General features: G+C 69.2%; 58 protein-coding genes and 3 pseudogenes. 39 read left to right on the plus strand and 22 right to left on the minus strand.

Features of this window, described 5'->3' with window-relative positions; genetic code table 11:
* Positions 1–477 precede the first annotated feature (477 nt).
* From ACFYWI_RS22570 to ACFYWI_RS22615, 10 genes are all read left to right on the plus strand, one after another.
* The gene (locus ACFYWI_RS22570; protein ID WP_389235394.1) at positions 478–1113 is read left to right on the plus strand and encodes a bifunctional DNA primase/polymerase; all 636 of its coding nucleotides are present in this window, start codon (positions 478–480) and stop codon (positions 1111–1113) included.
* 60 nt (positions 1114–1173) lie between these two features.
* Positions 1174–1629 carry a hypothetical protein gene (locus ACFYWI_RS22575; RefSeq protein ID WP_389235397.1) on the plus strand — a complete coding sequence of 152 codons (456 nt, stop codon included), beginning with the start codon at positions 1174–1176 and terminating at the stop codon, positions 1627–1629.
* A complete protein-coding gene (locus tag ACFYWI_RS22580) occupies positions 1622–3352 on the plus strand; it encodes a terminase (RefSeq protein WP_389235400.1) in 1731 nt (576 codons plus the stop codon). Before ACFYWI_RS22575 ends, ACFYWI_RS22580 begins: the two co-directional genes overlap by 8 nt.
* Positions 3349–4785 (plus strand): phage portal protein, encoded by a 1437-nt coding sequence (locus ACFYWI_RS22585; protein WP_389235403.1) that lies wholly within the window; start codon positions 3349–3351, stop codon positions 4783–4785. Before ACFYWI_RS22580 ends, ACFYWI_RS22585 begins: the two co-directional genes overlap by 4 nt.
* A 58-nt stretch (positions 4786–4843) precedes the next feature.
* Entirely contained in the window at positions 4844–5563 is a 720-nt protein-coding gene (locus ACFYWI_RS22590) for a hypothetical protein (RefSeq protein ID WP_389235406.1), read from the plus strand.
* Between the two features lie 58 nt (positions 5564–5621).
* Positions 5622–6206 (plus strand): hypothetical protein, encoded by a 585-nt coding sequence (locus ACFYWI_RS22595; RefSeq protein ID WP_389235409.1) that lies wholly within the window; start codon positions 5622–5624, stop codon positions 6204–6206.
* Between the two features lie 16 nt (positions 6207–6222).
* Entirely contained in the window at positions 6223–7179 is a 957-nt protein-coding gene (locus tag ACFYWI_RS22600; protein ID WP_389235412.1) for a phage major capsid protein, read from the plus strand.
* 89 nt (positions 7180–7268) lie between these two features.
* A complete protein-coding gene (locus ACFYWI_RS22605) occupies positions 7269–8198 on the plus strand; it encodes a glycosyltransferase family 4 protein (protein ID WP_389235415.1) in 930 nt (309 codons plus the stop codon).
* A 9-nt stretch (positions 8199–8207) separates the two neighbouring features.
* Entirely contained in the window at positions 8208–8624 is a 417-nt protein-coding gene (locus ACFYWI_RS22610; protein WP_389235418.1) for a hypothetical protein, read from the plus strand.
* Positions 8625–8987 (plus strand): hypothetical protein, encoded by a 363-nt coding sequence (locus ACFYWI_RS22615; protein WP_389235421.1) that lies wholly within the window; start codon positions 8625–8627, stop codon positions 8985–8987.
* Here ACFYWI_RS22615 and ACFYWI_RS22620 read toward each other — a convergent pair.
* The gene (locus ACFYWI_RS22620; protein ID WP_389235424.1) at positions 8984–9304 is read right to left on the minus strand and encodes a DUF4429 domain-containing protein; all 321 of its coding nucleotides are present in this window, start codon (positions 9302–9304) and stop codon (positions 8984–8986) included. The genes ACFYWI_RS22615 and ACFYWI_RS22620 overlap by 4 nt on opposite strands.
* Before the next feature lie 32 nt (positions 9305–9336).
* On the opposite strand from ACFYWI_RS22620, the gene ACFYWI_RS22625 reads away from it, so the two are divergent.
* The 18 genes from ACFYWI_RS22625 to ACFYWI_RS22710 all read left to right on the plus strand — a co-directional run bounded on the left by ACFYWI_RS22625 (position 9337) and on the right by ACFYWI_RS22710 (position 25027).
* On the plus strand, positions 9337–9669 hold the full coding sequence (locus tag ACFYWI_RS22625) for an HK97 gp10 family phage protein (RefSeq protein WP_389235427.1): 333 nt from the start codon (positions 9337–9339) through the stop codon (positions 9667–9669).
* The gene (locus tag ACFYWI_RS22630; RefSeq protein WP_389235430.1) at positions 9669–10067 is read left to right on the plus strand and encodes a hypothetical protein; all 399 of its coding nucleotides are present in this window, start codon (positions 9669–9671) and stop codon (positions 10065–10067) included. Before ACFYWI_RS22625 ends, ACFYWI_RS22630 begins: the two co-directional genes overlap by 1 nt.
* A gap of 71 nt (positions 10068–10138) precedes the next feature.
* The gene (locus ACFYWI_RS22635; RefSeq protein WP_389235433.1) at positions 10139–10723 is read left to right on the plus strand and encodes a phage tail protein; all 585 of its coding nucleotides are present in this window, start codon (positions 10139–10141) and stop codon (positions 10721–10723) included.
* A gap of 91 nt (positions 10724–10814) precedes the next feature.
* Positions 10815–11144, plus strand: a complete 330-nt coding sequence (locus ACFYWI_RS22640; RefSeq protein WP_389235436.1) for a hypothetical protein — start codon at positions 10815–10817, stop codon at positions 11142–11144.
* A gap of 56 nt (positions 11145–11200) precedes the next feature.
* Positions 11201–11551, plus strand: coding sequence for a hypothetical protein (locus ACFYWI_RS22645; RefSeq protein ID WP_389235439.1), 351 nt, complete (start codon positions 11201–11203; stop codon positions 11549–11551).
* A gap of 19 nt (positions 11552–11570) precedes the next feature.
* A complete protein-coding gene (locus ACFYWI_RS22650; protein ID WP_389235442.1) occupies positions 11571–16157 on the plus strand; it encodes a hypothetical protein in 4587 nt (1528 codons plus the stop codon).
* Between the two features lie 2 nt (positions 16158–16159).
* Complete coding sequence (locus tag ACFYWI_RS22655) at positions 16160–18397, plus strand: hypothetical protein (protein WP_389235445.1); 2238 nt, start codon at positions 16160–16162, stop codon at positions 18395–18397.
* On the plus strand, positions 18398–19495 hold the full coding sequence (locus tag ACFYWI_RS22660) for a DUF5047 domain-containing protein (protein ID WP_389235448.1): 1098 nt from the start codon (positions 18398–18400) through the stop codon (positions 19493–19495). It begins immediately after the preceding gene.
* Positions 19492–20175, plus strand: coding sequence for a hypothetical protein (locus ACFYWI_RS22665; protein ID WP_389235451.1), 684 nt, complete (start codon positions 19492–19494; stop codon positions 20173–20175). The genes ACFYWI_RS22660 and ACFYWI_RS22665 overlap by 4 nt, the downstream gene beginning before the upstream one ends.
* A 10-nt stretch (positions 20176–20185) precedes the next feature.
* On the plus strand, positions 20186–20458 hold the full coding sequence (locus ACFYWI_RS22670) for a hypothetical protein (protein ID WP_389235454.1): 273 nt from the start codon (positions 20186–20188) through the stop codon (positions 20456–20458).
* 80 nt (positions 20459–20538) lie between these two features.
* The gene (locus tag ACFYWI_RS22675) at positions 20539–21072 is read left to right on the plus strand and encodes a hypothetical protein (protein ID WP_389235457.1); all 534 of its coding nucleotides are present in this window, start codon (positions 20539–20541) and stop codon (positions 21070–21072) included.
* Between the two features lie 56 nt (positions 21073–21128).
* Complete coding sequence (locus tag ACFYWI_RS22680; protein ID WP_389235460.1) at positions 21129–22121, plus strand: hypothetical protein; 993 nt, start codon at positions 21129–21131, stop codon at positions 22119–22121.
* Positions 22122–22160: 39 nt separating this feature from the next.
* The gene (locus tag ACFYWI_RS22685; RefSeq protein WP_389235463.1) at positions 22161–22511 is read left to right on the plus strand and encodes a hypothetical protein; all 351 of its coding nucleotides are present in this window, start codon (positions 22161–22163) and stop codon (positions 22509–22511) included.
* 27 nt (positions 22512–22538) lie between these two features.
* Positions 22539–22946, plus strand: a complete 408-nt coding sequence (locus tag ACFYWI_RS22690) for a hypothetical protein (RefSeq protein WP_389235466.1) — start codon at positions 22539–22541, stop codon at positions 22944–22946.
* A complete protein-coding gene (locus ACFYWI_RS22695) occupies positions 22936–23289 on the plus strand; it encodes a hypothetical protein (RefSeq protein ID WP_389235469.1) in 354 nt (117 codons plus the stop codon). The genes ACFYWI_RS22690 and ACFYWI_RS22695 overlap by 11 nt, the downstream gene beginning before the upstream one ends.
* A gap of 14 nt (positions 23290–23303) precedes the next feature.
* On the plus strand, positions 23304–23627 hold the full coding sequence (locus tag ACFYWI_RS22700) for a hypothetical protein (RefSeq protein ID WP_389235472.1): 324 nt from the start codon (positions 23304–23306) through the stop codon (positions 23625–23627).
* A 138-nt stretch (positions 23628–23765) separates the two neighbouring features.
* Positions 23766–24179, plus strand: a complete 414-nt coding sequence (locus ACFYWI_RS22705; protein ID WP_389235475.1) for a hypothetical protein — start codon at positions 23766–23768, stop codon at positions 24177–24179.
* A gap of 212 nt (positions 24180–24391) precedes the next feature.
* The gene (locus tag ACFYWI_RS22710) at positions 24392–25027 is read left to right on the plus strand and encodes a recombinase family protein (protein WP_389235478.1); all 636 of its coding nucleotides are present in this window, start codon (positions 24392–24394) and stop codon (positions 25025–25027) included.
* Positions 25028–25083: 56 nt separating this feature from the next.
* Here the strand turns inward: ACFYWI_RS22710 and ACFYWI_RS22715 are convergent, their stop codons facing one another.
* From ACFYWI_RS22715 to ACFYWI_RS22730, 4 genes are all read right to left on the minus strand, one after another.
* Positions 25084–25644, minus strand: a complete 561-nt coding sequence (locus tag ACFYWI_RS22715; protein WP_389235481.1) for a DNA primase — start codon at positions 25642–25644, stop codon at positions 25084–25086.
* Between the two features lie 210 nt (positions 25645–25854).
* The gene (locus ACFYWI_RS22720) at positions 25855–26211 is read right to left on the minus strand and encodes a hypothetical protein (RefSeq protein WP_389235484.1); all 357 of its coding nucleotides are present in this window, start codon (positions 26209–26211) and stop codon (positions 25855–25857) included.
* Between the two features lie 5 nt (positions 26212–26216).
* Entirely contained in the window at positions 26217–26552 is a 336-nt protein-coding gene (locus ACFYWI_RS22725) for a GNAT family N-acetyltransferase (protein WP_389235487.1), read from the minus strand.
* Between the two features lie 80 nt (positions 26553–26632).
* Positions 26633–26983 (minus strand): DUF6233 domain-containing protein, encoded by a 351-nt coding sequence (locus ACFYWI_RS22730; RefSeq protein ID WP_389235490.1) that lies wholly within the window; start codon positions 26981–26983, stop codon positions 26633–26635.
* A 45-nt stretch (positions 26984–27028) separates the two neighbouring features.
* Between ACFYWI_RS22730 and ACFYWI_RS22735 the strand changes: the two genes are divergently transcribed.
* Positions 27029–27226, plus strand: a complete 198-nt coding sequence (locus tag ACFYWI_RS22735; RefSeq protein ID WP_389235493.1) for a hypothetical protein — start codon at positions 27029–27031, stop codon at positions 27224–27226.
* A gap of 113 nt (positions 27227–27339) precedes the next feature.
* Here ACFYWI_RS22735 and ACFYWI_RS22740 read toward each other — a convergent pair whose 3' ends face one another.
* From ACFYWI_RS22740 to ACFYWI_RS22750, 3 genes are all read right to left on the minus strand, one after another.
* Positions 27340–27567, minus strand: coding sequence for a hypothetical protein (locus ACFYWI_RS22740; RefSeq protein WP_389235496.1), 228 nt, complete (start codon positions 27565–27567; stop codon positions 27340–27342).
* 14 nt (positions 27568–27581) lie between these two features.
* Positions 27582–27827, minus strand: coding sequence for a GntR family transcriptional regulator (locus ACFYWI_RS22745; protein ID WP_389235499.1), 246 nt, complete (start codon positions 27825–27827; stop codon positions 27582–27584).
* A 495-nt stretch (positions 27828–28322) separates the two neighbouring features.
* Positions 28323–28565: a helix-turn-helix domain-containing protein gene (locus ACFYWI_RS22750; RefSeq protein ID WP_389235502.1), complete on the minus strand. Its 243-nt coding sequence runs from the start codon at positions 28563–28565 to the stop codon at positions 28323–28325.
* Positions 28566–29075: 510 nt separating this feature from the next.
* Between ACFYWI_RS22750 and ACFYWI_RS22755 the strand changes: the two are divergent.
* Positions 29076–29180: pseudogene (locus ACFYWI_RS22755) on the plus strand (acyl-CoA dehydrogenase family protein); the annotation flags it as partial.
* Positions 29181–29264: 84 nt separating this feature from the next.
* Here the strand turns inward: ACFYWI_RS22755 and ACFYWI_RS22760 are convergent.
* Positions 29265–29753, minus strand: coding sequence for a glutathione peroxidase (locus ACFYWI_RS22760; RefSeq protein WP_389235505.1), 489 nt, complete (start codon positions 29751–29753; stop codon positions 29265–29267).
* Between the two features lie 92 nt (positions 29754–29845).
* Between ACFYWI_RS22760 and ACFYWI_RS22765 the strand changes: the two genes are divergently transcribed.
* The gene (locus tag ACFYWI_RS22765) at positions 29846–30250 is read left to right on the plus strand and encodes a hypothetical protein (RefSeq protein WP_389235507.1); all 405 of its coding nucleotides are present in this window, start codon (positions 29846–29848) and stop codon (positions 30248–30250) included.
* Between the two features lie 17 nt (positions 30251–30267).
* On the opposite strand, the gene ACFYWI_RS22770 is transcribed toward ACFYWI_RS22765, so the two are convergent.
* Both ACFYWI_RS22770 and ACFYWI_RS22775 read right to left on the minus strand, forming a co-directional pair.
* Entirely contained in the window at positions 30268–31140 is an 873-nt protein-coding gene (locus ACFYWI_RS22770) for an acyl-CoA thioesterase (protein WP_389235510.1), read from the minus strand.
* A 13-nt stretch (positions 31141–31153) separates the two neighbouring features.
* Positions 31154–33667, minus strand: coding sequence for a DEAD/DEAH box helicase (locus ACFYWI_RS22775; protein ID WP_389235513.1), 2514 nt, complete (start codon positions 33665–33667; stop codon positions 31154–31156).
* A gap of 123 nt (positions 33668–33790) precedes the next feature.
* On the opposite strand from ACFYWI_RS22775, the gene ACFYWI_RS22780 reads away from it, so the two are divergent.
* Positions 33791–34582 (plus strand): metal-dependent hydrolase, encoded by a 792-nt coding sequence (locus tag ACFYWI_RS22780; protein WP_389235516.1) that lies wholly within the window; start codon positions 33791–33793, stop codon positions 34580–34582.
* A 58-nt stretch (positions 34583–34640) separates the two neighbouring features.
* Here the strand turns inward: ACFYWI_RS22780 and ACFYWI_RS22785 are convergent, their stop codons facing one another.
* The 4 genes from ACFYWI_RS22785 to ACFYWI_RS22800 all read right to left on the minus strand — a co-directional run bounded on the left by ACFYWI_RS22785 (position 34641) and on the right by ACFYWI_RS22800 (position 40187).
* Positions 34641–35807, minus strand: a complete 1167-nt coding sequence (locus tag ACFYWI_RS22785) for a hypothetical protein (protein WP_389235519.1) — start codon at positions 35805–35807, stop codon at positions 34641–34643.
* Positions 35800–37581 (minus strand): ABC transporter ATP-binding protein, encoded by a 1782-nt coding sequence (locus tag ACFYWI_RS22790; RefSeq protein WP_389235522.1) that lies wholly within the window; start codon positions 37579–37581, stop codon positions 35800–35802. The genes ACFYWI_RS22785 and ACFYWI_RS22790 overlap by 8 nt, the downstream gene beginning before the upstream one ends.
* Positions 37578–39386 (minus strand): ABC transporter transmembrane domain-containing protein, encoded by a 1809-nt coding sequence (locus ACFYWI_RS22795; RefSeq protein WP_389235525.1) that lies wholly within the window; start codon positions 39384–39386, stop codon positions 37578–37580. The genes ACFYWI_RS22790 and ACFYWI_RS22795 overlap by 4 nt, the downstream gene beginning before the upstream one ends.
* A 354-nt stretch (positions 39387–39740) precedes the next feature.
* The gene (locus tag ACFYWI_RS22800) at positions 39741–40187 is read right to left on the minus strand and encodes a MarR family winged helix-turn-helix transcriptional regulator (RefSeq protein WP_389235528.1); all 447 of its coding nucleotides are present in this window, start codon (positions 40185–40187) and stop codon (positions 39741–39743) included.
* A 164-nt stretch (positions 40188–40351) separates the two neighbouring features.
* On the opposite strand from ACFYWI_RS22800, the gene ACFYWI_RS22805 reads away from it, so the two are divergent.
* The 3 genes from ACFYWI_RS22805 to mltG all read left to right on the plus strand — a co-directional run bounded on the left by ACFYWI_RS22805 (position 40352) and on the right by mltG (position 43734).
* A complete protein-coding gene (locus ACFYWI_RS22805; RefSeq protein WP_389235531.1) occupies positions 40352–42160 on the plus strand; it encodes an ABC transporter ATP-binding protein in 1809 nt (602 codons plus the stop codon).
* Between the two features lie 35 nt (positions 42161–42195).
* Positions 42196–42789: a hypothetical protein gene (locus ACFYWI_RS22810; RefSeq protein WP_389235534.1), complete on the plus strand. Its 594-nt coding sequence runs from the start codon at positions 42196–42198 to the stop codon at positions 42787–42789.
* Between the two features lie 90 nt (positions 42790–42879).
* A complete protein-coding gene (gene mltG / locus ACFYWI_RS22815; protein WP_389235537.1) occupies positions 42880–43734 on the plus strand; it encodes an endolytic transglycosylase MltG in 855 nt (284 codons plus the stop codon).
* A 12-nt stretch (positions 43735–43746) separates the two neighbouring features.
* Here the strand turns inward: mltG and ACFYWI_RS22820 are convergent, their stop codons facing one another.
* Positions 43747–44817: an NAD(P)-binding domain-containing protein gene (locus ACFYWI_RS22820; protein ID WP_389235577.1), complete on the minus strand. Its 1071-nt coding sequence runs from the start codon at positions 44815–44817 to the stop codon at positions 43747–43749.
* A gap of 101 nt (positions 44818–44918) precedes the next feature.
* Between ACFYWI_RS22820 and ACFYWI_RS22825 the strand changes: the two genes are divergently transcribed.
* Positions 44919–45341 (plus strand): YjbQ family protein, encoded by a 423-nt coding sequence (locus ACFYWI_RS22825; RefSeq protein WP_389235540.1) that lies wholly within the window; start codon positions 44919–44921, stop codon positions 45339–45341.
* Between the two features lie 360 nt (positions 45342–45701).
* Here ACFYWI_RS22825 and ACFYWI_RS22830 read toward each other — a convergent pair whose 3' ends face one another.
* On the minus strand, positions 45702–47264 hold the full coding sequence (locus tag ACFYWI_RS22830; protein ID WP_389235544.1) for a mucoidy inhibitor MuiA family protein: 1563 nt from the start codon (positions 47262–47264) through the stop codon (positions 45702–45704).
* Between the two features lie 8 nt (positions 47265–47272).
* Positions 47273–49372 carry a DUF4139 domain-containing protein gene (locus ACFYWI_RS22835; RefSeq protein WP_389235546.1) on the minus strand — a complete coding sequence of 700 codons (2100 nt, stop codon included), beginning with the start codon at positions 49370–49372 and terminating at the stop codon, positions 47273–47275.
* Positions 49373–49480: 108 nt separating this feature from the next.
* Here ACFYWI_RS22835 and ACFYWI_RS22840 point away from each other — a divergent pair, with 108 nt between their 5' ends.
* Complete coding sequence (locus tag ACFYWI_RS22840) at positions 49481–50041, plus strand: FABP family protein (protein ID WP_389235549.1); 561 nt, start codon at positions 49481–49483, stop codon at positions 50039–50041.
* Positions 50042–50065: 24 nt separating this feature from the next.
* Here ACFYWI_RS22840 and ACFYWI_RS22845 read toward each other — a convergent pair.
* From ACFYWI_RS22845 to ACFYWI_RS22860, 4 genes and pseudogenes are all read right to left on the minus strand, one after another.
* Positions 50066–50882, minus strand: a pseudogene (locus ACFYWI_RS22845) (SDR family NAD(P)-dependent oxidoreductase).
* A 60-nt stretch (positions 50883–50942) separates the two neighbouring features.
* The gene (locus tag ACFYWI_RS22850) at positions 50943–51104 is read right to left on the minus strand and encodes a hypothetical protein (protein WP_389235552.1); all 162 of its coding nucleotides are present in this window, start codon (positions 51102–51104) and stop codon (positions 50943–50945) included.
* A 152-nt stretch (positions 51105–51256) separates the two neighbouring features.
* Positions 51257–53158: a Stk1 family PASTA domain-containing Ser/Thr kinase gene (pknB, locus tag ACFYWI_RS22855; RefSeq protein WP_389235555.1), complete on the minus strand. Its 1902-nt coding sequence runs from the start codon at positions 53156–53158 to the stop codon at positions 51257–51259.
* Between the two features lie 401 nt (positions 53159–53559).
* Complete coding sequence (locus tag ACFYWI_RS22860; protein ID WP_389235558.1) at positions 53560–53748, minus strand: hypothetical protein; 189 nt, start codon at positions 53746–53748, stop codon at positions 53560–53562.
* Positions 53749–54176: 428 nt separating this feature from the next.
* On the opposite strand from ACFYWI_RS22860, the gene ACFYWI_RS22865 reads away from it, so the two are divergent.
* Together ACFYWI_RS22865 and ACFYWI_RS22870 are read left to right on the plus strand one after the other, a co-directional pair.
* Positions 54177–54380, plus strand: coding sequence for a cold-shock protein (locus ACFYWI_RS22865; RefSeq protein WP_165245126.1), 204 nt, complete (start codon positions 54177–54179; stop codon positions 54378–54380).
* A 108-nt stretch (positions 54381–54488) separates the two neighbouring features.
* Positions 54489–54813: pseudogene (locus ACFYWI_RS22870) on the plus strand (hypothetical protein); the annotation flags it as partial.

The following is a 54813-nucleotide window of genomic DNA, read 5'->3' on the forward strand; positions in this document are numbered from 1 at the left end:
ATGCATAGGGCGCGAACGGGGGCATGGCCAGGGAGCAGGGGCAGCGTCGGCCGGCGTGGGCGGTAGGGCAAGGGGGATCGGTGGCAGCCACCTGCATGCTGCACGTCCAGTGTCCCGAGTGCGACGTCGTCGTACCGATCGCGGTTCAAGCGGAGCTTGCTTGCGTCGCTCATCGCCAGCAGGCGATCAGCCTGGAGCCAGGCCTCACTGAACTGTGGCTCATGCGTGGATCCATGATCCAAACGATCTCAACCCTTGATCATCTCGACCATGATCACCTGGGGGGATACCCATGATCATGATCTTTTAGCGATCGGGGCCGTATAGCACCTGGCCCTCTGTACGGGTTCCCTAGGCCGCTGACCTGCGGCGACGTGTGAGCGTTCGCTTAGGTCGCACCGCCAGCCCGACCGCGTCCGCTCCATCAGTGCTGGTCAGACGCTTGTAGCCGTAACGCGGCAGGCGTAGACTGGACCCATGACGACGACCCGCCGCGCCGAGTGCGACCGCTGCGCCGGCCCGATGCCACTGCTGGCTCGGACCGACGCCCGGTTCTGCTCGTCGGCATGCCGGCAGGCCGAGTACCGGGCCCGCCGGGCTGCCGAGCGTCAACGGGTGGCGGCCGATCAGGCGTCGCGTGTGCCCTGCGAGTTGTCCGGTCGGGCCCGCTGGGTCCGCTACAGCTCGCGCAAGGTTCCGCTTCGGGTGGACGGCCGCTTCGCCGCGGTCAACGACCCGTCCACATGGTCGGACTTCGCCACAGCGGCATCGGCGAAGGCCGGCGAGGGCGTGGGCTTCGTACTGACTGCCTCGGACCGGATCGTCGTGGTCGACCTGGACCACGCGGTCGAGGCCGGCCGGATCCTGCCGTGGGCGCAGCGGATCGTGGATGCGCTGCCTCCTACGTACATGGAGCGCGGCCGGTCTGGGACTGGTCTGCATCTGTGGTTCCGCGGCGAGGTGCCTGCTGGGCGCCGGGTCCGCAAGGGGGAGTTGGCGGTCGAGGTGTACTCGGATCGCCGGTACATCATCGTCGGCGACCGGGTGTCCGGGACGCCGCTTGAGCTTGCCGAGCTGCGCGATGCGGCCGGTGTGATTGCCTCGCTGGTCTGACGCCCTGGTGGCGCCTCGGGCGGGGTTCCTTTCCCGCCCCTCGCGCCCTGGTGGTGCGTCTTGACCCTGGAGGTCGCTATGGGCACTCGAGGTCCAATCGGTAAGCGCTCGGAGGAGCGCCGCCGCCGCAACAAGGACGATGGCCCGGAACTGGTGAAAGCGCCGTCTGGCCCGCCGTCCGCTCTGCCGGAGCTTCCGGAGCCGGATCCCAACTGGCATGACATCGCCACCGGGTGGTACCTGTCGCTGCGTGATTCGGGTCAGGCCGCGTTCTATCAGCCGTCGGACTGGGCGGTCGCCCGGTATGCGGCTGAGCTGATGTCGCGGGCTCTGCAGACGGATCGGCCACCGAATGGGCAGCTGGTAGCGGCCCTGAACTCGGTGATGGGCAGCCTGCTGACCACCGAGGGCGACCGGCGCCGTGCCCGGATCGAACTGGAGCGGAAGCCGGCCGCGGCTGCGGTACCGGCGTCCGTGACGGCTATCGCCGACTACCGTGCCTCGATCGGTGGCTGAGGAGGAAGTCCCTGACGTCGTCACTCCGTTCACGCTGGGTCCGACGTGGAAGCGCGGTCCTGATGGGCGGTTCGTGCTGCCGGAGTACACGCTGGGCTGGCATGCGCTGGCCTGGTCGGCGATGTACCTGCAGCACTATGCGGGGACGCCGTGGCGGTACACGGCGGAGCAGGCTCGGCTGACGCTGTGGTGGTACGCGATGGATTCGGCGACGAACCGGTTCCTGTGGCGGGACGGCGTGATCCAGCGGCTGAAGGGCTGGGGCAAGGACCCTCTGATCGCCACCTGGAGCGCGTTCGAGTTCGTCGGCCCGTGCCGGTTCGGGCAGGTCGCGGAGGAGGGCAATGAGTGGGGTGTTCCTGCCGGGCAGCCGCTCGGGGTGCAGCATCCGGCGGCGTGGGTGCAGATCGCGGCGGTCAGCCAGGACCAGACGCGGAACACCATGACCTTGTTCCCGTCGATCCTGACGAAGCGGGCGATCGAGGAGTTCCGGATCGACCTCGGCAAGGAGATCATCTACGCCGACAAGGGCCGGGCTCGGATTGAGGCGGTCACCAGCTCGCCGCGGGCGCTTGAGGGCGGCCGGCCGACGGCCGTGAACCTCGGAGAGACGCACCACTGGCTGGACTCGAACCAGGGCCACGAGATGGCCGCGGTCATCGAGCGCAACGCGACCAAGTCTGCGGATGGCGCCTCGAGGACGTTGGCGAACACCAACGCCTTCGAGCCCGGCGAGGACTCGGTAGCGGAACGGACCCGGGAGGCGTTCGAGGCGGCGGAAGCCGGCCGGGCGTCCGATGTCGGCCTGTTCTACGACTCGTTGGAGGCTCCGGCTGAGGCGAAGCTGACGGAGGCGTGGATCGAGCCGACGTTGAAGGCGGTTCGTGGGGATTCGGTGTGGCTGGACATTGAGCGGTTGAAGGCGTCGATCCTCGACGTCCGTAACCCGCCGAGTCGGTCGCGCCGGTTCTGGTTCAACCAGATCACGGCGTCCGAGGACGCGTTCCTGGCCCGCTACGAGTGGGATGCCTGTCCGCATGAGGGCATCGAGCTGCAGCCCGGTGATGAGCTGGTGCTGTTCTTCGATGGCTCCAAGTCGGACGACGCGACGGGCCTGGTGGGCTGCCGCCTGTCGGACGGCCATCTGCAGACGCTGGGGGTGTGGCAGCGGCCAGCGAACTGGCCGGAGGACGTGCCGTGGCGGGTGCCGCGCGAGGAGGTCGACGGCGTGGTGGACCAGGTGTTCGCCACGTACAAGCCGATCGCGTTCTTCGCCGACCCGGGCTCCGGCTTCGACGAGGCGGACGGTGAGCGGTACTGGGACGGCTACGTGGATGCGTGGGCGCAGCGGTACGGCAAGCGACTCAAGCTGAAGGCTGTCGTCTCGGGGCACGGCCAGCACGCCGTCATGTGGGACATGCGCGACCGGCGACGGCAGCAGACCTTCACAGAGGCTGTGGATCGGTTCTACCGAGATGTGCTGGAGCGGCAGTTGACGCATGACGGCCACAAGGTGCTGCGGCAGCACATCGCGAACGCTCGCCGGCGGACGAACGCCTGGGGCTACACGATCGGTAAGGAGCATCGGGAGTCGGCCCGGAAGGTCGACTTGGCGGTGTGCGCGATCGGGGCTCGGATGCTCCGCCGCATGGTCATGAACAGCTCGGCTTGGGCGAAGCGCCCGACGGTGCGCGGCAAGGGACGGGTGGTGGTGCTGCGGTGACGACTCCCACTCTTCCCCTGCTGGGGCTGTCGGATGACGAGCTGCAGATCCTGACGATGCTGCGGTCGGATCTGATGAATCAGCGGTTCAAGCTGGAGTTGCTGGACGCGTACTTCAACGGCGAGCAGCTGGTCCGGGACCTGGGCATCAGCATCCCGCCCCAGCTACAGGGCCTGCATACGGTCATCGGCTGGCCGCGGATCGGCGTCGAGGCGCTGGAGCAGCGCCTGGACCTGGAGGCGTTCCGTTGGGCCGATGGCTCGGATGGCCGGGAGCTGGATGAGATCGCCGAGGCGAATGACTGGTTCGATGAGGCGTCGTTGGGGCATCTGGACGCCCTGACCTACGGCCGCGAGTACGTGACGGTCGGGTCGGCGGATGATCCGGATGCGCCTCCGCTGGTGACGTTCGAGTCTCCGCTGGACATGACCCTCGACTGGGATGCCCGCCTGCGGATTCCCCGGTTCGCCCTTCGGGAGTCGTTGGACCGGTTCGACTTCGGGCTCGCGCCCGACGAGCGTCTGGTCAGCCTCTACATGCCGGACGAAACCATCTTCGCGGTCGAGGCGAATGGTGGCTGGGAGGTCATCGACCGGGACCAGCATCGTCTCGGAATGCCGCCGGTGCTGCGGATGGCGAACAGGCAACGCACTGCGGACCGGATTGGGCGCAGCGAGATCACGCCCGAGGTCATGAGCATCACCGATGCGGCCTGCCGCCGGCTGATGGGCATGGAGGTCGGTGCCGAGTTCTTCCAGGCGCCCCAGAGGTACATTCTCGGCGCGTCAGAGTCGGCGTTCCAGGATGCCGAGGGTAATCCGAAGGCGGCATGGGAGACGTACCTGGGGCGCTATGTGGCGCTGGAGCGGGACGAGGACGGTGGCATCCCGACCGTTGGCCAGTTCCCCGCCCATGACCCGTCCGGGCAGACGAAGATCATCGACCTGTACGCCCGGATCATGGCGACGCAGCTTGGGCTGCCGCCGCACATGCTGGGCTACACCAGCGACAATCCGGCCTCCGCTGACGCCATCCGGTCGTCCGAGGCGATGCTGGTGAAGAAGGCCGAGCGCCGGATCCGCCGGTTTGGTGCCACGCATCGTGATGCGATGCGTCTGGCGCTGTGGGTGCGGGACGGCGAGCCGCCGGACAAGGCTCGTCGTATCGAAGCGGTGTGGCGGAACCCGGCAACGCCGACACTGGCCGCACAGACCGATGCCGCGGTGAAGCTGGCTCAGGCCGGCATCGTTCCCGCGGACTCCGAAGTGCTGCTGGAGATGGCTGGCTTCACGGAAGACCAGCGGCGACGTGTGGCCGCTGAGCGCCGTCGGGCTCAGGGCAATGCGCTCCTGGCTCGCCTGACGCGGGTTGCTGACGAGCCGGACACCGGTTCGGAGGAGCCGGAGGCCGACGATGGCGACGAGAGTCTCTGACAGTTCGCCCGCGGCAGCCCGTCTCCGAGCGGCTCAGTCCAAGTTGACGCGCTTCCTGGTGCGGGACCTGCGCGGCTTGCGGCGCCTGATCGATCCGGAGCGGCTGCAGGATTCGCTGCCGTTGTGGATGGACGCGGTGCGGGCCCTGGTCGGTCAGTACGGCGCGGCGTCGGCGACGCTGGCGGCCCGGTCGTATGACGGGCAGCGGGATGCGGCGAACGTTCCCGGAAGGTTCGACGCGCAGCCTGCTTCGGCACCGCCTGATGAGCAGGTGGAGGCCAGTCTCAGGTGGGCCACGAAAGACTTGTGGGCCACGGATGAGGAGCAGGCACCTTTCGATGTACGGCTCGCCCAGGCAGAGCAGCGTGCCCAGGCGGTCGCGCAGAAGCTGGTGGCCGACCAGGGCAGGGCGACGATCCGGGAGGCCGTCGACCGGGACCGTGGCGCCGCGGCCTACGCCCGTGCAGCAGCCCTCGGCGGCTGCTCCTTCTGCAAGCTCATGGCCTCGAGGGGTGCGGTCTACAAGAACGCGCAGACCGCGGGCCGCGAGGCCAACGAACGCTTCACCGGTGACGCGTCGGTCGTGAAGTTCCACGACAACTGCCATTGCACGATCATCCCGGTTTTCCGGGGGCAAGCCTTTGAGCTGTCCCCGCACGCAGCTGAGTGGGACCGCCTGTACCGCGAGTACGCGCAGGGCCACTCAGGCGACCAGCTCCGCCTCTTCCGGCGGGCGCTCGCCGAGCACGACAGCAATCCGCTGCCGACCGCTCACTGACCCACACCATGGCTGCCCTGGAGGTGGCCTTTCTCAGCCCCTGGAGGGCGAAACAGTCATGCCCGAAGAGACCCAGACAGAGCAGCAGGTCGAGGAGCCTCAGGAGACCGCGACCGCCCCGGAGGCGGAGGTTACCGAAGAGGAGCCGTTCGACCGGGCGCGCGCCGAGGCCAAGATTCGGAAGGCGAACAGCGAGGCCAAGAGTCTTCGTGAGCGCCTGAAGGAGCTGGAGCCCCTCGCCAAGAAGGCGAAGGAGCTTGAGGACGCACAGAAGTCGGACGCGGAGCGCCTTCAGGGGCAGCTCACGGCTGCGGAGGAGCGGGCTGCGAAGGCGGTGCGTACCGCGGTCGCCTCGAAGGTTGAGGCTCTCGCGTCGGTGGAGTTCGCCGATCCAGAGGACGCCGCTGGCGCCCTCGACCTCGCCGCCTATGTGGACGACGACGGCGCCATCGACACCGACGGCATCAAGCGGGACCTGGCGGAGCTCCTGAAGCGCAAGCCGCACTGGGCCAAGGCGCCCGATGGCCCGCGCTCGCCTCGTCCGGACCGCACGCAGGGCTCATCGGGCAACGGCAATCGCACATCTTCCGATCCGGCGCAGATCTTCGCCGGACTCATGGACAAGGCCCTGAAGGGCCGCTGAGAGAGGTAGCCCTCCAATGGTCGCAACAGCACCTATCAAGCTGAGTGACGTCGATGCGACGTTCCTCCCGCCCCAACTGACCGGCCCGATCTTCGAGAAGTCCGTCGAGCAGTCCGCGGTGATGAGCCTGGCTCGCCGGGTGCCGCTGTCGATGTCGGCGACCACCGCTGTGCCGGTGCCGCTGGACGTGCCGACCGCGGACTGGGTCGAGCAGGCTGGCCGGAAGCCTCTGGGCACCGGCGGCGTGGACATCAAGACCATGAGCGGCAAGAAGATCGCCGTCCTCATTCCGGTCGCGATGGAGGTCGTGCAGTCGAACGCTGCCGGGCTGTGGACGCAGCTGCATCGCGATCTGCCGACGGCGTTCTCCCGCGCGTTCGACCGTGCGGCGATCCACGGCAAGACGATGAAGGGGGCCACGGGACCGTTCCCGGACCACCTGGCCGAGACCACGAAGTCCGTGACGATCGGCACCACGACGCAGGCCAACGGCGGCATCTGGGGCGACCTCGTCGATGGTATGCGGGATGTCTCCGACGACGACTGGGACTACACCGGCACTGTGCTGGACCACCGGATGAAGCCCAGCCTGCTCGGTGCGACCGACACCACCGGCCGCCCCATCTTCGTGGACACCACCCAGCCGGGTACCGGTGCCGCGCTCGCGGGCACGCTGGTCGGTGAGCCGGTCGCCTACTCGCGCTCGGTCTCCGGCAAGCTGCGGCGCCAGTCGGGCACCATCGACACCGGCCTGCGCGGCATCGGCGGCGACTGGTCGCAGACCGCCTACGGCGTCGGTATGGACATCACCGTGCGGATCTCCCGCGAGGCGACGTACATCGACGAGGACGGCGGAGTGCACAGCGCGTTCCAGGAAAACCTGGTGCTCCTCCTGGCGGAGGCCTATTACGGCTTCGTCCTGGGTGACGTCGAGGCGTTCGTCAAGTACCTGGCGGCGGGCGGCAGCTCGTGACGCAGGGCGGGAGGGGCAGCCGGGCGCCGATGCAGGTCGTCGCCCGGCTGCACGGCTACCCGCCGCGCCATAACGCTGGTGCCGAGTGGATGGTCCACTCAATGTTGCGGGCCCTCGTTCAGCGTGGTCACGAGGTGTCGGTGTGGCTGTCTCGCTACACCGACGACCGCACCGACTACGACCTGGACGGCGTGCAGGTGGTTCCGCTGCAGTCCCGTCTGGACGCCGCCTCGGCGATCCGCAAGGCCGATGTCGTCGTCTCCCATCTGGAGAACGTGCCGTCGGCCGGCGCTCTGGCCCGCGGCTATGGCAAGCCGCTGGCGGTGGTGTGCCACAACACGCATCTCCCCAGCTTCCGGCAGATGGCTGCCGGGGACACGGCGCTGGCGGTCTACAACAGCCAGTGGATGGCCCGCGAGGCGGAGCTATTCTTCGCCGAGTATCCGAAGGGTGTCCGCCCGAGGAGCGAGGTGATTGTCCGGCCGCCGGTGTTCGCCGACGAGTACCGGACGAAGCCCGGCGACAAGGTCACTCTGATCAACTGCAACCTGGAGAAAGGCGGCCGGCTGTTCGAGAAGCTGGCCCGCAGGATGCCGGAGGTGGAGTTTCTTGCGGTCCGCGGCGCCTACGGGGAGCAGGTCCTGCCGGATCTGCCGAACGTGGAGATCGTCGACCACGTCTGCGGTCATGAGATGCGGGAGCGGGTGTACAGCCGCACGAAGGTGCTGCTGATGCCGTCCTCGTATGAGTCGTGGGGCCGGGCTGGCGTCGAAGCGATGGCCAGCGGCATCCCCGTGATCGCACACCCCACCCCGGGGTTGTGCGAGTCGCTGAGTGAGGCTGGCGTGTTCGTCGACCTGCACGACGCCGACGGGTACGAGACGGTGATCCGGAAGCTCCTCAATGACCCTGTCGAATACCGGCTGGTGTCCAAGCGGGCAAAGGCCCGCAGTGCCGAACTGGATCCGACTGCCGATCTCGATACCTGGTGCGACGCCGTGGAGGCCCTGGCCCGATAGGAGGCTCCGATGGCGTTCGTAGCCCCGACGGCAGAGCAGCTCGGCATGTACCTGGGGCTCGATGAGGTGGATGGCGACCGGGCTGATCTGCTGATTACGCAGGCGGTGGCGCTGGCCGAGTCGGTGGTCAAGCCGCTGCCGGACCAGGCCACAGCGATCGTCCTGTCCGTGGCCGGCCGGGCTTACGTCAATCCCCAGAGCGTCTCCTACGAGACGATCGGCCCCATGTCCGTACAGCGCCCCCAGGGGTCTGGCGGCTTGTATCTGACGAAGTCCGACAAGGCGGCGCTCAAGAGCCTTGCCGGCCGGGGTGGCGCGTTCACGGTGGATCCGACACCCGAGGCGGCTGACCCGTCGCCGACGTGGCCGATCGATGACACCTACGGTCCCGGCTTGGAGTACGAGCCTGGCTGGGGGTGGGTGTAGATGCCCGCGCCGTACCCCTACGGGGAGACGGTGCGGATCATCCGCACCGGTGCTTCGCCGGGCCGGGATCCGCGCGGCCAGCCGCTGCCCGGCCCTGACGAGTCCTTCGATGTGAAGGGCTGCGTCATCACCCCGCGGGCCGAGACGCCTTCGGTGGGTGGGGATCAGCAGCAGGCGCGGGACACGGTCATCGTCGGCTGGACGGTCTACGCCCCGGCGGGCACCGCGCTGCGGACCACGGACAGGGTCCGGATCCGCGGCGTGGTGTGCGACATCACGGGCGAGCCTGGCGACTGGGGTCGCAGTCCCTTCACGGGTACCAGTGGCCCGGTTCAGTTCGCTGCGGACCGGGTGACCGGCTAGCCGCGGGCCTGCTCGATGGCTGCCACCAGTTTGGCCGCGGCGTCGTTGCTGCGGCGGGGGATGGACAGGCTGTGCGGGTCCGAGTGGGGCGGTCGGCCTCCGAGGAACACACCCTTCTTCTCCTCGGCGGGTGCTGACCCGGCGACGAGGAACTGGATGTAGCCGTGGAAGGCCCAGTTCGCGGGCTTGAGGCGGGTACCGGTGACGTCGGCGGCGCGGATGCGGAACTGACGCTCCTGCTGGCCGACTTCCTTCTTGATGATGGTGATCCAGTCGCCGTCGAAGCTGACGCTGCCCTGCACGCCTTTGACGTCCATGCCTGCCCCCTGTGTGAGTCGAGGTGGTCATGATGCCCGCGAAGTTCAGGATGTCCAAGAAGGGGGTTGGGCAACTGCTCAACTCTCCGATGATCGCTTCCGAGATGCTGCGCCGAGCCGAGGTGATCAAGGGTGTTGCCGAGGCGATATCCCCTGTAGGTGGCCCCGGTGATCCGCATAGCGGCGCCTACAAGGCGTCGTGGCATGCGGAGGTGAAGAAGAAGGCGGTGGGCCGATCGCGGAAGCGACGGCCGGTGGGTGTGGTGTCGAACCCCGTCTACTACGCCCGCTGGGTGGAGTACGGCACGGAGCGGGTGCCCGCGCATCACGTCCTGCTGCGCGCTGCCCAGGCGGGTGGCCGCTGATGGCCGCTGATGGCTCGGTCGATGTGGAGCTGGAGCTCATCGGATGGACACAGGATCGCGTCGCCCCGGGCGTGGTGGTCCGTGACGAGCTCGACAACAACCTGCTCGAGGAACTGCCCACGGTGCAGATCGAAGTCGTCGGCGGAGACGACGACGGCTTCCGGCTGGACCGAGCACTCGTCGAGGTCAATGTGTACGCCTCTACCCGGGCCGAGGCGATCGCCCTCGCGGCCGAGGTGCATGGCCTCTACCTGACAGAGCTGCGCGGCTCGAAGACGACGACTGCCGTGTTCGGGTCGGTCTCCACGATCAGCCGGCCCACAGTGCGCCCCTACGAGAACACCGGGCTCCGCCGTGTCGGAGCCACCTACGCGATCCACAGTCACCCGGTCTCCTGACCGGCCAGGGCCCGCGCCGGACCCCTCAAGTTCCCGCCCGAGCGCGGGCCTCTTCCATGTCTGGAGACATCATGGTTTCAATCACCCGCGCCGCGGATCTCACGATGGTCGGCGCGAACGGCGGCGGCTGGGTCGCCCCGGTCGGCACGGCCGCTCTCGCATCGCCACTGGACCAGCCGACCGATCCGTGGCAGGCGCTGGGCGCGATCAGCGACGACGGTCTGGTCAACGGCTGGGACGAGGACAAGCAGGAGTTCCAGCCTTGGGGGCTGACCTCGCCTTTCCGTACACAGATCACCAAGTCGGTGAGGACTTTCGGACTGACGGTGTGGGAGACGTCGCGCCTGCCGGTGATGTCGCTGCACTACCGCATCGACGAGGCTGACCTCGCGCCGGTGGGTGACATCACGTCGTTCGCGGAGACCGCGAGCCCCGTGCCGGACCGCAGGGCGTTCTGGTTCCTCGTCATCGACGGTGACAACGCCCGCGGCTTCTACGTCCCCGAGGGCGAGATCAACGAGCGTAGCGACGTCACGTACAAGCAGGACGAGATGTCCGGCTTCGAGTGGGTGATCACCACGTACCCGGACGCCGCAGGGAACACCGTCTACCACGTCGACAAGATCCCGGTCACGCCCGCGGATCCGCTGTCCTGAGCTGGATGGGCGGGCCTTTCTGCTGGCGCGGGCCCGGCCCGCCCATCCTTTCTTCCCTTGCCCGCGCCATTGACCTACGGAGGCCCGCGCCATGACCGCGACCAAAGAAGTGACGCCTGCCGAAGCGCAGGAGATCGAAGCCACCGGCCACTACGTGACCGCCGAGCTTTGCGGCGAAAAGCTGGAGCTCGTCCCGCCCGGCGCATGGCGCCAGTCTTGGCAGCGAAAGCTGAAGGCCGGCGACATGGACGAGTTCATGGAGTGCGTCCTCAGCGCCGACTCCTACGGGCTGTACCTGGATCTCGACCCGACCAACGACGAGATCGGCGAGTTTCTCAACTCCGCTGGTGAGGCTGCCGGGGAGACGGTGGGAAAGTCCAGTGGACTGTCTCGGTCGTCGAGGACCACGCGGAGGCGGTAGAGGCCGACCTGTGGCGCTACTACCAGCGTGACCTGCTCGACGTGCACCGCGGCGAGATGACGTGGCGGCAGCTGCGGGTCCTGATCCAGCATTTGCCGCCCGAGTCCGCGACCATGACCGCGCTGCGGAACGCCATGACGTCCGAGGACTACGAGCAGCAGGCGCGGAGCGGCCGGCCCGAAGAGGGCCGCTGGTCGATGACCGAGCAGCTCCTCGCGGGGATCACGGACTCGCTGCACCAGCTCGAGTACATCCTCGTGGTCGCCAACTCGGACGGTAAGGGCCGCAAGCCGAAACGCCCGGAGCCGATGCGCCGGCCGGGAGTGGGTCCGTCGAAGCAGCGCGAGCCGATGTCCGAGCAGGCTGCGGAGCGGCTGTTCCAGCTCATCAACGGAGGCGCGGCCTGACGCGCGAGAGGAGGCTCTCGTGGCGATCAGTGTCGGTTCGGTCGAGGTCGACGTCATCCCCAACACGCGTGGGATCTATGCCCGGCTGAACGCCGGTCTGGTGCCGGCGGCCACTCGTGCCGGTGAGGACGCCGGTAACGCGGCTGGCCGGGCGTTCGGCCCGGCCATGTCCGGTGCGATCGACAACACGGTGGCGACCCGCATCGGCCAGCAGATCGGCCAGCAGATCGCCGCCCGCATCACCGCGGAGATCCGTGGGGCGATGCGGGACGGTATCACGCAGGGCGGGCGAGCTGCTCGGCCTGCTGCCGTCCGTCAGGGTGATGACACCGGCGGAGCGTTCTCCCGGGCGCTGAAGACGCGTCTGGAGGCGGCGTTCCGGTCGCTGCCGAAAATCAACATAGATGCGAACACCAGCGAAGCGGACGCGGACCTGCAGGCCCTTCGAGTCCGCATGGAAACCCTCGCCAACAAGCGCATCGGTATCGACATTGAGGCGTCCGCCGCCAAAGCCGAGATCAAGCTCATAGAGGCCGAGCTGACACGGCTCGGCGCCAAGCACCCCAACGTGCAGGTGAGGGCCGACACCGCTGAGGCCCTGAGCCAGCTGGCTGCTGTACGGGCCGCGATGGCGGCAGTCGACGGCAACCGGGTACGTGTCAACGTGGACACGTCTGGTGCACTGTCCGCGGTCATACACCTGGCTGTCGCCATCGGCGGTCTAGCGGTGATCCCCGCTATCCCCGTCCTGGCGGCGGGCATCGGGGCGATCGGCTCGGCAGCCGTAGCCGCTTCTGTGGGTGTCGGCGCGCTGGTTGCTGTGGCGGTTCCCGCATTCGTCGGGATCGCCGGTGCTCTGCAGGCACAGAAGGCAGCCCAGGATGCTGCCACTAACGCCTCTCTCAAGGGCGGGCAGGCCTCTGGTCAGGGTGCGGCCAAGGCCCTGCAGATGGCGGGGGCTCAGCAGGCCCTGGCCGCCGCGCACCGCAATGCCGCCAGGCAGATCGGCCAGGCAGAGCAGGCGGTTGCGGACGCGGTGCGGTCGGCAGCAGAGGCCAATGGGCAGGCCGCACAGCAGGTCAAGGCCGCCAAGCAGGCGCTCGCGGATGCTGTGCAGCAGGCAGCGGACCGGCAGCGGGACGCGGCGGAGCGGGTCGCTCAGGCAGAGGAGTCGCTGGCCGGCGCACAGCGGACTGCCAGGCAGGCTCAGCAGGATCTGACGCAGGCCCGTAAGGATGCGGCGCTGGAGCTGGCGGAGCTCGGAGACCGTCTGACGAACGCCCAGCTGTCGGAGCGGGATGCGGTCCTGTCCGTACAGGAGGCGCAGGTCCGGCTGCGTGCGGTGCAGGCTGCCGGGTCGAAGGCCTCACTGGTCGACCAGCAGCGCGCCCAACTTGCGTATGACCAGGCCGTTCAGCGGCTGAAGGAGCAGCAGGCCGAGACGAAGTCACTCACCGCGGAGAAGAAGGCTGCGGACAAGGCCGGCGTCGAAGGCTCGGAGACGGTCCGTACCGCGCAGGAGCGCATCGCTGACGCTGAGCGGAATGTCGCTGACCAGCAGAAGGCCCTGGGCAAGGCGCGGGCGCAGGCGGCGCAGCAGCAGGTTGCGAATCAGCGGGCGATTGCCGAGGCGCAGCAGAAGGTTGCCGAAGCGTCCAGGAACGTCTCGAAGGTTCAGGAGGACGGCGCTCGCTCGGTCGCTCGCGCCCAGGACTCTTTGGTGGCGGCGCAGCAGTCGGCGGCGGACAGCATCGCCTCTGCTCAGCGTCAGATTGCCTCCGCGTCGCAGTCCGCGGCCGGGGGCGTGGATCAGGCTGCCATCGCACAGGCCAAGTACCAGGCCGCGCTTGCGAAGCTGACCCCTGCGGCGCGGGGCACCCTCAATGCCTTCGTATCGCTGAAATCTGCCTTCGGCGACTGGTCGAAGAGCCTTCAGCCTGCGGTGATGCCCATCTTCACCCGGGCGCTGAACGGGATCAAGAACAGCCTTCCGGGGCTGACTCCGTTCGTGCTGGCCGCGGCGAAGGCGATCGGGCTCCTGCAGGACAGGGCGTCCAAGGGGTTCAAGTCGCCGTGGTGGAAGTCATTCAAGAAGGATCTGGCCGGGTCGGTCGGCCCCGCCATTGAGGGCCTCGGTATCGCCTTCGGCCGGATCTTCAAAGGGATGGCCGGCATCGTCCAGGCCTTCCTGCCGCACATGGACTCCATCTCGGCGACGATGCAGCGGATCACCGGCCGGTTCGCAAACTGGGCGACCGGGTTGAAGGGCAGCCCCGAGTTCGAGAAATTCCTGTCCTACTCCGCAGAGATGGCGCCGATCCTCGCCAGTGCGCTGCGGGACATGTTGAGCGCCGTTTTGCAGGTAGCGAAGGCGCTGGCTCCGGCCGCAACGATTCTCTACCTGACGTTGGGTGCGGTTGCGCGGGTTATCGGCTCGATCGCGGAGAATCTGCCTTGGTTGATCCAGCTGCTGTACGCGGTGTGGGTGGCGACGAAGCTGTGGACGCTCGCGATGATCGCCTTCAACCTGGTGATGAACGCGAACCCGATCACGCTGATCATTATCGCGATCGTCGCCCTGGTGGCCGCGGTCATCTACGCGTACAAGAACTGGGGCTGGTTCCGCGACATCGTCAATGCCGCTTGGGAGGGCATCAAGACGGCGGCTCTCTTCGTCTGGAACAACGTCCTGAAGCCCATTTTCTCCGGGCTGGTGATTGCCTTCCAGGCGGTCGGCACGGCCGCGTCATGGTTGTGGAACACGATCCTTTCGCCGGTCTTCAGCTTTATCGGGGCGGCGGCGAGGATCCTCGCCACGATCGTCCTGACGATTCTCATCGTGCCCTTCGTCCTGGCGTTCAAGGCTCTGGCCGCAATCGCCACATGGGTGTGGGAGAACGTCCTGGGCCCGGTGTTCGGGTTCATTGCTGAGAAGGCGGTCTGGCTCTGGCAGAACCAGATCAAGCCCGCGTGGGACTTGATGAAGGCCGGGTTCCAGCTTGTTGGCGACAAGGTTCAGGAGCTGTGGGACAAGTACGCCAAGCCTGTCTTCACGTGGATCGGTGACAAGGCGCAGTGGCTGTGGCGGGAGAAGATCAAGCCCGCGTGGGACTTCATCAAGGTGGGCATCGGCCTGCTCGGTGACAAGATCCAGCAACTGTGGGACGACTATGTCCAGCCCGTGCTCGGTTGGATCGGCGACAAGGGCAAGTGGCTGTGGGACAAAGCGCTAAAGCCTGCATTCGACAACATCAAAAAGGGCGTGAAAGCGGTCGGTGATTCCTTCGACGACGCGAAGGGCTTCATCGAGAAGGCCTGGACCCAGGTCAAGGAAATCGCCAAGGTGCCGGTCCGCTTCATCATCGACAAGATCTACAACGCGGGCATCGTCCCGACCTGGAACATGATCGCTGGAGCCTTCGGTGCTCCGAAGATCGATCCGATGAAGACCAAGGGCTGGGCAACGGGCGGTGTCCTGCCCGGCTACAGCCCCGGCAAGGACATCCACCGGTTCGTCTCCCCGACCGGTGGTGGGCTCGAGCTGTCCGGCGGCGAGGCCATCATGCGGCCCGAGTGGACGCGTGCGGTCGGTGCAGGGTTCGTCAACACGATGAACCGGATCGCCTCGTCCCGCGGTGCGACCGGAGTGAAGGCCGCCCTGGCGCCCGCGCTCGGCGGCAACGACACCACGCAGCGCTTCGCGTCCGGCGGCATCTTCGACTGGATCGGCAAGACCGCTTCCGGGGTGGGTTCCGCCGCCTGGGACAAGGCAAAGGACGCGGCGAGCTGGATCGGGGACACGCTCGAGAGGTCGGCCCGAGCCGGACTGAACGGTGTGGTGAACCCACTGCTGGCCAAATTTCCCGGCGCGGACACCGACCTGGGGCGCATGCTTCGCCGCATTCCAAAGAAGATCCTCGACAGCATCTTCGGCTACAGCAAGGAGGCCGACAAGAAGGGTGCGGGCGGTATCGGCGGCCCGAAGGTTCAGCGGGCTCTGACCTGGGCGAAGAGCCAGGCAGGCAAGCCGTATCTGTGGGGCGGGGTCGGCCCGGCCGGCTACGACTGCTCCGGTTTTATGTCGGCGATTCAGAACGTCCTCGAGGGCCGTTCCCCGCACACCCGCCGTTGGGCGACGGGCGCGTTCTCCGGGAGGACTGCCCCGCCCGGCTGGGTGCTCAACGGGAAGTCGCCGTTCACCGTGGGCATCACGAACGCTGGCGTCGGGCACACGGCCGGAACGCTTGGCAAGGTGAATGTGGAGAGCCGGGGTGGCGAGGGGGTCGTGGTGGGCAAGCGCGCTCGAGGAGCGATGTCGATGCTCTTCAACGACGTGTACGGGTACCGCCCAGGCAAGTTCGACTCGGGCGGCTACCTGCAGCCGGGCATGAATCTGGCCTACAACGGGACCGGCCGGCCTGAGCCGGTGTTCACCACGACGCAGGCCAACGCGCTGACCCGCATTGCGAGCGCACCGACGGGCGGCGGCACTTTCGAGGGCGACCTGTACCTCGACTCCGGCGAGTTCATGGGCAAGGTCCACGGCGTGATGAACCAGCGGGACCAGGCCCTGGTGTCGACTCTGCGCGCCGGCCGGAAGGGGTGACAGTGGCGATCCCCGGGAATTTCCTCAGCGAGACGACCAGCACGATCGACCCGAACACGTCGGGCTGGGTGGCGAAAACCAACTGCACGATCAGCCGAGGTACGGGCGGGTCGGTCACCACCGGCTGCCTGCTCATGAAGTCGGTCGCGGCCGGCGAGATGCAGTGCCGCACCGCCTCCTTCTACAGCGTCGTCGCAGGCCAGGAGTACGAGGCGTTCTCGGACGCGTCGGGTGCGACGGTGCCGGAGCGGATCGGTATCCGCTGGCTCCGCCTGCTCGGCACGGAGATCTCCATCTCCTGGTCGCTGACGACAGCTACAGCCTCGGCCTCGTGGCACAGGATTGCCGTGGCGGACGTGGCTCCGGCCGACGCCGTCTACGCGCAGGTCATCTTCTCCTCGACCCCCGCCGCGGGCAACGTCAACCAATTCTTCGACAACATCTATCTGGGCCCTCCGTGGAAGACGACGGGCAACTTGCTGGCTGCGAACACAGAGACGTCGGAGCGGGCAACCGGCTGGCCGTACCTGGCGGTCACCAACTGCACGATGTCCCGCACGGCGCCGATGGTGTCGTGGCCGACCACCAGCTACACAGTGGGCGGCCACGTCGCCACGATGACAGTCACGGCGACCGCTGCCGCGAACTTTCGCAGCACAGATTTGGCGGCGGTCACACCCGGCGTCGAATACCGCGGGTATGCCCACCTCAACCCCCCGGCGAGCGGGACCGCGGCGTGGATCGAGCTGCGGTTCTACGATGCCTCGAGCGCCCAGATCGCCGCGACGAAAGCCAACTTGTCGGCGCCCTCAACGGGTTGGTACCAGCAGCGCGTATCCGGCGTAGCCCCAGCCAACGCCGCCTACGCCTCGGTGGCGTTCGGGTTGGACACGGCGACCGCCGCGCAGGTGCTGCGCACGGACGGGGCTGTCATCACGACAGCCCCGGTCCTGCGCGAGGGCTCCGTCGTGCCCTACGACGATGCCGCTTTCGAGCGCGGCATCGGCTCGTGGACCGTGGTCTCGGGCGTCGCCACCCTGGCCCGCCTCACCCCGTGGGGGACTGACGCGCTCGAGGGCTTCTACTCCATGAACGTGTCCAGTGCCACGGCGACCACGTCGGTGATCCGGTCGGCGAAGTATCCGATCGGTCTCGCAGGCGGGCAGGAGTGGACGAGCGAGATCTGCGCGAAGGTCAGCGCCGGCGGATGGAACATCACCCGCAGCATCCGCTGGTACGACGCCGCTAATGTCGACCTTGGCGCCACGTCCAGCACGGTGGGCGCCATCCCGACGCCGGACTGGTGGGCTCTGTCGGCATCCCATACGGCGCCGACTGGGGCGACGCAGGCGGCGATCGAGTACACGCTCACCGCCACCTCCGTCTCGTCAGTGGTCCGCCTGGACAAGGCAGCCCTGTGGCACTCGCTGCCGATTGAAGAGGTCGTCACTCACGATGAGACGGCGTCCACCACGGTGACGCTGCGGGAGCTGCCGATCACGTCCACGCTCACCGTGTGGCGGGTGACCGCGGACGGCACCCGCACCCTCGTGCGCGGCGCCGACGGGCTCATCGACCGCGCGACCATCACCTCGGATGTCTACGTCGTCGAGGACTACGAGGCCCCGCTCGGCGTCCCCTTCTACTACTACAGCGAGTCCCGCGACACGAGCGGCGTGGTGACGGCGGACCGCACCACCGACACGGTGACGCTCACCCACGCCGACGCCAACGAAGCCTGGATCAAAGACCCCGGCCAGCCGCAGCGCAACATGAAGATGCTGGTCAAACAGCCGCCCGACTGGCAGCGGCCCATCAGCCAGAGCGAGTTCCGGGTCCGCGGCCGGCGCAATTCGGTCGTCCTCTCGGATGTGCGTGGAGGGCTAGAGGGCGACCTCGTCGTCTGGACCCGGAACGACGATGAGCGGGCCGCCCTGCACTGGCTCCTCGACTCCGGAAACGTGGTCTTGTGGCAGGCCGCACCGGGCATGGGCGTCGCGGACATGTACGTCAACGTCGGCCAGGTCACCGAGGCTCGCGTCAGCCCCTACGCCCCGGAGCAGTGGCGGGAGTGGACGCTGCCTCTGCGGCAGGCGGACATGCCCGTCTCCGTCGGCGTCGCCGGATCCGCGGGCCGCACCTGGCAGGACATCCTCACGGAATTCAGTACGTGGCAGGAGGCCCTCGACCGGTACGCCACGTGGGAAGACGTGCTTTTCAACCGGCCGATCGGAGGCTAGATGTACACAGTCTCCGACCGCTTCCTGCAGACCATCGTCGAGGACCACACCCCGATCAGCGAAGTGGTCCTGTTCCGCACGGACGGTCTGGTGGAGACGCTGGAGCACACCGGCGGCTCGGTCTCGGTGGACCGCTCGTCGCAGTGCCGCCGCACCTGCTCGGTCACGCTTGCCGACACGAGCCTGATCCCGCGGTCCCCAACGGACAAACTTGCCGTGTATGGGGCGACGCTGCGTATCAGTCGCGGCGTCGCCTACACGGACGGCACGCAAGAGCTCGTGCCGCTCGGAGTGTTCAGGGTCGACGAGGTCAGCGGCGACGTCGACGAAGGGCCGGTGACCATCAGCGGCAAGTCGCTCGAGTGTGTGGTCGCCGACGACAAATTCACCGAGCCGTACCGGGCATCCGGCCTGGCGGTCGGGGCGATCGAGGACCTGATCCAGCGCAGCATCCCCACCGCGACGGTCATCACCGGATCGGGCGTGGTGGACGCCACGATCGGGGCCCGCACCTGGGATGTCGAGGGCGACCCGTGGGCCGCGGTCACCGAGATCGCCGCAGCTCTCGGCGCCGAGGTGTACGCAGACCCGGACGGTGTGTTCGTCATCGACGTGCTGCCCGACCTGCTCGAGGTCGACCCCGCGTGGACCATCAGTGCAGGCGAGGGCGGCGCCTACGTCCAGGCCAGCCGCGGCATGTCCACCGACGGCGTCTACAACGGCGTCCTGGCGAGAGGCGAGAACTCGGAGTCGGGCACAGCCCCGGTCAGCGACCTCGTCGTCGACGAAGATTCCGGCTCGCCCACCTACTGGGACGGGCCGTTCGGACACCGCCCCTTTTTCTACAGCAGCTCGACCTTGACGACGACCGGGCAGTGCACGTCAGCGGCCGTCTTGAAGCTGCGGTCAGCGAAGGCGCCGAACGCGTCCGCGGACATCAGTAGCCTGCCGAACCCCGCCTTGGCGCCGGGCGACGTGGTCCGCGTCGTCTACCCCGACGGCAGTAAAGAGCTGCACCAGGTGCACAGCTTTACCGTGCCGCTCGAGCCGGGCGGGTCCTTCACGCTGCAGACCATTTCGGCGAAGGAGGGATCGTGAGCTCCTCCCAGTCGGTGGCCAGGGCTCTTGCCGACGCGATGCGGCAGGAGACCGTCCGCGTCGGCTCCGGCACCGCAACGGTCCGAGGCGGCGACGGCCGGCTCGCCGTCGTGGGAACGGTCGGCACGGACGGCACCATCACCACGACAGACGGCATCATCGCCCGCCGACTGGAGATGTACCGCAACCCGGTGGTCGGAGACGTCATCGTCCTCAGCGTCTTCTCGTCCGGCGCGTGGGTCGCGGTCGGACGGCAGGCCCAGCCCGCCGCTAGCGACTGGACCACCTACACGCCCACCGTCACCAACGCCGGCAGCGCCACGTGGACCACGCGCACCGGCTGGTGGCAGCGCACCGGCAACGGGCTCGTGAACGTCTGCGTCTACCTGGCCGTGAACGCGGTCGGATCCGGCGGAGGCCTCGTCATGGTCGACATGCCCACCGCCGTGTACCGCGGCACCCGCCAAGTCCTCACCATGCACACCGAGTCGGTGGGCCCGAACGGCAGCCATGTCGGCAACGGGCAAGCCGTGTTCTTCACCAGCGGCAGCGGCGGCACGACAGACCGGCTGCGGACCTCGTCCAACGACGCAACCAACCGCGACTTGAACATCACCGGGGCCGACCTCGTCAGCTCCGGCGGCACGATCACCATCCAGGGCTGGTACCGCGAAGCCTGAAAGGACCACCATGGCACTCACTCCGCCGGACGACGGCGTCGCTTCCTACTACGCGCCGCTGACGCTGTACTGGTTCGCTGACGATCTGTTTTCGTCGTCGCTGGCGATCCCGTGGGACATGGCAGAGGTGCTGTCCGATGCCGATCTGGCGGCCATCGTCGACGTCGTCGACAATGCGCTGAAAGCCGCTCACCCGACGCTGCGAATCAGCCGGCACAAGACGTGGACGCCGCAAGCCCCCAGCTCGTTTGACCAGGTCACGGTGCAGGAGGCGAGCGGCTGATGGCAACAGACGACTACGGGCAGAGCATCGCGATCCCCGCCCTGACGGACGCGCCGAATATCGGGACCATCGGCACGGCGATGAACGAGATCGTCGCCCAGAGCGTCATGCGGTTCACCTCGGCTTCGACCCGCAACGCGACCGTCCTGTCACCGGTGGCGGGCATGCAAGCGTTCCTCGAGACCGAGAAGCTCATGACCATGTACGACGGCACCGCGTGGGTCGTCATGGCCGCCGGCGCTTCCGCGTGGACCACCATCAGCCTGGCAGCCGGGTTCTCTCACGACGGCAATTCGAACGGGACCTGCCAGTACAGGGTGATCAACTTTTACGGCGAGTTGAGTGTCCAGCTGCGCGGCGGACTCGGCATCACCTACACCGGCGGCGGCGGCGCCATCGCCAACACCGGAATTTTCACCAACTCGGCCCTGCCGACCTCTGCCCGCCCCTCCTCGCTGCGGACCATTGCCGCCGCCTGCTCGGCCGCATCGTCCACCGTGAACTCGCTGAAGGTGGACGCGCAGACCGGCGGCCATCTGTTGGCAGTCGGCACCAATACGACGACGGACAAGCCGCCGTGGATGAGCTTGAACGGCGTCATGTACAGCCTCTGACCTCAACCAACTCCGGCCCACCAGGGCCTTTTTTCATGCCCTGAATGGGGGACCGCATGGCCAAGACAGGCCCGCAGCGCTACCCGGGAGCGTCGACCGCGTACTGGTGGCAGACGAAGTACGGCGGCTCCGCAATGGAGTCGAACGTCGGCGTCGTCCACACCACCGAGGGCCGGACTGTCCCCTCTTACGGCAGCGGCGCGTCGGCCCCCAACTTCACCGCGCTGCCCGACATCCCGAACCGGCGCCTGCGCTGGTACCAGCATTTCGACTTCGACGTCTCGAGCCGCGCCCTGGTCAATCGCAGCGGCGGTGTCGACACGAACACCGCGAACGCAGTGCAGATCGAGCTCGTCGGCACCTGCGACGAACGCCACGCCACCAGCTGGGACGGCAAGCGCGCCGGCGTCGACTACATCTTCTGGCCCGACGCCCCCGACTGGGCACTGGCCGAGCTCGCCAAGTTCGTGAAGTGGGCGCACGACGAGCACAACGTGGCGCTGCGCTCGACCGTCACGTGGAAGCCCTACAACAAGGGCCAGGTCGGCGGATCCTACGGCGCCAACGGGGTCCGCCTGTCGGGCTCCCAGTGGAACGCCTACTACGGCTGGCTCGGCCACCAGCACGTACCCGAGAACGACCACGGCGACCCGGGCGACATCGACTTCGCCCGCGTCCTCGCCCACGCCACCGGCATCAAGCCCAGCCCGCAGGAGGAAGACGTGCCGCTCACCGATGCCGAGATCGAGAAGATCGCACGGAAGGTACTCGCACTCGACGCCATCACCGCGCCGCCCGACGCCCCCGACGTCAAGACCAACCCCACGTGGCGCCTCGACTCGTACACCAAGGACACCAACGCCCGCGTCCGCGCCGTCGAGAAGCGCCTCGACGTCATGGCCACCGTGAACAAGCAGCTCGTCGACACGGTCGCCAAACTCGCCGCCGATGTCGGCGACCTCGACCCTGCCGCGATCGTCGCCGAACTGACTGCCGCGATCGAGTCGGTGGACATCCGTCTCGACGTCGCCGACACCTCGACTTCCTGACCCTGCCCTGGGCCAGGCCACGCAGAAACGGATCCCCTCATGAAGACCATCTTCGGGCGCGAGCCTGCGCTCGTCATCGCCACGATCAGCGCCGCCCTGTCGCTGCTGGTCACCTTCAACGTCGGCCTCAGCGGCGAGCAGGCCGGTGCCCTCGTCGCCGTGCTGTCCGCCGTGTTCGCCGCTGTCACTGCGGCCATGACCCGGCCGATCGCCCCCAGCGCGTTCACCGGTCTCGTCGCCGCAGCGGTCGCTCTCCTCGCTGCCTACGGGTTCGAGGTTGGGCCTGAGACCGTCGGCGCCCTCAACGCCGTAGTCCTCGCCGTCCTCGGACTCCTCACCCGCGGGCAGGTCTCCCCGACGCCGGCCAAGTCCTCGCTCTCTGGGGTCTGAGTGCGGTGCCGTCTGCTGCGGCGGCTGATGCGCATGCTTGGCCGCCGCGGCGCGATCCTCTCCTGTTACGGCGTCGTCTGGCTGCTCATCGGCTGGGGGCAGCTCGTACAGCCGCAGCCGGAACAGCGTGGCCTGGCGCTGCTGCTGTCGTGGGCGCCGCTGCAGGTGTGGGCGTGGGGCTGGATCGCTGCCGGGCTGATTGCCCTGGTGTGCGCGTGGCTGCCGCAGGGGCGGGACGCTCCCGGCTTCTGCGCTCTCGTCGTCATCGTGGTGCCGTGGATGGCGTCGTACCTCGCCTCGTGGCTGCTGGGGGGGTACCCGCGGGGATGGGCTGCGGCTGCGGTGTGGGCGGCCATCACCGTCCCGATCATGGTGGTGCTGGGGTGGCAGGAGCCGCCCCGCCGAAAGAGCGCGGAGCCTCCCTATGAATCCTGAGACCTGGGCGTCGGTCGGCGTATCCGTCGCTACCGCGGGCGCGGGCGTGTGGGCGGCTCGCTCTGCACGGCGCACACCGAAGCAGGAGCGCCGCGACGATTTCGTCGCCATCACGGAGCAGCAGGGCAAGGCGATCGAACGCCTCGAGCGCCGCGTCCAGCTGCGTGAGGCGGAGGCTGAGACGCAGCGGCAGCGGATCGCCGATCAGGACGAGGCGATCGGCTGGCTCGTCGGCCGGGTCCGTGGCCTGGTGCTGCATATCCGGCGGGCTGGGCTGGAGCCGCCTACTGCTGAGCCGTTGTCGGAGAGGGCCCGCCAGTACATCCACCACATCGACGCGTGAGAACTGGAGTGCGAATGGCGGACGAGAAGCTGCCGCGGGAGCGCCCGGTGCAGCGCCGGGTGGATCACGGGGGTGCGGATGCCGACACCCTCGTCGACATGGGCGCTGCCGAACCTCAACCGGAGCCGGCCCCGCCCACACGACCAGGCCCACCGGAGGAACCACCGGGGCAGGCCGAGAACATGGTGCTTCTGGATGCGGCGCTCACCGAGGCCGGGGTGGAGAAGACCGGCGCCGACACAGCCGCCGTCCGCAGCCTCGCCACCCTCGACACGGCGACCGTGCAGACCGTCGCCCGCTGGGTCAAGCGCGGCAAGAAAGACAACGGTACGAAGTGACCCCCGAGGGACGAAGCCCCCTCCCGCCAACCGGCGGGAGGGGGTCTGTTGCGTCAGGTAACCATTGCGTCACACAGGGGACGTGCCTGCCCGCGCAGCCCGATGATGCCCAGACGGACCCGCACCCCTGGGAGACCCATGCACACCCGCACCGCGATCGCCACCGTTGCCCTGCTCGTCGCCGCTCTCGCCGGATGCTCCAGCGGAGCAGAAACCGACGCCAAGCCCGTCGCCAAGAAGTCGCCCAGCCTCAGCCCGGAGCAGCAGTTCCTCGGCGCGGTGCACGACCGCAACTTCGAGAGCTGGCGCGAGAAGGGCCCCATGGACGTCGAGATCCGCCAGTACCCGCCCAAGTGGTGCGCCGAATTCGAGAAGGGGCACAGCGTCGACCACACGCTCGGGCTGGACGGCGCGCACCTGTACCCGATCGGAATGGAGTGGGGCACGCTGGAGGCAGACGCCCACGAGGTGGTCGTGCTCGGAGTGAAGTACTACTGCCCCGAGTTGCTGGACCAGGTGACCAACGACCTGCGACAGTCAGGCGACTACTGAGCCGGACGCACAGGCCCCCTCCCGTCAACCGGCGGGAGGGGGCTCTTCGTTGTGTCCGGGAAGCCACCTGTCCAACAATCGATCGGTTGTTGGCTAGTTGGACAGGCCACGCTCGAAACGGACATAGTCACCCGTCCACTTGTCCAAAAAGGATGTACAGAAAGTCTCGATGTCCACTAACCCACCACCACCCTTTTGTGGACAATGGACCCATGCAGACCGACACCCCTGACCTCCTCGCCCCGGTCGGCGGCGGAGGTGCCCTCATCGGGTACGCCCGCGTCAGCACAAAGGGCCAGAACCTCGACCGGCAGATCGCCGCCCTCAAGGCAGCCGGATGCGAACGAATCTTCTCCGACAAGAAGTCCGGCAAGAACGCCGAACGCGAAGAGCTCAAGTACGCGCTCGACTATCTGCGCCCCAACGACACCCTCGTCGTCCCCTCACTCGACCGACTCGGCCGCTCCATCCAGGACCTCATCACCATCGCGGGCGGGCTCCGCAAGGACGGCATCGGTTTCCGCTCCCTACATGAAGCGCTCGACACCACGACCCCTGGCGGCCGACTCGTCTTCCACGTCTTCGCCGCCCTCGCCGAGTTCATCCGCGAGCTCATCATCCAAGGCACCCATGAGGGTCTCGCCGCAGCCCGAGCTCGAGGGCAGAGGCTTGGCAGGCCTCCGGCCATGACGGAGGAGCAGATCCTCCATGCACGGTCCATGCTGGCGAACCCGGAGGCATCGATCGCCTCGATCGCCAAGCTGCTCGGCATCTCCCGCACCACGCTCTACAAGTACGTGCCCGAACTCAAGGCGGGACACCGGCCCGCTGTCAGCGCCGCGCAGTAGCGTGGCGCCTGAGCCCCTGCTGCACGTCCCCCGTCGGCAGGGGCTCTGTCGTGCCGCTAGGCGCAAGGCACTGGCAGTAGCCGGGCGCCAGCGTTCCTCAGCACGGTCACATCAAGCTCCCACTCGTACTTGCTCCGCTGCGCCCATAGCTTCGTGGCTGCCTTGAGGTGCTTGTCGAACTCCCTGTTGGACCACCCATTGATGGCCTTCGCGTGTTCCTTGGCGCGGAGGAAGTACTGCTCACCGGCGAGGCTGGCGCGCCCGATGTGTGTGACCTCGTCGCAGAGGATGCACAGGCAGACCAGCCTCTCCAGGCGCTGGATCCGTCGGCCTCGCACCTTCTTGTACGAGTACCGCTCATGGGCGTGAAGGCGCGGGGCGACGCCGGCCGCAGCCAGGGACTCCCTCGTGTTGCCGCAGATCTCGCAAGCGTCCCCGGCCCGTTCGTAGACCATCCTGCGGATACGCACCCACTCGTACTGCGTGGCAAGGACCGTGCGGCCGGCGCTTCCCCAGCAGGTCGAGGGGACCAGGTCCACGTACAGTGCGCTGCCGCCCAGCGACCTGTCCTCACCGTCGATGACGTGAGGAACGGGTGGCCTGGTGATCCGAGGCATCTTCCGAGTCTAGGTACGCCCGCCCGGCGGAGTGGGCCTTCTTCGTGCACGCGTCTATGCCTGGGGCATGTGCGGGTGCATGCTGTGCGCATCTGGTGGTCCCGCACCCCCGTCGGGACTGCCACCCCTTGCCCCGCCCGGACTGGCAGGCCGGGCGGGGCGCGCTCCCTCCCGGCTCCCCACGGGAGGGCAGGCGCATGTGCGGGCGCGTCAGCGCTTGTCGAGCCACTTGCGGACGGCCATGCGGTCGACGTTGGCGCGGCGGGCGAACCCAGACTCGCTCTCGCCAGCTCGGGCTTGCATGATGGCCAGCTGCCGGAGGCCGGCCAGGGCGCACGCCTCGGCGGCTTTGGCTGCGGCCCGCTCTGTGGCGAGTTGCTCGACCACGTTGTGCTCGCCGATGAGAATTCGGTAGGCAGCGGATAGGGCGGCGTCGCGCTCGGGCTTGTCGTCCGGGTCGGGGTACCGCTCGGCGATCTCGTCGGCGTGGTCAAGGAGTTCGGTGATCTGCTCGTCGCTCAGGCCGTGGTCGTCGCCTAGCCAGGCTTCGAGTTCGTAGCTCTGCATGTGGGTCAGTCCTCCTGAGAGTCGCAGGCGTAGCAGTCGCAGGCGTAAGGGGCGACGCTCTCGCCGCCGACGGCCTCGGCGAAGGCGTTGCCTTCGGGTGAGCGGTGGGCGGCCGGTGCGTGGAAGACGTCCATCTGGTCGGTGGCGGTCTCGTACAGGGCGCGGGCGTGGCCCTCGCCGCGGTGGTCTTCGGCGACCCAGATGTTCATGATCTCGTTGCGCGCGGTGGATACGTACAGTTCGGCGATGAGGGTGCCGTCGCTGTCGTGGGTCTCCCAGATGTGGTTGCTGCTGCCGTCGCCGTAGTAGTCACCGGTCCGGTTGGTGATCGTCAGCAGCATGGTGGTCCCCTCCGGGTGCGACCCTCGCCCCTTCTGTAGACCACTCTACAGATGACCTGTAGACCTGTCTACAGGTCAGGCTAGTCGAGGATGCCGAGCGCCGTGTCGGGCCGGCAGATCCCGCACGCCTCGATGTCCGGCTCCGCCAGGGCGATCAGCGCCTCATCACGGTCCAGCCAGCCCATCGGATTCTTGTACATGTGGCAGCCGCCGCGGTGCAGGATCGCGAACGCCGCATCGGCTTTGGCGCGGGACGGTTCGATCTTCCACGACGATTCCTCCCGTGCGGCCCGCTCCTGCTTGTGCCGGCGTTCCTCCTCGGCCTCGAGCTGCTTGATGGCAGCCCGGGTGCGCTCGAGCTGGTGCGCCTGGTACTGCTCCACGATGCGCAGCTTGTCGAGGCGGGAGACGTTGGGCAGCGGGTCGGACACATGTTCGAGTCTACGGCTGTCGGTCCGGACTGCCATGCTGGGGGCATGCCCGAGCCTGACCAGCAGCGCTACTGCCTCGCCCTCACCATCGACGGCCAGCCCGCGATGCACGGCTGGTGGGAGAACCGGGAGACTGCGGACCGCAAGTTCCGGAGCTGGATCGGTGAGTACGGCAGCGTCACCGGGGCACGCATCACCCTCACCGACCAGGTGGGCGATCGAGAGCTGGCGGCCTGGCCGTAGCCCCGCCGTTGTCGGTGCCCGCCCGTAGCATGGCCCTATCAATCCACCGAGCAAGTGCGGTGGTTGCTTCTGGCCCCGTCGCCCCTGATGCAAGGCGACGGGGCTTGCTGCTGTCAGCCCTCGGCCGGCTGCCGGACGGCCGCCTTGAGCGCCTGCTCGACCTCGTACCGGTTCAGCCCGGTCGCCGCCGCGTGCGCTGTGACCGCGGCCTGTACCGCTGCCGCCGCGTCCTGCCACGGCCGCCACGCCCTCGGGGAGTAGCCCGCCCCCGTCGCCTGGTCGCGCGCCGCATCGGCAGCGCGCTGCAGCTCGAGGAGTTCGTCAGTCAGTTCGATCGCCACGGCGGAAGACTACGTCAGCCGGCGCTGCCCTCGGCCGGGCGCACCACGAACGTCCCCTTGTTCGGCAGCGTCACGACCAGGCCCCGGTCCCGCAGCTCCCGGACTACCCGCCGCACCGTGCCCGGCGCCACCCCGTACTGGACACCCATGTCGCGTTCATTCGGAAGCCTCGCCCCGTGAGGCAGTCGACCAGTGCGGATCTCCGCCTCCACAGTGTCGGCGACCCGCATGTACACGTACTCGATGGGCTCGGAGCTCATGGCCGGAACGTATGGCGACCCGGTGCGCCGAGCGTCCGCAGGTGGCCGCATGGTGCACTATGGGGCGGCATGTAGCGGTAGTCTCTGAGCAGCATAAACCCCCGCGGCCGTGTCACCGGCCCGGGGCTCGGACGCTGCTACGACGGAGCATCGCCATGACAAATCCTACCGACGCCACCCCGCCAGGCCAGGGCACACGCATGACCGCCGGCCAGCTGTGCTGCTGCTGCGACAGACCCATCCGGGCGGACGGCGTCCTCGTCCCCCAGTTCTCTGCGTCCGGCGCACGACCCGACAACTGGCGGCACCGCACCTGCAGCGGACAGCGGCGGCGCTGAGCTGCGACTTCTTGCCTCAGAGACAAGAATCTGGCCGACTGCTGCTGACTGGCCACACAGTTGATCACATGTTGGTCTCGGCTTAGGAAACCACGTTGCCAAAGGGTTGCCACCGGTAAGGCCAGTGAGTGAACGTTAACGCTCCTAGCCGGCCCGCTCACCTGAGGAGATCTGCCACATGGATGCCGAGAGCGCGGGCGATTCGCAGCAGCCAGCTGATGCGGGTGTCCGTGGCGCCGGACTCGATGTTCTGGAGGGTGAGCCGCTTTACCCCGGACAGCTCAGCCAGCCCTTCCTGGGTGAGGTTGGCGTACTCGCGGGCCAGGCGTACCCGGACTCCGATACGTCTTCGCTCCTCAGTGATCCACGGCGGGACGGGTTCGCTGGGTACTCCTGGCACTCGACAAACAGTCGGCGCCCGACGATCATGAGTCAGCCTATGCAGGCATGCTTTTTACGATCTTGATCCGGGGTATGGGAGCTGGCACAAGTCATAGTGGCCGGATCTGGTCACCAGGCCGAGCAGCTCTGCGATGTCCTGGCATGGGTCGCAGGGCTCGCAGCAGCGTGCGGCGATCGAACGTATGTTCACTCGAACGAGTGAACAACCTCCTGGCTCTTGCATCCGTTAGGCATAGGGAGCGGTCTACCCCCAAGACGCGCCGGGGTCAGTCCAAGAATGGCCCGTTCGTTGGCGACCCTTGGCGCACGGCGAGCCCCCCTCCGAATCGCGGAGGGGGGCTCGCGCTCATTCTTCACCGTGGCGCCCGGTCGCGGCCCACCAATCCCTGGGAGATTTCTGGGAGATGATCTCCCGCCTTCATACCGGAGGAACGCGGATCAGTCCGGGGAAACGCCGAACGAAAAGCGCTCAACCACGGACTTTGCCGGGGGTGCGGGCCCTTGAACAGAGCGCATGCACCGCGACGCGGCGATCTACACGATCTTCGAAGGCACCAGCGAGATCCAGCGCCTGGTGATCGCCCGGACCCTTTCGGGCATGCCGATCCGCTGACGTTCCTGATGTGACGTCGGCTCCGCTCCCCGCACGGGGAACGGAGCCGACATCGCAGTGCGCCACAGACGCTTTCACCAGGGCTCAGGCCGACAGCAGCGCCTCGATCGCGGCAACGACCTCCGGGGCCTCGGGCTCCGTGCGCGGGCGGATCCGGGCAACGACCGTACCGTCCCCGCCGATCAGGAACTTCTCGAAGTTCCACTGGATGTCCCCGGCTTCGCCGTCGGCATCTGCGACCTTCGTCAGCTCTGTGTACAGCGGGTGCCGGCCGTCGCCGTTCACATCCGTCTTCTCCAGCATCGGGAACGTCACCCCGTACGTCGCCGAGCAGAACGACTGGATCTCATCCGCGTCGCCCGGCTCCTGGCCCGCGAACTGGTTGCAGGGCACGCCGAGGACGGTGAAGCCCCGGTCGCCGTACTCCTTCTGCAGCCGCTCCAGACCCGCGTACTGCGGTGTAAGACCGCACCGGGACGCGACATTGACCAGCAGGACCGCCTGGTCCCGGTACTCGGCCAGGGACGTCGCCTCGCCCGTCAGAGTGCGCAGCGGGATGTCATAAAGGGACATCAAGGACTCCTTCATACCTGTGTTTATACGGTTCTTATTCTTCGTGTAGCGTGCGCGCGTTCGATCAGCATGCAACCCCGAGGAAGACTCCCATGGCCGTGCCGACGCCCCCCGATGCCACGCAGGACCCGCAGCAGACCCCGCAGGGCGGGCCCATACCCGGCGACGCCCCCGCGCCCGCCAAGCCGAGCAAGCTCAAGAAGTTCCTCGGTGTCGTTGCCCTGATCGTCGTCGCCGTCGTGGTGAAGCTCGGCGTCGGCTACGTCTTCGACTCCCCGGTGCGCGCCGAGGCCGGAGACTGCGTCAAGGTCACCGGGCCCGACAACGCCCCCGATGTCGAGACGAAGAAGTGCGACGACAAGGAGGCCAACTACAAGGTCGTCAAGGTCGTCGAGAACACCTTCGACGTCAACTCCTGCACGGTCGGCGAGGCCGCGCTCGCGCAGGAGTGGGACGCCGAGAAGTTCGTCCTCTGCCTCGACCCGGTCAAGAAGTAGCGCACGCCGGGCCACGGTCACTCGCCCAGCCTGCGGAACAACCCCTCCTGCACCACCGAGACGAGCAACCGGCCGTGCCGGTCGTAGATCCGGCCGCGTGCCAGTCCCCGGCCGCCTGTGGCGACCGGGGACTCCTGGTCGTACAGAAACCATTCGTCCGCGCGGAACGGCCGATGGAACCACATCGCGTGGTCCAGCGAGGCCATGTCGAAGCCCCGAGGCCCCCACAGCGGCTCCACCGGGATACGGACCGCGTCCAGCAGCGTCATGTCGCTCGCGTACGTCAGCGCGCAGGTGTGCACCAAGGGGTCGTCGCCCAGCGGGCCCACGGCGCGCATCCACACAGCGCTGCGCGGATCCGCCTCCTTGACCTCCTCCTCGGTCCAGCGGAGCCGGTCGACATAGCGGATGTCGAAGGGCTGGCGGCGGGCCATCCGCTCCAGCGCCTCAGGCAGCGCGCCCAGATGGTCGCGGATCTCGTCGGTGACGCTCGGCAGCGTCTCCGGCTCCGGGAACTCCAGCCGCGGCGGCAGCTGGTGCTCGAAGCCTGCCTCCTCGGGCCGGTGGAAGGACGCCGTCAGATTGAAGATCGTCCGGCCCTCCTGCACCGCGGTGACCCGGCGGGTGGTGAACGACCGGCCGTCCCGCACCCGTTCGACCTGGTAGACGATCGGCACTCCGGGGCGTCCCGGCCGCAGGAAATAGGCGTGCAGCGAGTGCACCGGGCGCTCGCCGTCGGTGGTCCGCCCGGCAGCGACCAGCGCCTGGCCGGCCACCTGCCCGCCGAAGACCCGTTGCAGCGACTCGTTGGGGCTGAGCCCGCGGAAGATGTTGACCTCGATCTGCTCCAGGTCGAGCAGATCGACGAGCCGTTCGGCGGGGTTGGTCATCGACACTGTCCTCTCACAGCTGCCCGACGGACGTGACGCGCACGACGGCCCGGCCTTCCTCGTCGGAGGCCGCGAGATCGACCTCCGCGCTGATTCCCCAGTCATGGTCGCCGTTCGGGTCGGCAAAGGTCTGGCGCACCCGCCACAGCCCGTGTGCCGGATCCTCCTCGATCGCGAGCAGCTTCGGGCCGCGGGCGTCGGGGCCGGTGCCCAGGTCGTCGTACTCGTCCCAGTACGCGTCCAGTGCCTCGCCCCACGCCCGCTCGTCCCACCCGGACTCGCCGTCCAGCTCGCCCAGCGCGGCGACGTGGTCGAGAGCGGCCAGCTCCACCCGCCGGAACATCGCGTTGCGTACCAGCACCCGGAACGCACGGGCGTTCGCCGTGACCGGCTTGACCTGGTCGGCCTTCTCCTGCGCCTCCTCGGCGGTCTCCACCTCGGGGTTGGCGAGCTGCTCCCACTCGTCCAGCAGGCTGGAGTCGACCTGGCGGACCATCTCGCCCAGCCAGGCGATCAGATCCTCGAGGTCCTCGGTCTTCAGGTCGTCCGGGATGGTGTGGTCGAGCGCCTTGTACGCGCTCGCGAGATAGCGCAGCACGATGCCCTCGGTGCGGGCCAGCTCGTAGTGGGAGGTGAACTCCGTGAAGGACAGCGCCCGTTCGTACATGTCACGGACGACCGACTTCGGCGACACCGGATGGTCGCCGACCCACGGGTGCGATTTCCGGTAGAGGTTGTACCCGTGCCACAGCAGCTCCTCGAGCGGCTTGGGGTACGAGACCTCCTGCAGCCGCTCCATCCGCTCCTCGTACTCGACGCCGTCCGCCTTCATCGCGCCCACGGCCTCGCCACGGGCCTTGTTCTGCTGGGCGGCGAGGATCTGGCGCGGATCGTCCAGGGTGGACTCCACGACCGAGACCATGTCCAGGGCGTACGACGGGGACTCCGGGTCCAGCAGTTCGAAGGCGGCCAGCGCGAACGTGGACAGCGGCTGGTTGAGAGCGAAGTCCTGCTGGAGGTCCACGGTGAGCCGGATGGTGCGGCCCTCGGCGTCTGGCGTCTCCAGCTGCTCCACGACCCCGCCGTCCAGCAGCGAGCGGTAGATGGCGATGGCCCGGCGGATGTGGCGCAGCTGGTTCTTGCGCGGCTCGTGGTTGTCCTCGAGCAGTTTGCGCATCGCGTCGAACGCGTTGCCCGGTCGCGCGATCACCGACAGCAGCATGATGTTGGTGACCTTGAACCGGGAGGTGAGGGGCTCCGGCTCGGAGGCGATCAGCTTCTCGAAGGTGTTCTCGGTCCAGCCTACGAAGCCTTCCGGGGCCTTCTTGCGGACCACCTTGCGGCGCTTCTTGGGGTCGTCGCCGGCCTTCGCGAGCGCCTTCTCGTTGTCGATGACATGCTCGGGCGCCTGGGCGACGACGAATCCCGCGGTGTCGAAGCCGGCCCGCCCGGCCCGGCCCGCGATCTGGTGGAACTCACGGGCGCGCAGCGTACGCACCCGGCTGCCGTCGTACTTGGTGAGCGCGGTGAACAGCACCGTGCGGATGGGGACGTTGACGCCGACGCCGAGGGTGTCGGTGCCGCAGATGACCTTCAGCAGACCGGCCTGGGCGAGTTTCTCCACCAGCCGCCGGTACTTGGGCAGCATGCCCGCGTGATGGACGCCGATGCCGTGGCGCACGTACCGGGAGAGGTTCTTGCCGAACTTGGTGGTGAACCGGAAGTTCCCTATCAGCTCGGCGATCTTGTCCTTCTCCTCGCGCGAGCACATGTTGATGCTCATCAGCGACTGCGCCCGTTCGACGGCCTGCGCCTGCGTGAAGTGCACGATGTAGACCGGTGCCTGCTTGGTCTCCAGAAGCTCGGTCAGCGTCTCGGTGATCGGAGTGAGCTGGTACTCGTACGACAGCGGCACCGGGCGGCTCACCGAGCGCACCACCGAGGTCGGCCGGCCCGTACGGCGGGTGAGATCGGCCTCGAACCGGGAGACGTCGCCGAGCGTCGCCGACATCAGGATGAACTGCGCCTGCGGCAGCTCGAGGAGGGGGATCTGCCAGGCCCAGCCGCGGTCCGCCTCCGCGTAGAAGTGGAACTCGTCCATCACGACCTGGCCGATGTCAGCGGCCTTGCCGTCCCGCAGCGCGATGGAGGCGAGCACCTCGGCAGTGCAGCAGATCACCGGAGCGTCGGCGTTCACGGAGGCGTCGCCGGTCAGCATGCCGACGTTCTCCGTGCCGAACAGCTTGCACAGGTCGAAGAACTTCTCCGACACCAGCGCCTTGATCGGCGCGGTGTAGAAGGTCACCTGGTCATTGGCCAGCGCCGTGAAGTGCGCACCTGCGGCGACCAGGCTCTTTCCCGAGCCGGTGGGGGTGGAAAGGATCACGTTGGCACCGGATACCACCTCGATCAGCGCCTCCTCCTGAGCCGGGTAGAGCGTGATGCCCTGGCCTTCGGCCCACGAGGAGAAGGCTTCGAAGAGGGCATCGGGGTCGGCGTCGGGCGGCAGCTGATCGATAAGGGTCACGCCCCCCATCTTGCCTGGCTTCTCCCCGGATGAGGGAACCGGCCGTCGTCGGCAAGATCACGGGCGGTACCCTGCCCTGTCAACTGGGCTTCACCACAACTGCAACGGGGCGGGGACACGCACATGATGGGACCGGCGCACTCTCTGTCGGGGGCGGCTGCCTGGCTGGGGGTGGGCGCGGCGACCGCTGCCGCCGGTCATCCGATGCCGTGGCCGGTCCTCGTCGTCGGAGCGCTGATCTGCGCGGGCGCGGCGCTGGCGCCGGACCTCGACCACAAGGCAGCGACGATCTCGCGAGCCTTCGGTCCGGTGTCACGGGGGCTGTGCGAGATCGTCGACAAGCTGTCGTACGCCGTCTACAAGGCGACAAAGAAACCCGGCGACAAGCGCAGGACCGGAGGCCACCGCACCCTCACGCACACCTGGCTCTGGGCGGTGCTGATCGGTGGGGGCGCCTCCGCGCTCGCGATCCTCGGCGGCCGGTGGGCGGTCCTCGCGATCCTGTTCGTCCACCTGGTGCTCGCGGTCGAGGGCCTGCTGTGGCGTGCCGCCCGCGTCTCGAGCGACGTCCTGGTCTGGCTCCTCGGGGCGACGAGCGCATGGATCCTGGCGGGAGTCCTGGACAAGCCGGGCAACGGGGCGGACTGGCTGTTCACGGCCCCTGGCCAGGAGTACCTGTGGCTCGGCCTCCCGATCGTGCTCGGCGCCCTGGTCCATGACATCGGCGACGCCCTGACGGTCTCGGGCTGCCCGATCCTGTGGCCGATTCCGGTGGGCCGCAAGCGCTGGTACCCGATCGGGCCGCCGAAGGCGATGCGCTTCCGGGCGGGCAGCTGGGTGGAGCTGAAGGTCCTGATGCCGGCGTTCATGCTGCTCGGGGGAGTGGGCGGAGCGGCGGCGCTGAACTTCATCTGAAGGGGCTCGCGCTGCCCCGGGCCCGGGCACCGCGGTGCGCGCCCGGGCCGTATGGCTCTCAGGACAGTGACCAGTGGTGCACCCGCGAGCCCTGCCGGGTGAGCCAGGTGCCGTCCCCGAGCGGTCGTACCACCGGGGGGACCGGGCCCTGCGGATACCGCAGGCGCCCCAGCGGCAGCAGCGAGTCCGCGTCGCACAGCCAGTGCACGCTCTCCCAGCGCGACGAGTCCCCGAGAAGGCGGCTGCTCTCGAGGATCACACGCGTGGCGTCCAGGGGATGGAGATCGGCGTATTGCACGCTGTCCGGGGCGATCAGCAGCTTTCCGTGGTCGACATGGGCAAGCCGCTCGGAGGTCAGCGTGTCGTAGGACGCGAGCGCGTTCACGTCGTCGTCCAGGGCGAAGCCCTCGGCGCGCCGCACCGTGAGCAGCCGGGAGGATCCGGGAACGAATGCCGCTGCCTCACCCATCGTCATGCCGCCGAGGCGGTGCAGCGCATTGCGGCGTACCTCGAACCAGTGCGTGGTCCAGCTGTGCCACAGTCCCCAGCAGGACACGGCGAGCAAGGCACCGTCGGGATGCCACAGCAGCCTGCTGTCGACCGACTCGACGGCCACCGCCAGCCGCTGGAGCACCTCACCGGACGTCGTGTCCAGAAGCAGCAGGACGTCCGAGGAGGACGGGCTCGGCTGCGGGCCGTCATGGACGAACGACACCGGCGCGGACGGCTCGGACCGCTCGGTGACGGGCATCGACACCACCACGGCGACCAGCGAACCGTCCGGGCTCACCGAAGGCGTCCCCCGCACCCGGAACCACTCGGCTCCCACGGGGCGGAGCTCGTCCGTGAGCTGCCAGTGCCTGCTCCCGTCGGCAGCCACGGACCACACTGTGGTCCCGTCCGTCACCACGAAGCTGCCGTCCGGTACGGGCCACGCCGACGGGGACGGCAGTGTCAGCGACGACAGGGGCTGCGACCGCCCCAGGAGGAAGACCTCGCCCCGGAGGAGGCTCTCGCGCTCATGGACCTCGAGCCTCCATGTCCCCCCGGGGGTGACGGGTGTCCGGCTCAGGAGAACGCGCCCTCCGGGCAGCGGTTCCATGTACCCCCGCGACGCCCTGGTTCTGGCGAGGAGCCTGACGTCGATGTGGCGTTCCCCCGCCTCCGTCAGGTCCGGAACCGCCCCCCGGCCGGCCGTCGTTTCCCCGTCGTACGGGCTATCCATGCCAGGACCTCCACAGGGCCGCATACGCCCCGTCCGAAGCCACCAGGTCGGTGTGACAGCCCAGTTCACTGATCCGCCCGTTCTCGACGACCGCGATCACATCGGCGTCGTGGGCGGTGTGCAGCCGGTGGGCGATCGCCACGACCGTACGGCCGTCCAGGACGCGGGCCAGGGACCGCTCCAGATGCCGGGCCGCGCGCGGGTCCAGCAAGGACGTCGCCTCGTCCAGGACCAGGGTGTGCGGGTCCGCGAGAACCAGCCGGGCCAGGGCCATCTGCTGGGCCTGCGCCGGGGTCAGCGAGAGGCCGCCCGAGCCGACCTCGGTGTCCAGGCCGTCGTCGAGTCCACGCGACCAGACGTCCGCGTCGACCGCCCCGAGCGCGGCCCACAGCTCCACGTCGGTCGCACCGGTACGGGCCAGGCGCAGGTTGTCGCGCAGTGAACCCACGAAGACGTGGTGCTCCTGGTTGACCAGCGCGACATGCTCGCGCACACGCTCCGCGGGCATTCTGGACAGCTCGGCGGCGCCGAGCGTGACGCGGCCCGCCCGCGGGGCGTAGATCCCCGCGAGCAACCGGCCCAGCGTCGACTTGCCCGCGCCTGAGGGGCCGACCAGCGCGATCCGGGTGCCCGGCGGGACGTCCAGGGACACCTGGTGGAGCACGTCCACGCCCTCGCGGTACCCGAAATGCACCTCGTCCGCGCGGACATCGCGGCCGTCCGGCACGATGTCCGCCTCGCCGGCGGCCGGTTCGATGTCGCGTACGCCGGTGAGCCGGGCGATCGAGACCTGGGCGACCTGGAGCTCGTCGTACCAGCGCAGGATCAGGTTGACCGGGTCGACCAGCATCTGGGCGAGCAAAGCGCCCGTGGTGAGCTGCCCGACAGTGATCCAGTCCTGAAGGACGAAGCCACCGCCGATCAGCAAAACCGAGCACAGGATCGTCACATGGGTCACGTTGACGACGGGGAAGAGCACCGACCGCAGGTAGAGCGTGTACCGCTCCCAGGCCGTCCATTCCCTGATCCGCTGCTCGGACAGCCTTACCCGGCGTCCGCCGAGGCGGTGTGCCTCGACGGTCCGCCCGGCGTCCACGGTCTCCGCCAGCACGGCGGCGACCGCCGCATACCCGGCCGCCTCCGAACGGTAGGCCGACGGCGCCCGCCTGAAGTACCAGCGGCAGCCGAGCACCAGCACCGGAACGGCGACGAGCACGGCGAGCGCCAGCGGCGGCGCGGTCACCGTGAGAGCGCCGATCAGCAGAGCCGCCCACACCACGCCGATCGCCAACTGGGGCACGGCCTCGCGCATCGCATTGGCCAGCCGGTCGATGTCGGTGGTGATCCGGGAGAGCAGATCGCCTGTCCCGGCCCGCTCAAGGACACCCGGCGGCAGCCCGACGGACCGCACGAGGAAGTCCTCGCGCAGGTCGGCCAGCATCTCCTCGCCGAGCATCGCGCCGCGCAGCCGTACCAGCCGTACGAACACGGTCTGGACGACCAGAGCGAGCGCGAACAGAGCGGCGGTGCGCTCCAGATGGAGCTCGCGCGCCCCGTCCGCGAGATCCTCGACGAGGCCGCCCAGCAGATAGGGGCCGACCATCGAGGCGAACACCGCGACCGCGTTGACGGACACCAGCAGCACGAAGGCCGTGCGGTGCCGCCGCAACAGTTCGCGGACGTACGCCCGCACGGTCGCCGGCGTCCCGACGGGCAGGGTCGCCGCCGTCTCCGGGGCCGCCGGGTCGTACTGCGGTGGTGACACGCCGATCACGCCGACTCCTCGATCTCTTCCCGTACTTCCAGCTCGTCGATGGCATCGCGGACGTCGAGGTGTTCCTCCTCGGTCTCGCGGGTGACGACCGCCCTGTAGTCGGTGTTGCCGTGCAGAAGCTCGCGGTGCAAGCCGACCGCGGCGACCTTGCCGTCGTGTACGAACACCACCCTGTCCGCGCGGTCGAGCAGCAGCGGTGAGGAGGCGAACACGACGGTGGTGCGGCCGATCCGCAGCCCCTTCACCGACTCGGAGATCCGCGCCTCCGTGTGCGAGTCCACGGCGGACGTGGGCTCGTCCAGAACGAGCACCTCGGGGTCGGTGACCAGCGATCGGGCCAGTGCGAGCCGCTGGCGCTGGCCGCCGGACAGCGAGCGGCCGCGCTCGGTGATCCGCGTGCCCATCGGGTCGCCGTCGGCGTCCACGGACGCCTGCGCCAAAGCGTCCAGCACATCGCCGCACTGGGCGGCGAGCAGGGCCGCCTCGGCGGAGACCTTCCCGGAGGCGGGGACATCGAGCAGCTCCCGCAGTGTGCCGGAGAGGAGCACCGGGTCCTTGTCCTGTACGAGGACGGCGGCACGCGCCCCGTCCAGCGCGAGCTCGTCAAGCGGCACCCCGCCGAGCAGTACCGACGCCGTTGCCCCGGCGCCGGAAGCCGGGTGCCCGCCGAGCCGTTCGGCCAGCCGTCCCGCCGCGTCCGGATCGCCGCACACCACGGCCGTGAACAGGCCGGCGGGAGCGAGGACGCCGGTGGCGGGGTCGTACAGATCCCCGCTCGGACGGCCGTACTCCATGCCCGGGGGTTCCGTCGTGCGGCGCAGCGCCAGCACCCGCGCAGCCCGCTTCGCGGAGGGCCGCGAGAAGGAGTACGCCATGGCGATCTCCTCGAAGTGCCGCAGTGGATACATCAGCAGCGTCACGGCGCTGAAGACGGTCACCAGCTCGCCGACATCGATCCGTCCGCTTCGGGCGAGCCCTGCCCCGTACCAGACCACCGTGATCAGCAGCAGGCCGGGCAGCAGCACCTGGACCGCCGAGATCAGCGACCACATGCGGGCGCTGCGGACCGCTGCCCTGCGCACCTCCTGCGAGGCCTGGCGGTAACGGCCGAGGAACAGCTCCTCGCCGCCGATGCCGCGCAGGACCCGCAGGCCGGCGACGGTGTCGGCGGCCAGCTCGGTGGCCTTGCCGGCCTTCTCGCGCTGGATGTCGGCGCGCCGGGTGGCGCGGGGGAGCAGCGGCAGTACGGCCAGCGCAAGCACAGGGACGCCGGCGGCGACCACCACACCCAGTGCCGGGACGTACAGGACCAGGCCGACGCAGACCAGGACCACCGTGATGGCGGCCGCGGCGAAACGTGAGACCCCCTCCACGAACCAGCCGATCTTCTCCACGTCGCCCGTGGAGACGGCGACCACTTCGCCGGCAGCGACCCGCCGGGTCAGCGCCGCGCCCAGCTCCGCGGCCTTGCGCGCCAGCAGCTGTTGGACGCGGGCCGCGGCAGTGATCCAGTTGGTGACGGCGGTGCGGTGGAGCATCGTGTCGCCCACCGTGATCGCCGTGCCGCACAGGACGATCAGCGCACCGGAGCGGGCGAGTGCGCCCCCGGAACGGTCCACGACCGCCTGCACGGCCTGGCCGACGCCCAGGGGCAGCCCTGCCACACCGCAGAAGTGCAGCAGGCCCCAGGCCAGTGAAATCAGCTGTCCCCCCAGCTGATTACGCCCGAGCCAGAGCAGGAACCGCGGTCCGGAACGGGCATCGGGCACACCAGGGTCGGGATACGGGAGATCGCGAATCTGCATGGCGTCCCAAGGTTCGAAAGGGGTGGCGCAAACCGTGCAAGGCTCGCCTTTCGCAGCTTCGTCCCGCAATCGATTTTTGTGCAGCGGGCACAGAACACGCCAAGATCGAAAGCTGACCGTGGCGCTCGGAGCCGGTCGCACGGCTCATGCGGACCGAGTCGGTCGAAGTGTCGTCCCTGCGTCAACCGGGTGACGTGCACGCCCGTTTCGCTGCACCGCCTCGACACGCGACGCGCACGACGAGACGGTCGCCGCCGGAGCCGACCGGGCGTCCGCGCCAGTGCTGCGCCAGTGCCGCGCGCGGTGCCGCGCGCGGTGCTTCCGGGTGCGCGGCCGGGACACCGCGAGCGGGCGTCAGCAGCGGGGCCCGGGCCCGTCGACCAGGGCGGACAGCAGCCCGCCGAGCACATCGCGCTGTTCGGCGGTCAAGGGGGCCAGGATGTCCTGCGCGGCAGCGCGCCGCGCCTCACGCAGCGTCCGGAGCGTGGCGCGGCCGCAGTCGGTGAGTTCGATGCGGATCACCCTGCGGTTGGTCGGGTCGGGCACCCGGCGCACACAGCCGCCGGCCTCCAGCCCGTCGACCAGGCTGGTGACGGCGCGGGGGACCACTTCGAGACGCTGGGCGAGATCGGCCATACGCGGAGGCGTCTCGTAGTGGGCGAGGGTGCGCAGCAGCCGGGACTGCGCAGGCGTGATCGCGACATCGGCCGACTCGAGCTGGCGCTTCTGGCTGCGGTGGAGCCGGCGGGTCAGCCGCAGCAGCTGCTCGGCCAGCAGGCCGTCGGCGTCGGGGGTGCTCATGCGGAGACAATATCAGGACCTTGTTCATTGTGAAGATAGGTAACAGTGAGCTAAGGTCGCAAAAGCCTGCACTGTGACTGATCCTGATCCTGATCCGGCATCGGGTTCCGTGGCCTTGATCTCGATCCGTCGTCCCTGACGTCGACCCTCTCCGAAGGAGTCCATTGCGTCCCGAACAACCCAGCTGGACACCACCGCCCAAGGATCCGGACCAGCCACCGGCCCAGGTGCGGCGCATTCTCCGGCTCTTCCGCCCCTACCGCGGCCGGCTCGCCGTCGTCGGACTGCTCGTCGGCGCAGCGTCGCTCGTCTCGGTCGCCTCGCCGTTCCTGCTGCGCGAGATCCTCGACACCGCAATCCCCGAGGGCCGCACCGGACTGCTCAGCCTGCTCGCCCTCGGCATGATCGTGACCGCCGTGACGACCAGCGTCTTCGGTGTGCTGCAGACCCTGATCTCCACCACCGTCGGCCAGCGTGTGATGCACGACCTGCGCACCGCCGTCTACGCCCAGCTTCAGCGCATGCCGCTCGCGTTCTTCACCAGGACCCGCACCGGAGAGGTCCAGTCGCGCATCGCCAACGACATCGGCGGCATGCAGGCGACCGTGACCTCCACCGCCACCTCCCTGGTCTCCAACCTCACGGCCGTGGTCGCCACGGTCGTCGCGATGTTCGCGCTGGACTGGCGGCTCACGGCCGTCTCGCTGCTCCTGCTGCCCCTGTTCGTGTGGATCAGTCGCCGGGTCGGCCGGGAACGCAAGAAGATCACCACCCAGCGCCAGAAGCAGATGGCCACGATGGCGGCCACCGTCACCGAGTCGCTCTCCGTCAGCGGCATCCTGCTGGGCCGGACGATGGGCCGCGCCGACTCGCTCACCAGGTCCTTCGCCGAGGAGTCCGAGCGGCTGGTCGACCTCGAGGTGCGCTCCAGCATGGCCGGCCGCTGGCGGATGTCCACGATCGGCATCGTGATGGCCGCCATGCCCGCCCTGATCTACTGGGCCGCCGGCCTCGCGCTCCAGACCGGTGGCCCCGCGATCTCCATCGGCACCCTCGTCGCCTTCGTCTCCCTCCAGCAGGGCCTGTTCCGCCCCGCCGTGAGCCTGCTCTCCACCGGGGTGCAGATGCAGACCTCGCTCGCCCTCTTCCAGCGGATCTTCGAGTACCTCGATCTGCCGGTGGAGATCACCGAGCCCGACAAGCCCGTCGTCCTCGACAAGGTCCTCGGTGAAGTGCGCTTCGAGGGTGTCGACTTCGCCTACGAACCCAAGCAGTCACGGCTGACGCTCGACGCCATCGACATCACGGTGCCCGCCGGCGGCAGCCTCGCTGTCGTCGGACCCACCGGCTCCGGCAAGTCCACCCTCAGCTATCTGGTGCCCCGGCTCTACGACGTCACCGGCGGACGGGTCACCATCGACGGCATCGACGTGCGCGACCTCGGCTTCGACACCCTGGCGCGGGCCGTGGGAGTCGTCTCGCAGGAGACGTACCTCTTCCATGCCTCCGTCGCCGACAATCTGCGCTTCGCCAAGCCGGACGCCACTGAGCAGGAGATCGAGGCCGCCGCGCGCGCCGCACAGATCCACGACCACATCGCCGCCCTTCCCGAGGGCTACGACACCCTGGTCGGCGAGCGCGGCTACCGCTTCTCCGGCGGCGAGAAGCAGCGGCTCGCCATCGCCCGCACCATCCTGCGCGATCCGCCGGTCCTGATTCTCGACGAGGCGACCAGCGCGCTGGACACCCGGACCGAGCACGCGGTGCAGCAGGCCATCGACGCGCTTTCCCAGGGCCGTACGACCATCACCATCGCCCACCGGCTCTCCACGGTCAGGGACGCGGACCAGATCGTGGTGCTCGACGCCGGCCGGATAGCCGAGCGCGGAAGCCACCAGGAGCTCCTCGACCGGGGCGGGCGCTATGCCGCACTGGTGCGCAGGGATGCCCAGTTGGCCCCGGCAGCGCCCTGATGCACCGGTGCCGCGATACGGAATGATCGCCGTCCATGAGAGCTCTTCTTGGCGTCGACCTGCCGGGGTACCGGCCCGTCGACCATGACGTATGGGCGAACGACGAAGGCGATGTCCTGTCGCTGCACTTCTTCGAGCTGCCGCCGGACCTGCCGGCGTCGCTCGACGACGGCCCCACGCTGCGCGCCGCCCTGACCCGGTACACCGCCGAGGCGGGTGGCGGCCTGATCGAGGCCTCGGTGAAGTCGCTGGGCGAGTTGCCGGCGCTGCGCCAGATACTCAAACTGCCGCTTCCCGGACAGCCGAGCGGCCAGGCGTTCATCGGCAGCTTCACCGTGCCGCGTGCCGGCTGCAGCACCGTCGTGAAGATCCAGGCCCCCGAGCGCGGAATGACCGGCATGCGTGAGGCGATGGTGATGGCCCAGGTCGGCCACGACAACTACTTCCGCCCGCACCCGTATGCGCCCGACGTGCAGGGCGGGCTGCCGTTCCATGCCGCCGACCACGCCCAGTGGGATGCCCGGTTCCCCGATCATCCGCTGAGCCGTGTCAGGCGTACGCTCGCTGCGCTCGCCGACACGGTGCGGGTTTCTCCCGAGTTCGCCGCGCTGCCGCCGTTCACCCGCTGATCTGCGCGCGCAGCACGCCGCCACCGCTCCCGGGGACGGGCGCGGCGGCGCTTGCGGGAATCAGCCGTAGTGGCGAGTTAGCGTTCCCGTATGACGAACGAGTCCTTGCCGGACCGGCCCGGCGGGCGCAGTCTCCGCCTGACCCGCCGTGGCCGGCTCGTCCTGATCGTGAGCGCCGCCGCGGTGACGGCGGCCGCGGTACTGGTACCACTGCTGACCTGGGGCGCCAAGGACACCGAACCGATGCCGACGTCGCTGGTCGTCCCCGAGGGATGGCGCGCCACCCAGGTGTACGCCGCCATCGACAACGCTCTGGAGGTGGCGCCCGGGACCACCGGGCAGGCGGCCGCCCGGCTGAAGCTGAAGCTTCCGGCCGAGGCCCGTGGCAACCCCGAGGGGTACCTGTTCCCGGCCACTTATCCCGTCAATGCGAAGACCACGCCGGCGAGCATGCTCAGCTTCATGGTCAACACCGCCAACACGCGCTTCGGGTCGGAGCGCACCCTCAGCGCCGCACGGCGCGGCGGGCTCAGCGTCTACCAGGCGGTGAACGTCGCCAGCATCGTGCAGGCGGAGGCCGATACGCCCACCGACATGGGCAAGGTGGCCCGTGTCATCCACAACCGGCTGAGCAGCGGCATGCCGCTGCAGATGGACTCGACCCTCAACTACGCACTGCGGCGCAGCACCGTGGACACCACGACCCAGGACACGCGCCTCGAGAGTCCGTACAACACCTATGACCGTCAGGGGCTGCCGCCCACCCCCATCGCCAATCCGGGTGAGGACGCGATGCGCGCGGCGATCGGGCCGCCCGCCGGGGACTGGCTGTACTTCGTCACGGTGGCACCCGGCGACACCCGCTTCACGAGCAGCTACGACGAACACCGGCGCAACGTCGAGGAGTTCAACGCCAACCGCGACCAGGCCCGTACGTCCGGCTGACGACCGCGACCATCAGACCAGTGCCGGGCCCGGGCGCGCCAGCAGCTGCCTGATGTCCCGTACCGCCGCCCGCCCGGCCCGGTTGGCGCCGATCGTGGATGCCGAAGGCCCGTACCCCACGAGATGCACGCGGGCATCCCGCACGGCGCGGGTGCCCTCCACCCGGACGCCGCCGCCCGGCTCGCGCAGCCGCAGTGGTGCCAGATGGGCGATCGCGGCACGGAACCCGGTCGCCCAGAGAATCACATCCGCCTCGAGGGTCCGCCCGTCGTCCCAGGCCACCCCGGTCCGGGTGATCCGGTCGAACATGGGCAGCCGCTCCAGCACGCCCGCCGTGCGGGCGTGCCGGATCGCGTCGTTCAGCGGCAGCCCAGTCACCGAGACGACGCTCTGCGGCGGCAGACCGCGCCGTACGCGTTCCTCCACCATTGCCACCGCGGCCCGGCCGACCTCCACGTCGAAGGGGCCCTCGCGGAAGACCGGGGGCCGGCGGGTCACCCAGCCCGTGCCGGCCGCGACCTCCGCGAGCTCCATCAGATGTTGCGTCCCCGAGGCCCCGCCGCCCACGACGATCACGCGCTGCCCGGCGAACTCCTCGGGCCCTGCATAGTCCGCGGTGTGCAACTGCCGCCCCTGGAACGTCTCCTGACCCGGGTAACGAGGCCAGAACGGACGGTTCCATGTCCCCGTCGCGTTGATCAGGGCCCGCGTGGACCAGGTGCCCTGCGAGGTCTCGACCAGCAGTCGGCCGGCCTCGCCCTCCCGCACCGCGCTCACATCGACGGGTCGGCGCACACGCAGGCCGAACCGTTCCTCGTACGCGGCGAAATACTCGCCGATCACCTCGGAGGACGGCCGTGCCTCGTCGGCCCCCGTCAGTTCCATGCCGGGAAGCGCGTACATCCCGTGCACCTTGCCGTAGGTCAGCGAGGGCCAGCGGAACTGCCAGGCGCCGCCCGCCCGCGGGGCATGGTCGAGCACCACGAAGTCGCGGTCCGGCACCAGGGCGGCGCGCCGCAGATGGTAGGCGCCCGACAGCCCTGCCTGTCCCGCGCCGATGACGACCACGTCCACGTCCCGCACCGCCAAGTTGTTCACAGTTCTACTAACGGGCTGGAGTCCGGGGATCTTCCCGGCCCCGCCGGGAGCGCGCGGGCGACCAGGATGGACGAGAGGATGGGGCCATGCCCGGAACCTTCGCCACCACGACGCTGACCCTCACCACCGGTTCGTACGAGACGGTGACCGATCTGACACCGGCTTGCCGGCGCTTCCTCGGGGAGCACGCGGGCGACCGGGACGGCCTGCTGAATGTGTTCGTCCCGCATGCCACTGCGGGTGTGGCCGTGATCGAGACCGGCGCCGGCAGTGACGACGATCTGCTGGCCGCCCTGCACATGCTGCTGCCCGCGGACGACCGCTGGCAGCACCGCCACGGCAGTCCCGGCCACGGCAGGGACCATGTCCTGCCCGCCCTCGTGCCACCGCATGCCACGCTGCCGGTGATCAGTGGCCGACTGGAGCTGGGTACGTGGCAGTCCGTGTGTCTCGTGGACACCAATAAAGACAATGCCAACCGTCAAGTGCGGTTGACTTTCCTTGGGTAGCGGTCGCGAGCGCGACCGTACCCGGCATCCCCGGCCCCACCAAGTGGCGTTCTTGTCTGCCGTTTCAGCAGATTGTTCGTGCTTGGTGATGACCGTGCGGTCCCGGTGGCCGAGCCGCCGGCGGAACCAGCAGCCCGACCCGCCGCGTCCGGCCGCCGAGGAACAGGTCGAGGCGTACGTGCTGCCGGCCGGCGGGAGGCCCGCCCTCGCAGCGGCCGGTGCGACCGGGCGACAGGCAGCGTTCCGGCGGCCCCAGCGGTGACCGGCCCTCATGTCCTTCGCGTGTGCGAGACGGCCCCCGGCTGGGGGCGGGGGTCCGGATCAGGCCGGCACCAGCAGGCGTGCAGCGGCCCACCGAGCTCAGAGCCCGGTGACTTTGGCGCTCGCCGACAGCTCGTAGACCAGGGTGACCGTGCGGCGGCTGCCGGGTGGGAGGGTGACGCCCCAGCGGGCGATGCCCTCGGCGTCGACCACGTCGGGCGCCGGGGAGCATGAATCCTTGTGCAGGCGTATCTCCACCGCCGAGACCTCGGAGACCGGGATCCGCTCCCGAAGGACGACCACCCGCTCGCCGTGCTCCCCGGGGGCGGAGAACCGGGACAGGTGCAGCCGGACCGTGCGGGTGACCACGGTCCGCTGGGTGATTCCGGCCAAGTCGCGGGACTCCTCGGCATGCCGGACCACCCTGTAGCCGTCGCAGCTGCCGAAGGCCAGCTCAACGGGGGCGCCGAGGGCGGTGAAGTCCAGCGTGCCGCGGCCGCTGAATCCGCTGCCGCGGACCAGGTCCACGGGCCCGGCGAGCAGCGCGTGGCCGGACAGGTTGTCGAACCGCACCACCTGGGTGACCAAGGGGGACAACTCCGGTGAGCAGGCGTACTCACTGCGCGCGGCCGCGGTGAATGCGGTGAGCAGCACTCGGTGGGCGCGGCCGTCACCGGGCACCGAGACCGGCCCGGGGGATCTCAACACCTGCGCCTCGCCGCCGTCGTCCACCCCCGGCAGGCCGAGCACCGGGGCCGGGCCGAGGGCCCCGATCTCCTCCTCGCGCAGTTCGACGTCGACCGTGCGGCGCTCCGCTGCGGAGCGGTCCTTGAGCGCCAGCCGGTCCTCGCCCAGCCGTGGCGGATCGGTGGCCAGCGCCGAGCGGGCCGTCGACAATGTCAGCCGTACGTCAGACCAATCCTCACCGGTGCGCTGCCAGACCATCGCGTCGGTCTCCAGCGTCAGGGAGTCCCCGTCGAGCACGGCCCGGTAGGCGGGCCGCCACAGCGCACACGGGGTGAGGTGGCTCAGGCGCAGCCCGACCGGCCCGGCGACCGCGGCTTCCACGGTCAACTCGATATGGCCGACCAGCTCGGCGGGCTCCTCCTCGGAGAGGTGCATGGCCCGCTGGGCTTCCCCGAGTTCGGCAGCGAGGGCGGCCAGCCGGGCCTCCACGGTGCGGAGTTGCTCGCCGTACGCCTCGCGCTCGTCGTCCACCCGGTCCAGTTCGCGGGCCCAGCGGGGCCGTTCGGTCTCCCCGGAGCCGGCGCCTTCGCCGATCTCCCGCAGCAGATCGGCGGCGAGGCGGCCGAGCAGGTCAAGGCGGGCATGCAGCCGGTCGCGTCGCTGCCCCAGGGCCAGCCGCTCCTCTTCGAGGGCGTGTACGCGGTGGCGCAGGGCGGAGTCGTCGTCGGTGGACGGCAGCGGCCCGCGCGCCGTCCAGCTGCGGACGATCCGCACGTCGAGCACGGTCGCGGGGTGACCGGCGGTCAGCTCGGCATGGAGGGTCCGGTCGACGGCCAGCGCACTGACCGGCCCGAGACGCATCCGCTGGACCCCGGCCTCCAGGTCGAGCACGACGGCGCGCTCGATGTGGGCGCGATCCTCAAGGCACGTGACGGCGGTGACGGGGAGGGCGATCGGCTTCGTGGCCGTGGACATGGCGTGTGTCAGCTCCTGCGGTTGCCGCCGACCAGGGCCTTGCCGGTCGGGATGCGGATCTCGTAGCCGCCGTCGAGGGTGGCAGTGGCGCCTGCGGGCAGGTCCAGCCGCCAGACGCGGGTGCCCGGCGCATGGCGATCGGGCCCCGTGCCGTTCTCGGGTGCCGTCCAGTCGGCCCGTTCCTCGATCCGGACGTCCGGTTCGGAGGTGACCGGCACCCGCTCGCGGACTTCGACGGTGACGGGCCTCGCGAGCCGGTTGGCCAGCTCCACGTGGACGCGGTGGTCGAGCACGGTGGTGTTGTTGCGCAGGCCCGAGGTCGACTCGTGCAGGTTCGTACGGCGGGTGACCCGGATGCCCTCGGCCGGCCCGAGCCCCACCCTGCTGACACCGCCGGGGGCGAGCGTGGGCAGTGCGGCGGTCAGCAGGAAGTCGTCGTCGACGGTGACCTCCACCGGGCCGGCCAGCAGTGCCTGGTCGGTGGCGTTGGAGAGCACCAACGTCGCGTACACGGTCTGCTCCACGGACGGCACGCAGAGGTACTCGGTGCGCAGGCCGACCGGGATCTCGCCGACGGTGACGGTGTGCCAGGTGCCGTCCGACGGAATGTCGGCGCGGGCGGTGGCATCGAAGCGGTGGTCGAAGGAACCCGCCGACTCGCGGGGCCGCACGGCCTGTCCGGGCAGCGGCAGCGCGGCTACGGCTTCGGCGCGGCGGCGGTACTCGGCCGCCACCGGGTCGAACGGAGAGCCGGGAAACAGCCGGCCTCTGCGACCGCCCTGTTCGTCGGGGCCGCACAGGACGAGGGCGGCGTAGTCGAGCTCGGCGCCGCTCGGCTGCGGCGGACCGGCTGCCGGCGCCGGAAGGGGTGGCGGCGCAGCCCGGCCAGGAGCCGCGGGCGCCATGGCGGCGGGGGCACCCGCGAAGGACATGCCGCCGGTAGTCGGCCTGTCGCCCGGTCTCCGCCCGGCAGGCTGCGCGAGGGCGGGCATCTGGCCGCCGAAGACTCCCGGGGGAGCGCCGTCCGCGCCGCCGGGCACCGGGATCGCGGCCGGCGGACCGCCGTAGCCCTGCGGTGCCGGCGGCGGGGGAGGCGGCGGTGGCGGAACGGGAGCGGACGCGGAGCCGCCCGCGGCACCCACGGGCGCGGAGACGGCCCCGACAGCCGCGGGTGCGGCAATCGTTGCTGGGGCAGGGTCTGCCACGTCGTAGCCGGAGAACAGGTCGACGAGCCCGGCCGGGGGCTCGCGCCAGCCAGAAGGCGCGGGGGCGGGCTGACGGCGTCCGATCCGGATCGAGCGGAGCCTCGGCAGGTCGGTGCGGCGCCGAAGATCGGCGGTGGCCAGGGCGATGCGCACACCGGTCCAGTCCTCGCCGGTCCGCTGGGCGACCGAGGCGCGCAGCACCAGACGGCCGCTGCCGTCGCCCTGACGGTGAGTGAGACGGTAGGTCGGCACCCAGACGGCGCCCGGCACCCCGTACTCCAGCTCCACCTCCGCGTCACAGGTGCCGTCGAGGGTCAGGACCGCGCAGACCGTGGTCTCCACGTGCGCCGGCGGTGCGTCGGTGGAGGCGCGGGCAAGCTTGTCGGCGGCGACGGTGAGCTCGTGCTCGACGTTGCGCAGCGCCTCCTCCAGCTCGACGAGGCGGGTGTGCAGTCCCGTCAGCCGCTCGTCGACGAAGTCGGCGAGCTCCAGCCACGCGTCGACCGGGGTGCGGCGGTGCGGGTCCTCGCGGCGGCGGGCAGGTGGGACCGGGTGGAGAGCCCTGACCTCCTCGATCAGGCTCAGCTGTCGGTCCCGGCGTCCCTGCGCCGCCGCGTACTCGTCGCGCAGCCGCTCGACCTCGCGCCGCAACTCGTCGGGCGTGCCCGTGCCGAGCGGCTCGGCCTCGACTTCCACCCGGGCCTCGGTGACGCGCACCCCGGGGGCGCCCAGGACACGGGCCCGCAGCGAGCCCGGGTCCAGCGAGCGGGGCAGTCCCGTCACCCGCACCCGGCCGTCAGGCGGCACGCCGCCCCGGGTCAGGCGGCGGCAGACCGCGCCCTGCGCGTACACCACGACCGAATCGAGGGTCGACCCCCACCTAGGTGTTGACTCAGCCGTCATGTGCTCCGCCCCCCGCCGCGTCCATGCTGAGCGAAGCCTACGCCCGGGCGGTCCGCGCATCCGCCTAAGCTGCCGTCCGGCACCGGCCTCGACCCAGGAGCGCACGTCATGTTCGACCCCGCCCAGAAGCCCCCGTATCCCGATGCCCTGCGACCGGACGACGCACCCGCACCGCACGCACTGCTCGCGCCGGTGATCGGGTTGCTGGGTACCTGGGTCGGCCGTGGCCGGGGAGGGTATCCGACGCTGGACGAGGAGTTCACATACGCGCAGGAGGTCGCCTTCAGTCACGACGGGCGGCCTTTTCTCCACTACGAGGCGCGCGCCTGGCTGCTCGACGCGAACGGTACCCCGCTGCGGCCGTCGGCCCGGGAGAGCGGCTGGTGGCGGCTCCAACCCGGCGGACGTGTAGAGGCGTTGATCACCCAGCCCACCGGCATCGCGGAGATCCTGGTCGGCAGCGCCGACGCCGGCACGGTCGACCTCACCACCCACGAGGTGGCTCTCACTCCCACGGCCAAGGAGGTGAACGCCACCCGCCGCCGCTACACCGTGACGGACGAGGGCACGCTCGACTTCGTCCATGACCTCGCGGCGGTCGGTCAGCCCCTGCAACACCACCTTTCGGCACGGCTTCGACGTGGGGGCCTCAGCCGAGTCGCGCCGTAGGGAACCGTGACCAGGCGTCAGGCGTCAGGCGTGCGGCGTTCGCGGTTCGATCCGGAAGTCGAAGGCGAGCGTGCCGGGGTCGAGGGCGGTCACGCCGTCGTCGACGGTGAGCACGGCTCCGTTGACGAAGGAGGAGCGGGCGAGAGCAGCCAGGCGACGGCTTCGGCGACCTTGCGCGGCTCACCGGGACGCCCGGCGGGCAGGACGCGTGTCACCTCCTCGTACGCCGCGTCGACACTGCCCGCACCGAGCCCCGCTTCGTCGGCGAACCGGCTCATCCGGCGGTCCGCCATGTCGGTGCGCACCCAGCTCGGGCATACGGTGTTGGCGCGCAGGCCCGCGGCCCCGTAGTCGACCGCGAGGGAGCGGCTGAGCTGGAGCAGCGCCGCCTTGGAGGCGGCGTAGGCGGCATTGCCCACGCCGTTGCGCAGGGCGGACACCGAGGCGACCGCGACCACCGCGCCCCGGGCGTCGAGCAGATGCGGGAGAGCGGCGCGCAGCAGATGGAACGGGCCGGTGAGGTTGGTCCGCATGACCGCGTCCCAGTCCTCGAGCGTCACCTCGCCACGCCTCCGCCGCGTCCGATACCGGCGTTGAGGACGAGCCCGTCGAGGCGGCCGTAAGCGGTGACAGCCGCGTCGACGAGTTCGCGTACGGCTTCGGGGTCACCGATGTCGGAGGGGACGGCCAGTGCTCCGGTCTCCTCCGCGACAGGCCGCAGTCGTTCGGGGCGGCGCCCGGAGGTCACCACCTGGTGACCCGCTTCGCGCAGCAGCCGGGCGGTCGCGGCGCCGATGCCCGTCCCGCCGCCCGTCACGAGGTACACGCGCCGGTCCGCCATGGTCGTCGAGCCTCCGTCGTCGTGATCCTGTGCACCGGAACGACGGCAGGTTCCGATGGTTCACGGCTTCTGCTCGGTCGGCCAATCGGCGTGGTCCTCGACCAGGTCGCCTATGAGCGCGAGCAGGGCGTCGGTCCGGTGCCGTTCCTCGCGCCGCTGGTTCCGCAGGCTGTGGTTGAGCCCCCGGAGTCTGGCCAGGGCGGCCGGGTCCCGGCGCCTCACCTCGTCGAGCAGCGGCGTGGTGATGATGTTGCTGAGCTTCCTCGGGTGACGTGGGTGACGACCGTCGAACCGGTGGTCCCGGTCGGCGCGGCTCCGGAGCCGGCCGGAGGACGCTGGACGCTGTCGCTGATGTGCAGCCGGCCGTGCCCGGTTCACGGCCTGCCCGATGAGATCCAGACCTTGACGGTGCTGCCCGGATCGATCTGGGTGCCGCTCCCCGGCTCCTGCTCGACGACATCTCCTGCGGGCCACAGCTCGTCCGGGACGGTGTGTTCCTCCAGCTTCACCCGTGCGATCTTCGCGCAGGCGCGTGCGTCGGTGATGGTCATGTGCTCGAGGGACGGCGGGTAGGGCTGGTCGCTGGTCGCGTACGTATCGCAGCGGGACAGCTTTCCCGTGGCGCGTGGATCTCCGCCGGTCGAGATCCAGATCGTGACCGTGCTGCCCGCGGGGATCTGTTCCGATCCGGGCTCCTGCTTCGCGACCTGTCCGGCGGGGGTCTGCGCGTCCTGGATGGTCCCGGCTTCCCGCAGCTTCAGCTGGGCGATGTCCGCGCAGACCCGTGCCTTGGCCGGACTCCTGCCCTTGAACCAGGGGTTGGAGACCTTGCCATGGATCTCCTCCACCTCGCAGTTCTCGAGGTCGCCCTTGGCCCGGGGGTCACCGCCCGTCGACACCCAGACGGTGACGGTGCTGCCGGACTCGACCGACTGGGTCGACGGCTCCTGCCTCACCACCGTGTCCTTGTCGTACTTCTTTCCCCTGGTGGTTTTCTGCTCGAGCTTCAGCCCGGCGATCTTGGCGCATGTCTTCGCCTCCGCCGGAGACATGCCGGTGAAGCTGGGGGGGCTGAACTCGTCGTCCCACGAGGGGACGGGGTCGCACAGGATGAATGCTCCCGTGGCCCGGGGGTCCGGGGTGTACGAGGTACCCGAAACCAGGGACTGCACGGCGTAGAAGGCCGCGAAGGCCATGGCCACGACCACGGCTACCGCCAACCGGATGTGGACGGTTCGAATGCCATGCGTGCGCGGTGCCGGGCGGAGACGGGCCGGGTGCTGTCCGCCGACCGTCACGGTGATGGCGCCTGCCGTGAGCGTGGGGGGCACGTGCGGGGGCATCTGCCGCGTGGGGGGTTCGTGCGGGGGCATCTGCCGCGTGGGAGTCTCGCCGGCGGCGATCGCGCGTAGGGCCTCCGCCATCGCCTGGGCGCTGGGGTACCGCTGATCGGGGTCCTTGCTCAGGGCGCGGGCGACGACGGTGTCGACGGCCGGGGGCAGCGACGGGTCGACCGAGGACGGGATCGGCGGGGGGTTCTGCACATGCTGGTAGAGCACGCTCATCGTGGACTCGCCGTCGAACGGCAGTGTGCCGGTGGCCAGTTCGAACAGCATGCAGCCGACCGAGTACAGGTCCGACCGGGCGTCGGCGGGCTTGCCCAGCGCCTGCTCGGGGGAGAGGTACTGCGGTGTGCCCAGCACAGTGCCCGTCCGGGTCATCGAGGTGGCGTCGGACTGCAGGGCGCGGGCAATGCCGAAGTCCATCACCTTGACGGTGCCGTCGTCGGTCACCATCACGTTGGCGGGCTTGATGTCCCGGTGAATCAGCCCACGCCCGTGGCTGCAGGCCAGCGCGTCCAGGACGGCGGCGGTCATCTTCAGCGCCGTGTCCAGTGGAATCGCACCGTCCGAGCCGGCACCGTCCCGGATCAGCTCGCGCAGCGAGCGGCCCGAAACGTACTCCATGACGATGTACTGCACGACGCCCGCCTCACCCGCGTCCTCGCCACTGTCGTGGACCGCGACGATATTGGCGTGGCTGAGGCCGGCGACCGCCTGGGCCTCACGCCGGAACCGCTCGCGGAACGACGGATCACGGGCCAGATCCGAATGCAGGGTCTTCACCGCGACGGTGCGGCCCAGCACCGAGTCATGGGCGCGGTGCACGGATGCCATGCCGCCCTCGCCGAGCGGAGCCTGCAGAACGTAGCGTCCCTGCCCCACCGCGCGGATCGGCACCCCCGTGTACGCCTGCCCGCTGTCCCCCACGCTCATCGCTCTTGCCCTCCCCCGGCCGCGCACCCCCGCGCGCTGATGTCCGGACCCGCCAAGGATCCGGACATGTCAGTGTGGTGAATCCCGCCGCCCGGCAGTCGCGCGGGCCCTGGAGCTCGGCGGCAGAGGCCACCATGGTCGCCCGTGCCACTCCGCCCGGCCGAACGGTGGCTTGCCGTGGCCAACCCCGCCACAGGGTGTCGCTTGCCCGGACACATCGATTTCGTCAGGAGGTCGGCCGTGACTGATGGTCATCGACGATCCGCGCGAGCGTCTGTTTGATCAGACGCGTGATCATACTGCACGCTCCGGATCAGCCACCGGTCGGACGGGTTCGGTCTCCCGTGGGGCGAAGGGCGGTTGGCGTATGTCTCCCTGCAACGGGATGTCCGATGCCGGGGTCAGGACAGGGTTCCGTCGACCGGTTCCTCTATCCACAGGTGCAGCGTTCCGGCGCTGCGGCTCAGCGTGTGCTCGCGGCCGAGCTCCTGGACGAGTGCGGCTTCGGCGTCCTCGGCGTGCTCGGCGATGGCGAGCGCCGTCTCGAACCGGACGTCCATCTGGTCCATCACGGCCGTGGCGTGAGCCAACCAGCACCGGGCGACGAGAGGAACGCGACTCGGGGCAAGTGAGGTGCGCCCTCGTCATCCCGGATCCGGCACGATCCGCCCGAGGTACCCACTGGCGGCTCGCTTCCGCCGAGCACCCCGGCAGGGCGTGGTGCTCGGCGGAAGCGCAAATATGTTTGCTGCAGCTTCGGAAATTTGCTCAGTGCGGGGCGGACGTTCATGGCGTGAAGGGCGAAATAGTAGTACTTGCCGTGCCCCGACGCTCGTGTCGTGCTACTCTTGATCTCAGTTGCAGTTGTGGTTCCCATTGACTTCAAGTGCCTTGGACGACTTCATGTTGTCGGGCACTTTTGTATTTCCGGTTCTGTTTTCCGGACGGGGTAATCATCGCGGCGACGCCGGGATTCGCACAGTGCGGGCCCCGGGACTGCCCCGAAGGAGATTTTGACATGGCTACTGGAACCGTGAAGTGGTTCAACGCGGAAAAGGGTTTCGGCTTTATCGAGCAGGACGGCGGCGGCCCTGACGTCTTCGCCCACTACTCGAACATCGCCACCCAGGGCTTCCGTGAGCTTCAGGAAGGCCAGAAGGTGAACTTCGACGTCACGCAGGGTCAGAAGGGCCCGCAGGCCGAGAACATCGTTCCCGCCTGACGCCGAAGCGTTTGACGTGGCTGGGGCCCGCACCTCGCGGTGCGGGCCCCAGCTCGTTGCTGTTTGCAGGATTCGCCTGAAGCGCCGTGACGGCGCTTCACGGCATGTGTGACACCAGTCGACGCACTGTCGTCCTGGTGGATGGCCCCGGCCGGACGCAGGTCCGCCCGCCCCTATGATCCGGCCCCAGCCACCCGTTCCGGTGGATTCCCGGCATTCCTGTGCCGGCCGTCGCTGTTTTATGCGCCGGTGCGGCCGGCTTCGTTCCAGTATTTTTCCGGCTCGTTCTTGCAATTCATTCGGTTCATTTCCTGCCGAGAATTCCTCGATACGTGCCATATCGAGGAAAGGTTCTGCATGAACCGCACGACTCGCACGAACGACCGTTATTCCAACCCGCGGAAGGGTGGCTCTGCCGGTTCCGACCGGGGTG

The organism is Streptomyces sp. NPDC002889 (assembly GCF_042888425.1).
Taxonomy (GTDB): domain Bacteria; phylum Actinomycetota; class Actinomycetes; order Streptomycetales; family Streptomycetaceae; genus Streptomyces.

Coding starts and splice junctions, on each gene's coding strand:
- ACFYWI_RS22615 (WP_389235421.1), top strand. CDS start 8,625: ATGCCCGCGCCGTACCCCTACGGGGAGACGGTGCGGATCATCCGCACC.
- ACFYWI_RS22840 (WP_389235549.1), top strand. CDS start 49,481: ATGTTCGACCCCGCCCAGAAGCCCCCGTATCCCGATGCCCTGCGACCG.
- ACFYWI_RS22695 (WP_389235469.1), top strand. CDS start 22,936: ATGAATCCTGAGACCTGGGCGTCGGTCGGCGTATCCGTCGCTACCGCG.
- ACFYWI_RS22810 (WP_389235534.1), top strand. CDS start 42,196: ATGAGAGCTCTTCTTGGCGTCGACCTGCCGGGGTACCGGCCCGTCGAC.
- ACFYWI_RS22675 (WP_389235457.1), top strand. CDS start 20,539: ATGAACGAGATCGTCGCCCAGAGCGTCATGCGGTTCACCTCGGCTTCG.
- mltG (WP_389235537.1), top strand. CDS start 42,880: ATGACGAACGAGTCCTTGCCGGACCGGCCCGGCGGGCGCAGTCTCCGC.
- ACFYWI_RS22785 (WP_389235519.1), bottom strand. CDS start 35,807: ATGGATAGCCCGTACGACGGGGAAACGACGGCCGGCCGGGGGGCGGTT.
- ACFYWI_RS22670 (WP_389235454.1), top strand. CDS start 20,186: ATGGCACTCACTCCGCCGGACGACGGCGTCGCTTCCTACTACGCGCCG.
- ACFYWI_RS22605 (WP_389235415.1), top strand. CDS start 7,269: ATGGTCCACTCAATGTTGCGGGCCCTCGTTCAGCGTGGTCACGAGGTG.
- ACFYWI_RS22715 (WP_389235481.1), bottom strand. CDS start 25,644: ATGCCTCGGATCACCAGGCCACCCGTTCCTCACGTCATCGACGGTGAG.
- ACFYWI_RS22830 (WP_389235544.1), bottom strand. CDS start 47,264: ATGTCCACGGCCACGAAGCCGATCGCCCTCCCCGTCACCGCCGTCACG.
- ACFYWI_RS22705 (WP_389235475.1), top strand. CDS start 23,766: ATGCACACCCGCACCGCGATCGCCACCGTTGCCCTGCTCGTCGCCGCT.
- ACFYWI_RS22795 (WP_389235525.1), bottom strand. CDS start 39,386: ATGCAGATTCGCGATCTCCCGTATCCCGACCCTGGTGTGCCCGATGCC.
- ACFYWI_RS22610 (WP_389235418.1), top strand. CDS start 8,208: ATGGCGTTCGTAGCCCCGACGGCAGAGCAGCTCGGCATGTACCTGGGG.
- ACFYWI_RS22635 (WP_389235433.1), top strand. CDS start 10,139: ATGGTTTCAATCACCCGCGCCGCGGATCTCACGATGGTCGGCGCGAAC.
- ACFYWI_RS22765 (WP_389235507.1), top strand. CDS start 29,846: ATGGCCGTGCCGACGCCCCCCGATGCCACGCAGGACCCGCAGCAGACC.
- pknB (WP_389235555.1), bottom strand. CDS start 53,158: ATGAGCGTGGGGGACAGCGGGCAGGCGTACACGGGGGTGCCGATCCGC.
- ACFYWI_RS22800 (WP_389235528.1), bottom strand. CDS start 40,187: ATGAGCACCCCCGACGCCGACGGCCTGCTGGCCGAGCAGCTGCTGCGG.
- ACFYWI_RS22595 (WP_389235409.1), top strand. CDS start 5,622: ATGCCCGAAGAGACCCAGACAGAGCAGCAGGTCGAGGAGCCTCAGGAG.
- ACFYWI_RS22680 (WP_389235460.1), top strand. CDS start 21,129: ATGGCCAAGACAGGCCCGCAGCGCTACCCGGGAGCGTCGACCGCGTAC.
- ACFYWI_RS22735 (WP_389235493.1), top strand. CDS start 27,029: ATGCCCGAGCCTGACCAGCAGCGCTACTGCCTCGCCCTCACCATCGAC.
- ACFYWI_RS22600 (WP_389235412.1), top strand. CDS start 6,223: ATGGTCGCAACAGCACCTATCAAGCTGAGTGACGTCGATGCGACGTTC.
- ACFYWI_RS22825 (WP_389235540.1), top strand. CDS start 44,919: ATGCCCGGAACCTTCGCCACCACGACGCTGACCCTCACCACCGGTTCG.
- ACFYWI_RS22710 (WP_389235478.1), top strand. CDS start 24,392: ATGCAGACCGACACCCCTGACCTCCTCGCCCCGGTCGGCGGCGGAGGT.
- ACFYWI_RS22620 (WP_389235424.1), bottom strand. CDS start 9,304: ATGGACGTCAAAGGCGTGCAGGGCAGCGTCAGCTTCGACGGCGACTGG.
- ACFYWI_RS22690 (WP_389235466.1), top strand. CDS start 22,539: ATGCGCATGCTTGGCCGCCGCGGCGCGATCCTCTCCTGTTACGGCGTC.
- ACFYWI_RS22685 (WP_389235463.1), top strand. CDS start 22,161: ATGAAGACCATCTTCGGGCGCGAGCCTGCGCTCGTCATCGCCACGATC.
- ACFYWI_RS22745 (WP_389235499.1), bottom strand. CDS start 27,827: ATGAGCTCCGAGCCCATCGAGTACGTGTACATGCGGGTCGCCGACACT.
- ACFYWI_RS22770 (WP_389235510.1), bottom strand. CDS start 31,140: ATGACCAACCCCGCCGAACGGCTCGTCGATCTGCTCGACCTGGAGCAG.
- ACFYWI_RS22865 (WP_165245126.1), top strand. CDS start 54,177: ATGGCTACTGGAACCGTGAAGTGGTTCAACGCGGAAAAGGGTTTCGGC.
- ACFYWI_RS22780 (WP_389235516.1), top strand. CDS start 33,791: ATGATGGGACCGGCGCACTCTCTGTCGGGGGCGGCTGCCTGGCTGGGG.
- ACFYWI_RS22645 (WP_389235439.1), top strand. CDS start 11,201: ATGACGTGGCGGCAGCTGCGGGTCCTGATCCAGCATTTGCCGCCCGAG.
- ACFYWI_RS22640 (WP_389235436.1), top strand. CDS start 10,815: ATGACCGCGACCAAAGAAGTGACGCCTGCCGAAGCGCAGGAGATCGAA.
- ACFYWI_RS22700 (WP_389235472.1), top strand. CDS start 23,304: ATGGCGGACGAGAAGCTGCCGCGGGAGCGCCCGGTGCAGCGCCGGGTG.
- ACFYWI_RS22725 (WP_389235487.1), bottom strand. CDS start 26,552: ATGCTGCTGACGATCACCAACCGGACCGGTGACTACTACGGCGACGGC.
- ACFYWI_RS22630 (WP_389235430.1), top strand. CDS start 9,669: ATGGCCGCTGATGGCTCGGTCGATGTGGAGCTGGAGCTCATCGGATGG.
- ACFYWI_RS22720 (WP_389235484.1), bottom strand. CDS start 26,211: ATGCAGAGCTACGAACTCGAAGCCTGGCTAGGCGACGACCACGGCCTG.
- ACFYWI_RS22625 (WP_389235427.1), top strand. CDS start 9,337: ATGCCCGCGAAGTTCAGGATGTCCAAGAAGGGGGTTGGGCAACTGCTC.
- ACFYWI_RS22760 (WP_389235505.1), bottom strand. CDS start 29,753: ATGTCCCTTTATGACATCCCGCTGCGCACTCTGACGGGCGAGGCGACG.
- ACFYWI_RS22835 (WP_389235546.1), bottom strand. CDS start 49,372: ATGACGGCTGAGTCAACACCTAGGTGGGGGTCGACCCTCGATTCGGTC.
- ACFYWI_RS22570 (WP_389235394.1), top strand. CDS start 478: ATGACGACGACCCGCCGCGCCGAGTGCGACCGCTGCGCCGGCCCGATG.
- ACFYWI_RS22660 (WP_389235448.1), top strand. CDS start 18,398: ATGTACACAGTCTCCGACCGCTTCCTGCAGACCATCGTCGAGGACCAC.